The sequence below is a fragment of the Haloferula sp. genome, from assembly GCF_049672945.1.
Lineage (GTDB): Bacteria > Verrucomicrobiota > Verrucomicrobiia > Verrucomicrobiales > Akkermansiaceae > Haloferula.
In genome coordinates, this window is sequence record NZ_JBATWY010000191.1 from 1 (window position 1) to 57,671 (window position 57,671).

Genomic DNA, 57,671 nt, shown 5'->3' on the forward strand with positions numbered 1-57,671 from the left:
GTGCTTCACGGCCAGCTCGGCCACCCGCTGGTGGTGGCGGACCATATACTGGCCATGGTGCCACTCTTCGTGGGTGTTCCCCTCCGCATCGGTCCAGCGGATCGTCTGCCCCGGGGTGACGTAGCCGGTCTTCACCGCGCGGATATCACGATCCTCGAACAAACGGAAGGCGGCCGCCATCTGCGACTCGTAGTTCTCCACGCCCCCGGCAGTCTCGTGGTGACCGATAAGGCGGGTTCCCTTTTCGCGGGCGTAGGTGGCGAGGTCCTTCAGGTCGTAGTCCGGATAGGGCGTGGTGAAGTCGAAGTTACGGTTGGCAATCCAGTCGCCGTCCCAGCCGGTGTTCCAGCCTTCCACCAGCACGCCCTTGAAACCGTGCTCCGCCGCAAAGTCGATGTAGCGTCGGGTGTTTGCGGTGGTGGCTCCGTGCTCGCCATCCATCCCCCAGGTCTTAAGCTTGAGATGCATCTCCCACCAGATCCCGACATACTTGCCCGGCTCGACCCACGAGAAGTCCAACCCCTCAGCCGGTGGCTCGTTGAGGTTGAGGATCAAATGGCTGTCGGCGAGTCCGGCCGCCGTGTCCGCCACCTGCAGCGTCCGCCATGGTGACCGCAGCGATCCGCTGCCGCGGACCAGAACGCCATCCGACCACGGCACCAAAGCGGCCTTCAGGACGTTGCCTTCCTTACGCTCAAGCGTCATCGAGGCAAAGTCCACCAACGCCGCCTCATGCAGGCTGAGGTGAAGGCCGTCCTTCGTCTTCATTGTCAGCGGCGTGTGGGAGTGCCCATGGGGCACCTCGCTTAGCGGAGCATCGACGAACTCATACTCATAGCGATCGTCCTGATAAGCACCGATCGACCAGCTGCGATGGTCCGCGGTCAGCCGGAACTCGGTCAGCTCGTTGGTGAGTTCGTAATCACCCAGTCCCTTCTGCTCGGGAAGCAGGTAGCGGAATCCGACGCCGTCATCGCCAACCCGGAACACGACTGTCATCCGCCGCGATCCATCATCTCCCACAAGATCGACTTCCATCTGCCGGTGATGATCACGAATGAAGCGCTGCTCGCCCCACGGCTGCTCCCAGGTCTCGTCATGCTCGGTTTGGCGCAGCTCACCCAGCGTGAAGCCCTTGGCAAAGCCGGGACCGTTTTTCATTTCAAGACCGAGCTTCGAGGGCAGGATGACCGGGCGGCCGAAACGGGAGATCTCGTAGCCCGGGACACCGTCGTCCAGACGGAAGCCGACTGTAAGGATCTGGCTCGGGGAATCCACCGTGGCGACCACCTCGGCTGCCAGCGGCGTGGCGGCGATCATCGTTATTGCGAGTTGGCTCAGGATCTTCATGAAGCGTCTGGGGAAAGGGATTCAATGCGCCGCCGCGCCTCGTCGATGGAGCCGGAGGCCAGCAGGCGGGCAATGAAATCGAGTTCGCGTGCCTCGATCTCGCCCTCGCGCCGCAGCTCCAGCAGGCGAGCGGGAAGACGGAGGTCATCCGTCGAAGCCACCGTGCTTCCACGTTCCTTGCGCCGGGCATCCTGGATGATCTCAAGGAAGCGGTAGCCGAACTCATGGGTCGGCTCGATCATGGTGCCTTCACCGTAATCATTCCAGGTCACCAGTTGAACGGTCTCCCACGGGCCTTCCATGCAGACCTCCAGCGACTCGCGCATCGTTTCACCGTCGCGGTGTTCGATCACCGGATGGGGATTCTCATAGACATCCTTGAAACCGGGAAGTGCCGAGACAATCACCTTCGATGGATCTCCCACGTTCCGATAGACCGCATCGAGACGCTGCTTCGCCTCCGCTCCTCCTCCATCCGTCCACGCCGACGGATGAGCCCAGGTGTAGCCGCCGTCCGCCCCGGCATTCCGCCACAGGTGGTGCAGCGTGTAGAACGCCGGACGCTCCGGTGCTCCCTCGAGAGCCTGCGCCCAGACCAGCGGTTCCTTCACATGGATCGGCCCGAAGTTCATCAGTAATGGCCGGTCATTCACGCGGACGTAGTGCGGTGCCGGGAACCATTCCTTGGCCAGCCACGCCATCGTCTCGCCGAGCTGGCTGCCGATCTCATCCTCCGAAAGGTCGCCGGTTTTCACCATGTACTCGTAGGTCCGGTCCTCGAAGCACACCGCAAAGCGCATCCCGAGCCGACCGGCGATCTCGAACATCCTCCGGCTCGCCTCATGGATCGACGGATAGTCGGCCGTGGGCGCGATGCCGTACCAGTCGATGATGACCCCGTCCACGCCGGCCAGCTTCATTTGCAGGAGCTGACATTCGATCACCGCCGGATCGGTCGAATCGTAGAGCCCGATCAGCGGGTGGAAATGCGACCAGATGTCGGGAAGTCCGTCCTCGCCGGTCTTCGACGGGTCGTGCTGGCCCGCGTGCCCGGTCCAATGACTTCCCCAGCGGCCGCGCACCTCCGGCGTCTCATACCAAGGCATGTAGTGCATGAGCAACAGCTTGCCCTCGACCGGCTCGATGCCGACAGCATCGGACGGCAGCGGTTCCGAGGACTGCCCCTTCCGATCACACCCGGCCAGGAGCAGGGCGGCACAGGCGACTGGAAAAAACAGCTTCACCATCTTATTCGGTGGTGGTGGTGGGTTCAAGTCGGCCGAGGTGTTCGTCCACCTCGCCCTTCAGCCCTTCGTTCAATTCGACCGCCGCGGCATAGGAACTCCGCGCCTTCGCCGCATCCTTCAGGTCGTACTGCCAGGTGAGCCCAATGTTCAGGTGCGCCACCGCCTTCATCGGCGAAGGGACCCCCTCGGTGGCGAGCACCTCCTCATACGCCTTGATCGCCTCATGGAACTTCCCGAGGTGACGCCGGGAGTCGCCGAGCGACAGCAGCAGCCCGGGTCTCGACCAATCGACACCCTTCAGGGCCAGCGCCTTCTCGAGCGCCAGCGCGGCCCTCGCGTGGTTCTGCTCGCCCTTCGCCTCGCACTCGGCCCGCACCTGCAGCGCGGTGACCTCCGCCACCGGCTGGATGCCCTCAATCGCCAGCGCCTCGTCCGCCAGCTTGGCCGCGGCCGGATAGTCCTTCTTGTCGTAAGCAAGCACCATCCCCTGCTTGCCCAGCGCGAGCGACTTCTCGGTGTCGTTGGCTGCCTGACCCGTAGCAGTGACGTATTCCGCCAGCGCAGGGTCAGCCTTGCCCTCCGTGCGCAGCTTGTCGCCGGCCGCAAGCGAAGCCTGATAGGTCTCGGCGGCGGAAATTGCCTGCAGAAGGGCTACGAAGAGGAGTGCACCGAAGATCCGGGTCGGGTTTGCTTTCATGGGTTCGTGCGGGATTGCATGGCCAAGCATCGGCCTCCCACCGCAACTCACAAGCGCACCCATGAGTTTACGTAAATCCAGCTCTTTCCGCGTCGCCCCCGACTACTTGCGACGGCGTTTCCCCTGCGGCTTGGTGCTCTTGCCGGGCCGCCAGGTGCCGGTGACCTCGATGCGCACCGGCAGTTCCGGCACGCCCCGCTGGCCGCGCTGGATCGCCCCGACCAGCAGGTCCACGGCGGAGGCTCCAACCTGCTTCGAGTTCTGGTCGATGCCGCTGATCCAAGAATACTCCGCCGGCAGGCCATCGAGATCGAGGGACACGTAACCGACGTCGCCGGGAATCTTCAGCCCGCAGGCCTCGATCATGCGCAGCCCGAAGCGGTCGACGCTGATGATGACGTCCGGGTGGTGCTCGCGATGCCATGCCCGGAAGGCGTCACGATCCGCCTCGGGCAGGATCAGGGGCGGGATCAGCCGATCGGGTTCGCGGTAGATCTGGAAGCGGGCGAAGGCCGCAGTCCAGCGGCCGTTGACCCGCCGGTCAAGCGCCCGTTCCAGCACCATGCCGATGCGCCGGTAACCGAGCGCCAGCAGTTCCTCAATCACCCGCAGGGTCGAAGTGTACTGGTCGTGCAGCGCGCGATCGAGATCGGGATCCTTCACGGTCTCACTGATCTCGACGGCGGAAAAGAGGTCAAAGTCAAACTTGAGCGCGCGCGGGTCGTCGCCCGCGAGCTTCCCCTGGATCGGCGCAATAATCAGCCCCTCGATCCCGCGGCTCCAGATGATCTTCCCAAGGCGGGAATGCGACATGCCCGGTTCGTTCAGCCAGAATTCCTCGACCTGATAGCCATACGACCTGGCGCGCGCCACGCTGCCCTCGACATACTTGCGCTCGGTGACGTAGCGCTTCCACGCATCGCGGGTCGGCCCGGAAGTGAGCAGGGCGAGGCAGGCGTGCGTCGGGATGCTCGAACTGGCCCGCACCCGCGACATCAGCTTCCCCAGTTCGGGATCCGGCTTGTAACCGAGATTGTCGGCGATCTTGAGAATCCTCGCCCGGGTCTCCTCCGAGATCTTCCCCTTGCCCCGGAGTGCCAGCGACACCGTCATCCGCGAGACCCCCGCCGTTTCGGCGATCTCCCTCAGGGTGACTCTCGGTTTCTCCGGCATGGATCGACTTGGCGCGGCGCATCTGATAGATCGCGGCAAGACCGCTCCGTTTCCAGCGAAATCGCCACAACATGCCCGAAGCATCCACCACGCCCCGAATCATCGACGACTACGACAGCCGCCGTCCGTGGCGCACGCTCTACCTTTTCCTCGGTGCCCGCTGGTGGACCCATCTGGCCCTGCTGGCGCTGCATTTCGTGAAGATGTCGCCTCTGCTGCTGCTGCCACTGGTCATCTCCGAGTCGATCCGGATCGCGGAGCAACCCGGTGAACATCCCTGGAAATACCTCGTCATGATCTACGTCGGCTTCGTCGGCATTTCCCTGCTCAACATCCCTCTGAACATCTTCTTCGCCCGCTCTTGCGGGAAAATCTATCGCGGGATGGAGCAACGGGTTCGTGCCGCGCTTGTGCGACGTCTGCAGATCCTGTCGCTTTCATTCCACGACACTCGTGAATCGGGTCGCCTGCAATCGAAGACCATCCGCGACGTCGAGGAAATGGTCCGCCTGAGTGAAATGTACTTCCACCAGGGGATGGCCTCCGTCCTCGGCATCCTCTGGGCCTTCGGTTACACGCTCGCCCGGGACCCCACGGTCGCCATCGTTTACATCGTGCTCGCGCCGATCTGCCTGCTGATCATCCGCGTTTTCCGCCACCCGATGGGCCGCCGCAACGACGACCTCCGCCGCCACTTCGAGGCGATGTCCCAGCGGGTCACCGACATGATCCGGATGATTCCCTTCACACGCATGCACGGCCTCGAGAAGCACGAGGAGACGAGCGTCGGCGAACGCCTCGGGCCGCTCTTCGACCGGGGCCTCCGGGTCGACACAATCAACGCGTTCTTCGGTGCCTGTAGCTTCGTCTCCTTCATGATCGCGGTGGTCGCCGTGACCGGCTGCACCACGTGGTTGGTCCTTGAGGGCCGGCTCACCCTCGACAAGATCGCGCTTTACGCCGCTCTATTCCAGATGGTGGTCAGTTCGCTGACCGGATTGATGGGCATGGGGCCGCACCTCGCGCGTTGCTCCGCTTCCATCCGCTCGGTCGGGGAGGTGCTCGAGTGCGATGAGATCGAAGCAAACGAAGGCCGTAAAGTGGTGGGCGAGGCCAGAGGCAGCATCGCATTCAAGAATGTTTCCACGGCTTCAAGCAATCCACGCCACCCGGCGCTGCGTGACATTTCCCTGACCATCAAGCCCGGGGAATGCGTCGCCCTGATCGGACGTGGAACCGATGGGGCAGACCTGCTCCCCGGTCTTGCCTCGGGTTTCATCGATCCCGTGGAAGGAACGATCGAACTCGATGGACACGAGCGTGATCAAATCGATCTCCGAATCTGGCGAACCGGAGTCGCATCGATCCCCAGGCAACCCGTGATGTTTCCGGGAACCCTGCGCCAGAATCTCCTCTACGGCATCGATGACCGAAACGGCTTGGAACATGCCTTGCATCAGGCGTTGCTGGATGAATTCATCCAGCGTCTGCCGGATGGCCTTGATACCTGGGTTGGTGAGAAAGGACCGGTTCTCAGCCCCGTCCAGTGCCAGCATCTCGCCATCGCATCCGCGATGCTCCGGAACCCTAAATTGATCATTTTCCAAGAAGTGAGCGGAAAGCTCGCAGGCGAAGACGCCTCGGCACTTCACACCGCACTGCGCCACCTGTTCGCCGGGCGGACGGTGCTCATGATCCCCTGCAGACAATCAACCTTCGAACTCGCCACCCGCTCGCTGATCTTCCGCGAGGGCCGAATCGTCTTCGACGGAGATGCTGAAGCCGCGACCAGATCCGTGGCTTGGCCTGAAGGCTCTCTCGAGAAAGGCAGCTCTGCCCCGATCTAGGGAGAAAAACACCCGGAAAGGTCAGGACAAAATCACAAGAGTAAAACCTAACAGAGTAAAACCTAACACTCTCCCCATCTGAATCGCCCGGCCATTATTCCTAGGCTAAAGTCCGAGTAACTCTGCGGTGGCGACTCGAGGACGGTCGGTAAGTAACTCAGGTTCTCCATCAGTGATCAGCACCGTGTGCTCGAAGTGGGCGGAAGGAAGCCGATCTTCCGTGATGACCGTCCAGCCATCTTCCAGAATCCGGACGCGGCCCGTTCCGAGGTTCACCATCGGTTCAATCGCCAGAATCATGCCTGGCTCAAGGATCGGGGTTTTCCCCTGCGGGCGGTAGTTCGGCACCTGGGGTTCTTCGTGCAGTTCGCGACCCACACCGTGGCCCACGAATTCGCGAACCACCGTAAATCCCAGCGGCTTCACGTGGGCTTCAACCGCGCCGCAGAGCTCGGCCAAACGCAGTCCGGCACGCGCCTGGTCGATGGCCGCATAGAGCGATTCCTCGGTGGCCTTCAGGAGACGTTTGGTCTCCGCGGGAATCTCGCCCACCGCGACCGTGGTCGCATTGTCTCCAATGAAGCCGTTTTTCACGATACCGACATCAATTTTGAGAATGTCCCCCGGTTGAATCCGACGTTGCCCGCCGATCCCGTGAACCACCTCCTCATTGACGGAAATACAAGTCTGACCCGGAAAGCCGCGGTAGCCAAAGAAGGCACTCTTGCACTCATGCTCACGCATCAGTTCCGCCGCGAGTTGATCGATCTCGCCCGTGGTCTTTCCCGGCTGCACCGCCTTGGTCAGATCCTGGAGGATCTGACTCGCAACCGCACCTGCGACCCGCATCTTGTCGATTTCCTGCGGCGTCTTGATCCGGATCTTATGCCTTCGGGCCATCTGATGTGATTCCTTGGACGGTCTTCAAAAGTGCCGCGGCCACCGTGTCCACTGGTGCCGTGGCGTCGCATCGGGTAAACCCTTCGACAGACGCATAACGCTCGATCACCGGCTGAGTGTGAAGTGAAAACTCATCGAATCGTGAGAGAAAGTTCTCCATGGAATCGTCCTTTCGCGGCCCCGCTTCACCGCCGCACTTCGGACATCGTCCCGACTCCGCCAGATCGGACTGCTGGCCCGACCAGCGACAATCCGGACATTCGACCCGACTTTGGATGCGCGCCATCAGCTCCGCCTTCGGCACCTCCAGGACGATGACTCCATCGATGCATTGTTGATGCCCCGCCAGCCAGTGTCTCAGGAAATCATCCTGGGCGATGGTCCGCGGAAATCCATCGAGCACCCATCCATTGCGGTGGGTTTCCAGCCAGGGTTCGATGATCGAATTCATCAAGCGGTCGGAGACGTAGCCCCCCCGCTCGAGGACCGGTTCGGCCTCTCTTCCGGCGGGCGTTCGATTTTCCACGGCCTCGCGCAGCAGGGCTCCGGTGCTGAGGTATGGGAGACCCAGCGCAGCCGCCAGGCGCCGACCCTGCGTCCCCTTGCCCGAAGCGGGAGGTCCGAGCAGGATCAGATGCGGGCCCATGGCGTCACTTGGCGATCCAAGCAATCGCTCCAATGATCAGCAGCACGCCAATGAACGCCCAGATGAGAACGATCGCCGTGCTCGAAGTTGGTCCGGTCGTGCCTTGGGAAAGGCGGTCGTAGCGGCCCTTGAGCTTTCCTTTTCGGAGGAAGCCGTCGTAGTGGCGCTGCAGCAGGTGGGTTTCCACCTGACGCATCACGTCGAGCACCACACCAACCAGAATCAGCAAACTGGTGCCGCCGAAGAATTGAAGCACCATCGATCCCGGTGGAAGTCCGACGATGGCGCCGACTGCCAGAGGCACACAGAAGATCAAGGTCAGGAAGATCGCTCCAGCGAAGGTGAGGCGAGTCATCGTGAAGTCGAGGAACTCGGCGGTTGGTTTGCCGGGACGCACCCCTGGGATGTAGCCCCCGTTGCGCTTCAGGTCTTCCGAGATCTGGGAAGGCTGGAACATCGTCGCCACCCAGAAGTAGGAGAAGAAGAAGATCAGCACCGCAGCAACGATGTAATACCAGGTGCCACCTAGGAGCGCGTCGGAGATGGCGCGGGACCATGGCTCGTTCGGGAAAATCTGGTTGAGGAGGATGGTTGGCAGGGTCAGCACCGCGGTGGCGAAAATGATCGGCATCACACCGGCGTAGTTGACCTTGAGCGGAAGGTACTGGGTCTGACCTCCGAACTGCTTGCGGCCGACCACGCGCTTGGCGTACTGGATCGCGATCCGGCGCTGGGCCTGGGTGATCGCGATGGTTCCGGCGATCACGATCAACAGCATGGCGATCATCACCACCAGCATCATGACCTCGAAGGTGCTGGCACCCTCGCGCTGCACGAAGTGCTGCCAAGTCTGGAACAGGGCTCCAGGCAGAGCCGCGATGATGTTGACCGTAATAATGATCGAGGTGCCGTTACCGATGCCCCGTTCGGTCATCTGGTCACCGATCCACATCAGCAAAAGCGTGCCGGCAACAATCGTCAGGACGGTAAGCGCCTGCCATGCCACGGTTGGATTAGGCACAAGGTCTCGTCCTAGATCCTGCATCACGGCACCGATGCCGTTCATGTAGGGGATGCTCTCCGGATTGAGCAGCGAGCGCGCCACAAAGATTCCCTGCACCAAGGCAATCCCGATGGTGATGTAGCGGGTGTATTGCGTGATCTTCTGGCGTCCGCCGTCCTCACGTGAGAGGCGCGAAAGCTTCGGCACCACCGCTGTCATCAACTGCACCATGATCGACGCCGAAATATACGGCATGATCCCCAGTGCAAAGACACCGGCCTGCTGGAGCGCGCCGCCGGAAAAGATTCCCAGAATCGCCTGAAGCCCCCCTGCCTGGGTCGCGTCTTGATTCTTCTTGGCCGCCTCCATCCACGCATCGATGACCGTGGCATCGACGCCGGGCAGAGTGACATGGACGCCGAGACGCACAATCACGATCATGGCGAGCGTGAACAGAATGCGGTCGCGGAGTTCGGGAACCTTCCAGGTGTTCGCGAATGCGGAAATCATGGGTGTCTTGGGTCGAAAAAGGGAGTGCTCGTCTTAACGCGTTAAGGAAGCGATCCATCGCTTCCTCAACAATTCAGGTATCAGGCCGCGCGAGACACTTACTCTGCAGCAGGTGTCTCCACGGTGCCGCCAGCCTTCTCGATCTTTTCACGAGCGGAAGCACTGATGGCATCAACGGCGATGGTCAGCTTCTTGCTGATCTCACCCTGACCAAGGACCTTGATGATGTCGGTATTGCGGCTGACAAGACCCTTCTCGCGAAGGATTTCCTCGTTGACCGTGGCACCATCGTCGAACCACTTGTCCAGCTGGGCAAGATTGACGACTGATACGGTGGTCTTGAAGTCCTTGTTGTTGAATCCCTTCTTGGGAAGACGGCGGTGAAGGGGCATCTGGCCACCTTCGAAGCCGGGACGGACGGAACCACCCGAGCGGGCCTTCTGGCCCTTGTTGCCCTTGCCACAGGTCTTGCCGAGGCCGGAGCTTTCGCCGCTACCGAGACGCTTGATCCGGTGCTTGGCGCCCTTGTTGGGCTTGAGAGTATGAAGTTTCATTTTCGCTTATGAGGTTGGACTTGAAGACATAAGACAGAAGACTGGACCCGGTTTGCGGTATCGATGGAAGATTCAAGTCTTCCGTCTTCTGTCTCGTCGTCTTCTGTCTTCAGATTAGATGGACTCTTTCTTCTTCTTGCCGCGGGACGAGAGGATCTGATCGCGGGTGCGGAGCAGTGAAAGCGCCTTGAGCGTTGCTTTGACCACGTTCGCGTGATTCTGGGAACCGAGGGACTTGGCAAGCACGTTGCGGATACCCACCGCTTCGCAAACGGCACGGACACCGCCACCGGCGATGATACCCGTTCCCGGAGAAGCAGGCTTGAGCAGCACTTTACCACCACCGTATTCGGCATAGATTTCGTGAGGAATCGTTCCGTCCACGATGTTCATTTTCTCCAGCTGCTTGCGGCCGGACTCGCTGGCCTTGCGGATGCAGTCCGCCACTTCGTTCGCCTTGCCGTAGCCGAGGCCGACTTTGCCTTCCTTGTCGCCGATGACGACGAGCGCGGAGAAGCTGAAGCGACGACCACCTTTGACGACCTTGGCGCAGCGGTTGATGAAGACGACCTTCTCGGTCACTTCCTTACCGTCGACCATGGGTGCGGCACGCTCTTCACGCGGACGGCCCCGACCGCCACCGCGGCCTTGACCGAAAGGAGGACGACCGCCTTGGCCGCCTTGGCCTCCGCGATTGTGGCCCTGACCATCGGAACCGGCGACCGGTCCAATGTCGCCACCTTGCCCCGTTTTCGGAGCTTCAGATGGGGCGGGAGTTGCAGGAGAGGCAGGAGTTGAATCGTTTGTCACCATGACAGATAGGGTCGTAAATTAGAACTTGAGGCCTGCTTCGCGGGCTGCTTCAGCAAGAGCTTTGATCTTGCCGTGATAGAGATGACCGCCGCGGTCAAAGACCACTGCGCTGACTTGGGCTTCCTTGGCGCGTTCGGCGACAAGCTGACCAACAGTTGCGGCACAAGCAACGTTCGATGCGGACTTCTCGACGGATTTGTCGAAAGTCGAGGCAGACGCGAGGGTTCTGCCGGCGGAATCGTCGATGACCTGGGCGTAGATGTGCTGATTCGAATAGTGAACGGCGAGGCGTGGACGCTCGGCGGTGCCGAGGACCTTCCTGCGGATCCGCTTGTGGATCCGGTTGCGCACGTCCTTGCGATTGAGATGGCTCATGATATTTGGATGGGTGCGTGTTGTTATTTGCCGACGCTCTTGCCTTCCTTCCGGCGGACACGTTCTCCGGCGTAGCGAACACCCTTGCCCTTGTAAGGTTCAGGCGGATAGTAGTTGCGGACTTCGGCAGCGAACTGACCGACCATCTGCTTGTCGATGCCTTCCACCTTGATCTTGGTGTTGTCGGCGACGCTGACGGTAAGTTCCGATGGGATGGGGTGAAGGATCGGGTGCGACTTACCAAGGGCAAGGTCGAGGTCCTTGCCCTTGACGGCGGCACGCATACCGACTCCAAGGATTTCAAGTTCCTTAACAAAGCCTTCGGAGACGCCGATGATCATGTTGTGGACCAGACTGCGAACGGTGCCGTGAAGGGCACGATGCTCGCGAAGGTCGGATGCACGGCTAACGACGACCTCGCCGTCTGCGGTACTGACATCGACGCCGCGTGGCAAATCGAAGCTTAGCTTTCCTTTCGGGCCATCGACATTGACCTGACGGCCGTCGACGCTGAGCTTTACCTTATCCGGCAAAGCGATGGGTTTGACTCCAACTCGTGACATGGTGGTTTGTTCCTTTCTCGTGTTGGGGTTTACCAGATATTGGCGAGGATTTCTCCGCCGAGACTGGAACGCTTGGCGGCCATGCCGGACATCACACCCTTGGGGGTGGAGACGACAGCGATGCCAAGTCCGTTGAGAACTCGTGGAATGTCATTGGCGCCGGAGTAAACCCGGCGACCTGGCTTGGAGACGCGCTTGAGGTCGGTGAGGACCGGGCGACCATCGACGAAGCGAGGCTTGACCTTGATTTCAGGATACTTGTCGGTCGTGACGACCTCGTAGCTCCAGATGTATCCCTCTTCCTGGAGAACCTTGGCAATGTCAGCCTTGATTCGGGAAAAGGGTGCGGAAAATTCTTCGTTACCGGCGCGGCAGCAATTCTTGAAGCGCGTCAGGAAGTCGGAAATAGGATCGGAGAGAACGGCCATGATGGTGTTTCTATAAAGGTTTCTGGGGGTTCTCAGGCAGCAGCGCCTTCGGCTGGCTCATCCTTCTTGAGGTCGCGATACGGCATGCCCAGCTCGGCGAGCAAGGCGCGGCCCTCGGCGTCGGTATTCGCGGATGTCACGAAGATGATGTCGAAGCCGATCTGGCGCTTGATTTGATCGAGCTCGATTTCAGGGAAAATCGTCTGATCGGCGAAGCCAACGGCGTAATTGCCGCGGCCATCAAAGCTCTTCGAACCGATTCCGCGGAAGTCACGGATGTTCGGAGCGGTCACGTTGATGAAGCGGAAGAGGAACTCCCACATGCGGGCACCACGGAGGGTGACACGTGCTCCGAGCGGCTCACCGATGCGGAGTTTGAAGTTCGCAACCGCCTTCTTCGAGAAGGTGATCGAGGGGCGCTGTCCGGTGATCTTGGCGATCTCGGCGACGGCGTCGTCAACGGCGACCTTGCGGTCGGGGGCCTTGCCCATGCAGGTGGTGACCACGATCTTCTCGAGGGTCGGGACCTGGTGGGGATTCGTGTAGCCGAGCTTCTTGGTCAAAGCCGGAACTACCTCCTCCTTGTACTTTTTCTGTAGGATTGGTGTGCTCATTCTGTTTTAGCGGGTCAGCGCTTGTTGTTACGCTTAAGCGCGGGCAGTGATCATCGGGCGACCGGAGTCACCCGCGGAACTCAGCCCAGTTTCTTTACATTGGAAATGTGGACGGGACCGTCTTCCTCTACGATACCACCCTCAGGGTTGGCTTCGGTCGGACGGACAGCTTTCTTGATCTTGCGGGCGCCTTCGACGATCACCTGCTGTTTGGCGGCGTTGACCACCATCACGGTGCCACGCTTGCCCTTGTGGTTGCCGGCGATGATTTCAACTTCGTCGCCCTTCTTTACGTGAGTCTTCATGGGAAAATCTGCGTTCTTTGGTTTAGAGCACCTCGGGAGCGAGGGAAACAATCTTCATGAATTGCTTCTCGCGGAGTTCACGGGCCACAGGACCGAAGATCCGGGATCCACGTGGGTTGTTGTCCTTGTCGATGATGACGATGGCATTGCCATCGAAGCGAAGGATCGAACCATCGGTGCGGCGGATTGGTGCGGCGGTACGGACGACCACGGCCTTGACGACGGATCCCTTCTTGACCGCTGCGGTCGGGATCGAGTCACGGATGTGGGCGGTGATGATGTCGCCGACGTCAGCGCTGCGTGAGCGCTTGCCGAGGACACCGATCATCTTGGCGGTCCGGGCACCGGTATTATCGGCGACCTTCACAAGGGATTCCATTTGGATCATGGCGGTAGTAGGAAAAAGCTGAAATCTGAAATGCTGAAATCTGAAATGGGGCGGACCAAGGTCAGCTTTCCCGTGTTTCAGCTCTCAGCTTTTCTAAGGCGTTAGTGAGTGAGGACTTCCTGAAGCGCCCAGCATTTGAGCTTGGACACAGGTTTGGTTTCGACGATGCGCACCTTGTCTCCGATCTGGGCCTCGCCCTTCTCGTCGTGCACATAGTACTTCTTGGAACGCTTCACGATTTTGTTGAAGCGTGGGTGAGGAACACGGGCAACGTGCTCGACCACGAGGGTCTTGTTCATCTTGTTGGAAACCACCACGCCGACGCGTGTCTTGCGAAGGTGGGGACGGGATTCCTGTTCGGTCTCGCTCATGGAAGAAATTGGTTAATGGATTAGTCGGCTCAGGCCTTGTTGAGGCGTGCTTTCAGGTAGGTCATCACCCGTGCGGTATCGCGACGGACGATGCGGATCCTGGCGGAATTCTCAAGCTGACCGGTGGTCTGCTGGAGGCGGAGATTGAAGGCTTCTTCCTTGAGGTCGCGAAGTTTGGCTTCGAGTTCCTTGATGGTAAGTTCACCCAGCTTGTTCTTGGTCGTGGCCATGGCTGCAATAAATTTCGGTTACACTCAGGAGTGCGGATTACGGACAACAAAACGGGTCGAGATGCCGAGCTTGTAGGAGGCGAGGCGCATGGCTTCGCGGGCCTGGGATTCCGGCACTCCGGAGACTTCGAAAAGCATGTTCCCGGGACGGATTACGGCGACCCAGCCTTCAACGGCACCCTTACCCTTACCCATCCGGGTTTCAGGAGGACGCGAGGTGATCGACTTGTGAGGAAAGATCCGGATCCAGACTTTTCCCTTACGTTTCAGAAAGCGGTTGATCGCAATACGGCAAGCTTCGATCTGACGGTTGGTCATCCATCCGCGTCCGAGCGATTGGAGACCGAAGTCACCGAAGGCAACGGTGGTTCCACGTTGGGCGTTGCCGGAGCGGCTTCCGCGGTGCGATTTACGGAACTTCGTCCGTTTTGGCATCAATGGCATGTCTTAGTCCTCCTTGGAAAGTTAGTGTTTACGGGAAATTCAGGCTTGTGGGGCTGGAGCCGGTGTCGGCGCAGGACCGGGGCGGTTGCCACCTCCGCCACCACCATCGTTCTGGCGCGGGCGACGTGGACCACGACGGTCGTTGCGGTCACCACGTGGGGATGGTCCCTCGTCGGCACCTTCCTTTTTGTTGACCCAGCATTTGACGCCGATGATTCCATAGACGGTGCGGGCTTCGGCGAAACCGTACTCGACGGGCACACGAAGGGTTTGCAGTGGCACCTTGCCTTCGCGGTAAACCTGCGAGCGGGCGATGTCCGCACCACCAAGGCGACCGGCAACACGAAGACGGATACCTTCTGCCCCAAACTCCATGGCGGTCTGGACGGCACGCTTCATGGCGCGGCGGAAGGAAATACGGCGCTCAAGCTGAACGGCGACCTGCTCGGCGACGAGCTGGGCATCGAGCTCCGGCTTGCGGATCTCGATGATGTCGATCTTCACCTGCGAGTCCTTGCAGACCTTGCCGAGGTCCTTGGTCATGCGCTCGATCTCGGATCCCTTGCGGCCGATGATCAGACCAGGACGCGAGGTGTGGAGGGTGACACGAACGCTTGCCCAGGCACGCTCGATGACGACCTTGGAAATGGCGGCGAACTGGAGGCGCTCGGTGAGATACTTGCGGATCTTGAGATCTTCGTGAAGCTTCTCGGTATAATCCTTGCCGGATGCATACCACTTGGAACGCCAGTCCTTGTTGACTGCGAGGCGGAAACCGATGGGGTTGACTTTTTGGCCCATAATAAATTCGTGTTAGGAGTCTTGATCAGGCTTCGGCCTTCTTGGAAACGTGGAAGCGCTTGGGTTTGGCTTCCTCTTCAGGGGCTTCGGCGAGTGTGATGAAAATGTGGCTGGTGCGCTTGATGATGGCTCCGGCGGAACCACGGGCACGGGGCTTGTGGCGTTTCATGGTCGGTCCGGCACCGATCACGGCTTCCTTGACGATCAAGGTGTCGACATCGAGCGAGAAGTTGTTCTCGGCATCGGCGATCGCCGTCTTGAGGGTCTTGTTGATCAGCTGGGCAGACTTCTTCGGAGTGAAGGTGAGGATGTCCAGTGCGACGGAGACAGGGAGTCCCTGAATTTCGCGGGCGACGTCACGAGCTTTCTTGGGAGAGACGCGAACGTGTTTGGTGATGCTTTTAACTTCCATCGGAATCGGAGGTGAGAAGGTTGCTGGGTGCCGGGGTGGCGGATTATTCGGTTTCTAAAATGGCGAGGTCTCCGAGTCTCACGGGGCCTTGATTGGCATCGAGAGTCTCGACAAAAGCACCGGAGATCGAGCGACGGACGTCGGCAATGATCGCGGTACCATAGGATTGGTCGCCCCGGAAGAGGCGGTAGTTGGTTCCGATCCGAGTCCCCTGTTTGTCTCCAATATTGAGGACAAGCAGGCCGCTTTCGGGATCGATGCTCATGACCTTGGCGCGATTCGCGGTGCCGGCTTGAGTTGCGGGGGCGGGCTTCTGGCGCAGTCCGAGGACTTCGTCAAGCTCCCGCATGGCGGTTTCGAGGCGAAGCCGTGAATCCGGATCAGCGGCGACCGCTGTTCTGAGGTATTCGGTGACGACGCCACTGAGTTGCATGGCGCCACTTTCCAGTCGCGCAATGCGCTCGTTGAGGATCTGAATGTCGGCGGTGGCCTGGATCAGGCGTTCATCGCCGCCATTGAGAAGGTCACGTCCGAGCGCTTCAAGGTGACGGCGCACCTGGGCGAGTTGTTCGGAAGCTTCCTTTTCGGCGCGGTTCGCGGATGCGATCCCCTGCTCCAGAGCCTTGTTGCGTCGTTGGAGTTCTCCAATGATGCTTTCGAGCTCGGCATTGTCCACTTGAGCCAGGCACGCACCGGTCCCCAACAGCAGCCCCAGGGCGGCGGTCGTGAAGGATCGGATGATGGTGCGAGAGAACATGGCGGGGATGCGAATAAGCGGGATCCTATTTCTTACCGATGCCTCCGTGAGCACGGAAGATGCGGGTCGGGGAAAACTCACCGAGCTTGTGGCCGACCATGTTTTCCGTGACATACACGGGAACGAAGGTCTTGCCGTTGTGCACCGCGAAGTTCAAACCGACAAAGTCAGGTGTGATCATGGAAGCGCGGCTCCAGGTCTTGATCGGCTTCTTGTCATCGGCCGCAACGGCCTTGTCGATCTTGGCCAGAAGCTTCTGGTCAATGTAGGGGCCTTTCTTAAGGGAACGTGGCATGATTCAGTAATTCTTGGAGGTTTGACTTAGCGCTTCTTCTTACGGCGCTCGATGATGAAGGTGCCGGTTGGCTTCTTCGGCTTGCGGGTCTTCTGTCCCTTCGCATGGCCCCATGGGCTGAGAAGGTGCTGACGACCACCACCGGACTTGGACTTGCCCTCACCACCACCGTTCGGGTGATCGACGGGGTTCATGCACATGCCGCGGACGGTCGGGCGAACGCCCTGCCAGCGTGAACGACCGGCCTTACCGGAAACCTCGTTCATGTGATCGCGGTTTCCGACGGTGCCGATGGTGCAAAGGCAATTGGCATTGAAGCGGCGGATCTCTCCGGACGGCATCTTGACCAGCGCCCACTCGCCTTCCCGGTTGGAGAGGATCGCCTGCTGTCCCGCGGCACGGGCGACCTTGCCGCCGTTTCCTGGGATCAGTTCGATGTTGTGGATCGCGGTTCCAAGCGGCACGTTGCGCAGTTGCATCGCGTTGCCGACCTTGGGAGGTGTGTTGTCACCGGAGATGACGCTTGCTCCAACTTCGAGACCGGCAGGAGCGAGAATGTAGCTCTTCTGTCCGTCCTTGTATTCGAGCAGGGCAATGCGGCAAGTACGGTTCGGATCGTACTCGATTCCGACGACCTTGGCAGGCATGTCGTGCTTGCGGCGCTTGAAGTCGATCAGGCGGTAGTGACGCTTGGCACCACCACCGATGTGACGGGTGGTGATGCGTCCGGTGTTGTTCCGGCCGCCGCTCCTCTTCAGGGGCGAAAGCAGGGACTTCTCCGGAGTCTTCTTGGTGATTTCCTCGAAGGACGGCAGCACTTTGTAGCGCTGTGGTGGTGTCAGGGGTTTGAACTCTTTGAGAGGCATGGCTCGTTAAAGGGTTGCGCGGTTAAGCCGGTGAAAAATTAAACAAGATCGAGGGTTTCACCCGCCTTGAGGCGGACGATGGCCTTCTTCCAATGGGCGGTGCGTCCAGCGTCGGCACGACGTTGGCGCTTCAACTTGCCGGACTGATTGAGAGTCCGGACGGCGACGACCTTCTTTTCGAGCAGTTGCTCGACGGCACGCTTGATTTCGAGCTTGTTGGCCCGTGGGTCGACTTCGAGAACAACGTCGTTGTTCTGCTCGTTGAGCATCGTTGCCTTTTCCGAGACGCGGACGTTTTTGATGACTTTATAGAGATCTTTCATGGCGCTTTCTGCGGAAAGGATTAGGCGGTGCGAGCCGCGAGGGTTTCCAACGAGTCCTCGACGAGGAGCACGGTGTTGGCGTGGAGAAGTTCTTCGACATTGACGCTGTCAGCGGTGCGAAGCTCGGCCCATTGCACATTGCGGCCGGCGAGGTAGGTCTGCTCGTCAAAGCTTTTGGCGATGATCAGCACCTTGCGGGCTTCGGCTTCGGCGGAAACCGTCGAAATGAAGGACTTGGTTTTACCGTCGGCAATCGAGAACGATGGCAGCACCTTGAGCGTGCCGGCTTCGATGATGTCGGCAAGCACGCGGCGCAGCGCAAGGCGGCGGACGGTCTTGGTGACATGCTTCGAGTAGTCGCGGGGACGCGGACCGAAGACCGTGCCACCACCGACAAAGATCGGTGCTCGCTTGTCACCGTGACGAGCACCACCGGTGCCCTTCTGGCGATAGATCTTCTTGTTGTTGCCGCGGACTTCTCCACGGGTCTTGGTGCAGGCGGAACCGGTGCGGCGGTTGGCGCGGTAGGCGGTGACGAGGTCGTGCACGGCCTGGGAGCCCTTGCCCTTGTCGGCGAGGACGATGTTGGCGCTGGCAGCGTCGTCAGTAGTGAAAGTTTTCGCGGACATGGTCGGAAATCGTTTCTAAGTTTTATGAAGGAAGCTTATGCGCTCGGAAGCGGCTTCTTCTTGGCAGGACGGATGGTGATGTAGGATCCCTTGGTTCCTGGGAGGGATCCACGAACGAGAATCACATGATCCTCAGGACGTACGGCGACGACCTTGAGATTCTGGGTGGTGCGGCTGTCGGTTCCCATGTGTCCGGGCATTTGCTGACCCTTCCACACGCGGCCTGGTGTCGAACCAGCACCAATGGCACCTGTTCGGCGGTGCATCATGTGACCGTGGGTCATCTTGAGGCCACCAAATCCATGACGGCGAACCGCACCTTGGAAACCTTTGCCTTTGGTCGTGCCGATCACGTCGATCCACTGACCAGCGGAGAAGATTTCCGCACCGGGATGTTCCGTGGGAAGCTCTTCGCCTTCGGCGAAACGGAATTCCTTCACCCATTGCTTGGGAGCGGAACCGTGCTTCTTGAAGTGACCCAGGAGAGGCTTGGACACACGCTGTTCCTTCTGGTCGTTGTAACCAACTTGAACGGCGTTGTATCCGTCGCTTTCGACGGTCTTCGTCTGGAGAATGGTGTTGCCGCCAACTTCGACGACGGTCACCGGGATCATGGCCTGACTTTCCTCGTCAAACAGACGAGTCATGCCGAGCTTCTTACCGAGTATACCTAGAGACATTGCTTTAAAGGGAATTGAAATTGAGATGTGAGTTATTCTGGTGAGGCAACTCAGATACGGATGGCGATGTCGACACCAGCGGGCAGGTTGAGCTTCTTCAGCTCATCCACCGTGCGGGCAGTTGGATCAACGATGTCCAGCACGCGCTTGTGGGTGCGGATTTCAAACTGTTCGGCCGACTTCTTATTGACGTGCACGGAGCGGTTCACGCTGAACTTTTCAATGCGGGTCGGAAGCGGAATCGGTCCAGCGACCTTGGCACCGGTGCGTTTGGCGGTCTCGACAATCTCCACAGCGGAGCGGTCGATCGCACGATGGTCGAATGCCCGGAGGCGGATGCGGATCTTCTGGTTTTGCATGGCGAAAAAGGTGTTGGCGGTTGGTGAGAGTTGGTGACTGGAGGAATCAGTAATCGTTGATGATTTCTTCGACGATGTTCGGAGGAACCTGCTCGAAATGGGATGGGGTCATCGAATACGAGGCGCGGCCCGATGAGAGTGTGCGGACGGCCGTGGAGTAGCCAAACATCTCCTTGAGAGGGACGGCGGCGTGAACCACGGCGAGCTTTCCCTTGGTTTCGATTTCCCCGATCTGTCCACGACGGCGACTGAGGTCACCCATGACGTCGCCCTGGTAGTCATCCGGAGTGGAAACTTCGACACCCATGATGGGCTCGAGCAAAATGGGATTGGCCTTCTTGAAGCCGTCACGCATCGCGAAGATGGCGGCCATTGTGAAGGCGTTCTCGTTCGAGTCGACTTCGTGAAAGGAACCACCGAGAAGGTCCACATGGACATCAACCACGGGATAACCGGCGACGAATCCGTTGCTCATCGATTGCTCGACTCCCTTGATGACCGAGTTGTGAAACTCCTTGGGAATTTCGCCACCGACGATCTTGTTTTCGACGGAAAGACCCTTGCCCTTTTCGTTCGGCTTCATGTGAAGCTTCACGTGGCCATACTGACCTTTGCCGCCGGACTGCTTGATCAGCTTGCCTTCACCATTGGCTTCACCAGTGATGGTTTCACGGTAGGCGATCTGCGGGGCACCGGTGTTTGCCTCGACTTTAAATTCGCGTCGAATGCGGTCGATGATGATGTCCAGATGGAGCTCACCCATGCCTGAAATGATGGTTTGGCCTGTGTCCTCGTCGGTCTTGACGGCGAAGGTCGGATCCTCTTCGGAAAGTCGCACCAACGCGAGGGCAAGCTTTTCCTGATCGGCTTTGGTCTTCGGCTCAACGGCCATCGAGATGACCGGCTCCGGAAACGTTGGAGGCTCGAGAACGACATCGTGACCGACGGCGGCAAGCGTATCACCGGTCTGGACATTCTTGACACCGACCATGGCGGCGATGTCGCCGGCGTAACAGGCGTCGATGTCGGTATGCTGGTCCGACTGGATGCGGATCAAGCGACCGACTCGCTCACTCTTGCGAGTGCGCGGGTTGTATATCATGTCGCCCTTCTTCACCACTCCTGAGTAGACACGGAAGAAGACGAGTTTACCGACATACTTGTCAGCCCAGAGTTTGAAAGCGAGCGAGCAGAACTTCTCATTGTCGCTGGTATGAACCTCGATCTGATGATCTTCGTCTTCGGGGTCCATGCCAACGGCACAGGGAATGTCGAGCGGGCTCGGGAGGTAATCGACGACGGCATCAAGCAGGAACTGGACACCCTTGTTTTTGAATGCGGAGCCACCGGCTACCGGAATAATCTGGTTGCTGGTGGTGGCGCGGCGCAGGGCGAGTTTGAGATCCCCCTTGCTGATCGGCTCCTCCATCACGAACTTTTCACCGAGCTCTTCGTCAACACTGACAACGGCTTCGAGAAGTTCCTCGTAGGCAAGATCGGCAATCTCCTGCTGCTCGGCGTCGAGATCCTTGATTTCGTAGGTCGAACCAAAAGTGGCGTCGTCGATAAAGTAGACCGCCTTCTTGTTGACCACATCGATCTGACCACGGAGGTCATCCTCCGAACCGATCGGGATCAGGATGCGGACGGCGTTCGCACCGAGCTTCTCCTTGATCTCTTCGAACACGCTGTCGAAGTCGGCGCCGACGCGATCCATCTTGTTGACGAAGACGATGCGCGGAACATTATACTTGGTGGCCTGACGCCAGACCGTCTCTGTCTGAGGTTGGACACCGGCGACACCGCAGAAAACGACGACGGCACCGTCCAGGACGCGCAGTGAGCGTTCAACTTCAGCGGTAAAATCGACGTGACCAGGCGTATCGATGATGTTGATCCGCTGCTTCTCGTCGACGAAAGACTTGGTGATCCCCTCTTCTTCACGCTGCCACCATTCGGTGGTCACGGCGGCGGAGGTGATCGTGATGCCACGCTCGCGTTCCTGCTCCATCCAATCGGTCGTGGCGGCACCATCGTGCACCTCACCGATCTTGTGGATCATCCCGGTATAGAAGAGAATCCGCTCGGTGAGCGTCGTCTTGCCTGCGTCGATGTGCGCGGCAATCCCGATGTTCCTTGTCCGCTCAAGCGGAAAGGCACGGTCAGGACTGTTTGGATTCGCGGACATCGGATGAAGACGGTTCTAAAGAAGACAATCGGGAGACTTAGAAACGGAAGTGGGCGAAGGCGCGGTTGGCCTGGGCCATCTTATGAACGTCGTCCCGCTTGCGAACGGCGCTGCCTTGGTTGTTGGCGGCATCCTTGATTTCGTTGGCGAGGGCAACATGCATTGGAGTTCCTTTGCGGCCGCGGGCGAAACCCACGATCCAGCGCAAAGCGAGTGACTCGGAACGTGCCGGATCGACTTCAAGCGGCACCTGATAGGTGGCGCCACCCACGCGGCGGCTCTTGACTTCAACGCGTGGCTTGGAGTTCTCGATCGCACGAGTCACGACTTCGAGAGGGTCGACGGTATCGACTCCTTCGTTAGCCTTCTCGATGGCGGCATAGACGATTCGCTCCGCGAGGGAACGTTTGCCGTCGTTCATCACCTTGCAGATGAGGTGACCGACGAGAGGGCTGTCGTAACGTGAATCGCGACGATCAGGCTTTTTGAATGTGCGCTTGCGGCGTGACATAATGAAAAGTGTTTGGAGTCAGAAATTACTTCTTCTTGGCATCACCTTCCTTCGGGCGCTTGGCACCGTACTTCGAGCGAGCCTGGCGACGCTTGTCGACGCCGAGAGTATCAAGAGCACCACGAACGATGTGGTAGCGAACCCCTGGAAGATCCTTCACTCGTCCACCGCGAACGAGGACGATGGAGTGTTCCTGGAGGTTGTGACCTTCACCGCCGATGTAGGCGATGACTTCAAAGCCATTGGTCAAGCGGACCTTGGCAACTTTGCGGAGAGCCGAGTTCGGCTTCTTCGGCGTGCGGGTCATCACTTGAAGGCAGACGCCACGACGTTGCGGGCAATTTGCCATCGCCGGTGATTTCGATTTCTCGACCGGGACGTGACGTCCTTTGCGGACGAGCTGGTTAATAGTCGGCATAGATTCCTGCGGGGTTCGGTATTTTTCGCGTGATGAGGCGCACCGAGGACCGGCGAGATTTCCCTCGCAGGAGCCTGTTTTCCGGTGCTGCACCCGATAGTTAGTAAGATTTTCGTAGCAACTTGCCTCTCGATCGAGGCGGCAGGCCGCGCTGTGGGGGCGGCGAACTTAGTCATCGATCCCAAGCTGACAAGTCCTATTTTGGACTTTTTTTTGGTCCTGAAACCCTCTAATTTTCGAGGTATTTCAGGGATCCGTGATAGTTCGCAATCTGGCGAAGCGACCTGACCCAAGCCCTCACCAACTCCAGCTCCTACGATTCGAAATCGGGGAACAGGCCCGCGAACTTGGATTTTAACCAAATCGGCAACAAAACGCTCAAAAAGTCGCGAAACTCGACATCCTCGGTCGCCGGTTTACAGTGTAAACACAAAAAACCATTGCCCCCCCCCAAAAATGGGGATATTAAGGCCCGACAAAGTATGCACAACATATCTCCCTACTTCGATTCCATGAAGCCGTCAGAGGTAGAACCACTCACGCTCTGAGGCTACTGCCAGTTTTTTCCATTCTGCTCCATCCGCCAAAAGCCCACTTCGAATGAAAACCCATAGAATTCGATTCTCTCGACCTACCGGCCAACCGCAAGGTTTCGCCCTCCTCGTCACCATCACCATGATGGTTCTGCTTGCCCTGCTCGCTGTGGGGCTGCTTTCGCTCTCTACGGTGGCGCTGCGCTCCGCTTCGCAGGCGGACGCCATGGCAACCGCTCAAGCAAACGCCCGTATGGCGCTGATGATGGCAATTGGTGAGTTGCAAAAGAATGCAGGCCCCGACCAACGCGTCACCGCACGCGCCGATGTTATTGATGAGAATATCGCCAATCCGCGCCTCGCGGGTGTCTGGGAATCATGGGACATTGATGCGACACAGCCGCCATCAGCGTCTGACTACGAGCCAAGCAAGCGAAACGAGCGCTTTCTCGGATGGTTGACTTCCAGCCTAGGAGGCAAGGCGGCGGATGAGATCGATTTTGCCAACCAAACTCCAACCGATCCTGCGATCCTTTGGGGTGAGGGTTCCCTTGGCGACCAGGCCACCGCCGCGGACATCGTCAGAGCCTCGAAAGTTCCCACCACGTCGGGGTCCGGGGCCTTCGCGTGGGCCGTGATGGACGAGGGCGTCAAGGTTCGGATCAACACTCCCTACAACACGGATTCGAATTCGAAAGGCCAGCAATCCGCCCAATTGGGGGCGGGTCAGCGACCCAATACCTCCGCCATCCCAGGCCTCGATGGGCTCGAACGTGAATTCTTCCAAACTGATTCTTCGGAATATGCCACGATCAAGAAAGGGATCAGCCGCATGTCGATGGAACTCGCGGTGGAGAAACTTGCCAGCGGCACAGGTGATAATTTGAAGCAGCTCACCCACGATGTCACGACCTCTTCCGTCGGTTTGCTCACCAATACCGCAAAAGGAGGACTCAAGGAGGATTTCAGTATGCTGGCCAACAGTGAAGTGCTGCCCGATCCTTACGATAAAGAAAAAGGAGTATATGCCACCTTGCTCGGCATGAATGCCTCCGAGGCACCCTCCGATCCGCGCTGGGAGTCTCTCCACGAATTGTCGCGACTCCATTCGAACACCGAGCTTGTCAGCGCCACGAATGGCGTGCCCGTGTTGCAGGCGACGACTCCCAAAAATTGGGTCGCCTCAAAAGGTTCCCGCTCGACTTCCAATGATCGTGGCATCGTCAACCGCGAACCCCCACCCGGCCTGACCCTCCTTCCGGCAGTCGCCAAGGTTCAAGTGGTCTTCAGTCTCCTGACTCGGGATATCTACCGATATCCAAAGGTAAGCGATTTGACCCCGAAGCCTCGGGGTGCGAGCGCGGCCGAAGAAAATAGGGGTGATGTTAGGATTCACAATCCTTGGGCAGGCAATTTTGCAGGATCAAATTATGACTACCTCCTCCATCTGCTCTACACGCCGGTGGTCACTCTCCACAATCCCTACAACGTCGCTTTGGAGTTCAGCGATCTGAAAGTCGTCTTCGGAAATGTTCCTTTCGGCCTTCAAGTCATCCGCAATGGTGAGGCACAAACGACCGAGCTGGCCGCTCTGGACACCATGTATTCCAAAGGAGAGAGAGGTCAGATCACCAAACGCTTTGGCATGAGCCTCTACACGAACGGCGGGTCAAGCAGCCGCCCACGTGTCGGCGAATCCACATTCAGAATGCTCCCGGGAGAAGTGATCCTCTTCTCCCCTTACCTCGATCCGAACCAAACATGGAATAACCAGGCCGGAAGCGCCGACAGCATTGCCGACTGGGATGCTGCAGGCACAAAGACTCATTCGATCAAAGGGATTCCCGGATGGCGTGGAGACGGCCTCGGATTCGACCTCGATTGGTTTTGTCCGGCCCCAATCCGCGTCAGCAGCGTTGAGCTGGAAGGTCGCAAGAGAATGGACCGTGGAGGCTGTATCGGTGCCAAGGCCGACGATGAGTTCAGCGTGAAGTTTGCTCCTCTTAGCGTTCCTGGTCTGAGCGACAACAAGTTCACCGTGGAGATTTTCGCAAAGACCAGCGGAAGGATTCAGACATCCTCGGCCGTGATCGAACTAGATTACAATTCTCCCACCGGACTTCAGGACACCCTTCTAGGCAACGACGGAAGCCTCACTTTCCCAAAAGATGGCACGATCAATACGATGGAGATGCACTCCCACAGTGAGACGAGGCTCAAGGACAACCTCACCATCAAGCCATTCGCCATCGTCAGCGCCCAAGCCAAGACCACATCTGGCGGACTTGATCCCGGCAGCGAAGAAGGCGAGCTCGCCACCAAACCATGGTGCTTCGGACATGCCAATATTGCCGCCTCCTCAGGCAATATCGTCTCCGAACACCCTGCGAATCACTCACATGAGTTCTCTTTCCAACGGCTTGAAAGCGGGACCGACAACCTGCTCCAATTTGACCCAGGCACTGGCCGGGGAAATTTCATCAGCGGAATCACGGGTGACTACGGCACGAAGTTTGGCGTCCAGTACGACATTCCAATCGCGCCACTCCAGACGCTTGTCGGCTTGAATGCCGCCAACCCAGGAGGGTCTTCCGGTTATCTTCCACGCTTTGCCCAACCCATCGGCAATTCATGGGCCCATCCCATGCTGAACCCATCAGATGTATCAACGAGCGGAAACGAGTATCCCTACCTCGACCACTCGTTCCTTCTCAACCTTGCCCTCTACGACCGGTTCTATTTCTCGGGACTCGCCGCACAAGAAGGTGACTTCGATTCCGGGGCAAGCATGGAGGCTCTGGCTCAGAACTTCGTCGACGGTGAGCCACTGAGCGATCCCCGTTTCAAGTTTTACCATCCCGATGGCAGACTCCCTTCAGAGTTTGTCGACGATGTCATCGGAGAAGACGATGCCCACAAGCAAGTGGCCGCCTGGCAGGTGATGAACGGAGCCTTCAATATCAATTCGACTTCGGTCTCCGCATGGAAAGCGATGCTTGGGTCCATTCATGATACCAACGCCATCTTCAATCAACTCGACAAGGCTGGCGAGTCCTCGGCTTTCGCCGAACTTCCCAAAACAGACGTCAGTGCCAATGAAGCACGAATCAGTCGCTTCCGTCTGCCGGTCAGTGAATCCGAGATCGATGGTGCGGACCCCATTGATGCCTACTGGCTCGGGCCACGGGAATACAGCGATGACGAACTCGAACTCCTCGCCGAAAATATCGTGGAGCAGGTTCGCGAACGTGGCCCCTTCCTTTCGATGGCAGAATTCGTAAATCGCCGTCTCGGTTCCGATGAAACCGCCCAACGCGGAGCCCTGCAACAGGCGATCGACGATTCGAAGCTGAATGAGGATTTCGCCAATCTTGCGAATGCCGGATTCGAAATCGACCAGGCCGAGGTCGCCGACTACCGCTACGAGAACCCTGAAGCAGGGATCGGCTCAAGCTATCAGGGAGCACCCGGATACCTCAGCCAAGCGGATCTCCTTTCCGTGCTTGGCAATGCCGCCACACCTCGTTCCGACACCTTCACGATCCGTGGATACGGCGAAGCTCGTGACGCAGGGGACCGCATCATCGCTTCAGCCACTTGCGAAGCTATCGTGCAGCGCGTTCCGGAATACGTGGACTCACGCGACACAGCCGACGTTCAGCCTGGCGATCTATCAAGCGAAGCCAATAAGAACTTTGGCCGCCGCTTCCTGATTACCTCGTTCCGTTGGCTGGCAGCGAATGAGATTTGAGATCGACCAAAGATTCTCAATTCCTATCCTGCTCCGTCTTATGCGAATTCTCATTTCCCTGCTGATCCTTCTCAGTCCTTCGATCAGTTTTGCTCAGGGCAAGTCTGAGGAGGGTCGCCAAGTTCAATGCCGTTTCCTCTCATTCGGGTCAAACGGCAAGCAATCCGCGCTCAATGCGTCGGCACCGGGAGGGGACAAAATCCCCTGCCCCCTCAGCGCCAGCAGGATCTCCGATCCGATCGTATGCATCGCGCTCGACAACAAGATCAACTTCACCTCCCCGGATGATGCAACGCTGCAGGCAGTGGCAACGATTCCATCCGGAGTCCGTTCTGCCATCCTGATTTTCCTCCCCGCGTCCAAGTCGGCGCCACTTCCATGGAAGGTGATCACGATCAATGACTCGGCCAAAGGCTTTCCTCCAGGTGGGGCCTTGGTTGCCAATTTCCACAAGGGTGACATCCGTTACATCATCGGAGAACACAAGGGAGCTCTTCATCAGGCGGATACCAAAACCTATGCCATGCCCACGAAGCGCGATTCGTTCAATATGGCCCCCGTGATTTTCGAATTTCAGCAGGATGACGATTGGCGGAAGGCCAACGAAAGCGCCCTGCGATTCCTTCCGGGCGTTCGCTACCTCTTTTTTGCCTACACGGACCCCAGATCCAAGCGGCCCCGGATCAAAACCTACAAGGATTTCAGTACGGTATCGGCCTCCAACCCTTGAGGCCCTTGAGACAAAGGGAACGAGGCAGCTGATTTTTCGGTTGTCAGGCACGAATCGGGAAGGTATCCAGCGCCCCCCCGGAAGCCTGAATGACTTCCACATGGAAAAAATGGCAGAGTAGCTCAGGGGTAGAGCAGAGGACTCATAAGCCTTTGGTCGGCGGTTCAAATCCGCCCTCTGCTACCATTTTTCTCTCAAGGCCTCGGGGGTAGTTCATGGGCGGAGGTTTGATCCGGCCGCCTCGCATTCCGGCCTCCCAAATCGACGGTGAGTCGGCTCCGGAGATGATCTGTCCGTATTTGCTGGTCTGAACAGTGCAGCAAAAAGCCCTGCAAACACGGGGTTTGCAGGGCTTTGAAAGTGGTACACCCGAAGGGAGTCGAACCCCTAACCTCCTGATTCGTAGTCAGGCACTCTATCCAATTGAGCTACGGGTGCTCGGTTTTCCACGCCGAACCCGGCGCGGGCCGAAAGAAAGCGGAGATTACCCTCAAGTGTCAAGGATTTCAAGGAGGTAAAAACCCGCGAAATCCTCATGACGCTTTGCAAAGTCGTGTTCCCGGAAATAGGGCAGGCTCCGGCCAACGAGACAGCTGTCTTTCCCGCTTTCAAATCGCGCGAACCTGATCGCTGTCGGTGAATTTTGATTCCCTCTTGTCAGAGACCTTCTACTGACCCATGTTTCATAGGCTTACAACGACTCTGAAAACCCATGAAACAGCTACTCAGTTCAACCATTCTATTCGCCGTCACCACCTCCCTGATGCATGCGGAGGATGTCGCCAAACCATGGTCCTCGGTGACCTTCAGTGTCGCTGAATCGAATGCCGCCGCGACGGTCGCTCTCCAAGGGAGTGACTCGCTGACCAAGGTCAAGCTCGGCATCATCGGCAAGTCGATCGAGATTCCTGAAGTGGAGTTGGAGGGAATTGACAAACCGGTCCTTGACTCGGCACAGCTCTACTTTGGTGAGGACTGGTATGGCGAGTGGAAGGAGGGTGAGAAGCCCACTCCTCACTACATTATTGAGATGAGCTACGGCGAAAAATCAAAGTTCGGCAATTTACCGACGGTGAAGTTCCTCTTCCATAGCGGCAAGTATCAGGAAAGAATCGTGCTGGTTCAGGAGACGGCAAACGTTTGGAAGGAGTTCAGGAAACTTCCAGGGGAGCCAGCGGTGGAGACCGGTACCACCACTCGTCCTGCCTCACCGAGCAAGGATGAAGCTGAGATCAATCGGTGAGCCATTCTTGGCCACCCAAACATTGAGTCCTGCGGTTTTTTGCTCGGCAGATCCCGTCTCAAAGGCGCGGACCAGCTTTACGGACCTTGGCGGACGCCTGTTCGGAGCATCGGGAAAGATGTTGATCCGAATAGGCTTGGCGTGAGCGCTCACGCATCGCTTTATCGACCCAATCCAAGCAAGCTCTGCGGTCCATGCCCTGAGCAAGGTCTCTCGGCCGGAAGAATACCCTCTTATTCCCCTCGGCTTCTCACTGGCATGCTGTTGAGGGGATTCAGCACGGGAGCGCCACCCGTTCGACGACCACAAAAAATCCCGGGACCGACGGCGGAAGTTGCCTTCCACCGCACGATACCGGGATGATTGAATTCGTGGATCGTGACCCGACTCAAGGAGTCTCGTCGATCTCGTAAAACTTCGCCGGAGGTGAGATCAGGTCGGAGATCGTCTTGACGGTTCCGTCGCCCTCGATCACCGGACCCAAGTTGGTGAAGCCCGAGAGAGTCGTGGAGACCTTCGGTTGATAGCTGCTTCCGCTCTTGGTGGGCCAGGACACCTGCACCCCCGGGGCTGAAGTCGCAGGAATGATTTCGGAATTTCCCATTTCGGGGACTACCAGCGAAACATTATCGATCCGCACGGCTCCCGACTGATCCGGACCCGCGCCTGTGCCAATCGAGAACTCGATAATGGCGGTGCTCGTTCCATCAGGCGGCACCAACCCCGTTCTGGTAACCTGAGTCCAAACTCCGATCGGCGTGTCAATGGGTCCGTCGGCGCTACTGATGACCTCTCCATTCTCCCTGCGCCACTTGATCGAGTAATTCATGACCACCGGCTCATCGCGGTTCTCAATATTCGCCGAGAAGGAGAATTCGAGCACATCAGTTGGCAGGATTCCAAGACCGGCTTGCTGCAGGACGGATGTATCTGGAAGCATCGCAGTAGGACCTGTGAGCACCGCCATTCTCATCGAATTGTTTCCTTCGTCGGCAAGCGCCGGATCCATGACGAGTTGGGGTGGGGTATCACCTTGAAGACTCCACGAATTACTGCCGTCTTCGAATCCGGGATTCGTGACGAGTTCGAACGGTTCCAGCGACGATTCCACGACCTGATAGAAGGCCGCACCTTCGGCGTCGAACGACGAGGTCACTTGGTCTCCTGTGATCAGCGGACCAAAGTCCGTATAGGTCACTCCGTCGGAAGACTTCTGCGCTTGGTAGGTGAACTCGGCACCGGCCGGCTCCCAAGTGACTACCGTCCCTTGCTCAATCGCCGCGGTGAACGGGGCCTGGGGAGCCACGAGGATTTGGATATTGTCAAAAGCGACCGTAGCACCGCTTAACCGTTTCCCGGGAACGAGGCCGAACGAGGCTCGATTTTGTTCGGCTCCTGTGGGAGTCGTGAAATCAATGGTGTAGGTCTCCCAAGTCGAGCCATCACCAATGAGAGCGGGGAAACCATCGGGGGCACTGAATCCCGCTGGTCCCACCACACTGATACCACCGATCGGGGAGGTTGGATCGCTGCCGGGGGTGATAATCTTCATGTCCACCTGAACGGAAAAGGGGTCACCGGGGGCGAGACCCAGTGAAGCAAAGGTCACCTCAGCCCCGTTGAAGGCCTTCAACTCAGCAAATTCCTCGGGGACATCCGTGAGTTGGACAAACCTGCTGGGGTTGCCCGTGTCGCCTTCGACATAGCTGATGTAACTCGGTAGCGGGCTGAAGGGGCTCCAATCGACCCCAACCGGTTCCAGTTCGAAGCCGGGATTGGGAATCTGGACCGGGACGAATGGTGGTGGCTCGACGGGAATGTTGCTCCCGCCGATGTTGTCATAGCCGATGTTGAGGTTGCTATCCCCAGCACCTGCCAAGACTGGCACGAATTTGATCGTACTGGCATTGCTGGGAATCTTTACGGTGAACTCGTACGTTTGCCAGCTACCTCCGTCTCCGATCAACTCATCCGGCTCACGGTCGCGGTTGTCGTTATCTTCCACCTGATCGAATTCAAACTTGACCTTCCCGACCCTTCCTGGACCGTCGAGGTTCTTCATGTCGACGGTGAACACATAGGTCTCTCCTTGAACCAAACCCAAGCCTGACAGGGACAGGGCATCACTGAAGATTACCGCATAAGGGTTTGCCGTGCCGCCTGTGATAAAATTGATCGCAGCATGGCCCCCAACGTCGTTGGGACTACCCCCTCCGCCGGGGTATGAAAACACGCCCGGCGCATTCGGCACGTTGGTATCTTGACCCCAGGAAGTGTTCCCCGAGCTGAAATCACCATTGGGAGCAAGAAAATCGCCCATTGGAGGGGGGTCCACGACGACTGGAGTGTTGTCGACACCGATGTTATCGAAGCCGATATTCAGGGGGCTGCTATCGACAAGAGGCACGAAGCGAATGGACTCGATGCCCAGCGGAACCAATACATTGGTGAAGGTATAGGTCGCCCACGAGCTTCCGTCGCCCTGCAATGGAGCAACTTCGATACGTTCGCTAACACGTCCGCCACCGATGAAAAATTCGAGTTTCAATTTGGCCACTGCCCCGGGCCCATTCAAATTCTTCATGTCCATCCCGAAGTTGTAAGTCTCACCAGCAGTAAGGCCGAGCGACTCAACGGAGGCGTCCGCGAAAATGACCGCGAAGCCCCCCGTATCGAGGTTGATCTGGGCGAATCCTCCCGTATTGCCGTCCGCTGCCGGGAAACTGAAGACAGGCCCACCTCCCGGACCCGCGCCATTGGTTTCGGATGGACCAGCAGTCCACTCCGCTCCTCCAGGGGTTGAAAAGTCTCCGTTCGGGGCTAAGACAAATTCCGCATGCGCACTCAGCGCCGTGCCCAGCAGGCACATTAACAAACTCGGGGTTTTTAGTTTCATGATTCTTGGTTGATGGGTCTGCTCCACTGACAGAGATCGACGCTGAGAGATACGAGCCGACCACTGTTGACAATGCAACTTTATGCAACATTGAAGCCACGGCCGATGAACTCAAGGAAAACTTTCAAATTGTTTTGAATCCCAAGTGCAGTCCTGAAGGTCAGTGTTTCATGAAGGTTTGGATTCAGTTTGCTTCAGGGATCAAAATTGAAGCTCCGAGTCATGAGCCCCGTAGAAAACGGGTGCCTCTCAAACCATTTTTGTTGCATTAAATTGCATCCCGTGATCTTAACACCGCAACTTGGGTGTGGGGCTGAGCCCGGCACCCTCTTCGAACAAACCCGAGATTGATGCCCGCCTCAACCCCACTCCTCACCACCCGCCACTTCGTTTTCACCATGGCAGCGGCGGGCCTGACCGCCCTCACCTCCTGTGCCGAGCCGCCGGAAGAAGCCGAAGCCAAGATCGTGGAAGTTGGAGCGGGGAGCTATTCGCTTACCCGCCCCGAACCCTGCGAGCCGCTGCCCGAGACGATCTACCGGACCGATGACCTCAAAGGGGCGACTCCGACCAATCAGTGGTGGAGCTCCCTGGTCTGGCAACCTTTCTCTCAGAGCCTCTTCGCCCACCCGCTTGCCATGCTTTGCCATGAGGAAGGCCTCGCCGTGACCTACCCGGGCGACGTCATCGATGGATCGTCTGGAAACATCATGGGAGGCGGCATCGCCAAGGAAGGCGACTTCTTCATCGGGCACTCCGAGGTCAGTGACTTTCCTTCAGCCCGATGTGCCGCTTTCTCCGACTGGTTTATCACGGCCGAGTTTGCGAAGGACAGCGCGGCGCTACGCACCAGCATCGGTCATGGAAGCCCTTTCATCTATGGACGGGTGAAGGGTGGAAAAGCACGCATCGTCTTTGCGGAGAAGCCGCAGATCTGGTCCGGAGATGAAAACAGCTCGACCCTCGGTATTTCAGTCCGGGGTCGTCATTACGGCATCTTCGGCGCGACGGGCTCCACGTGGGAAGGTATGGATGGTTCCATCTTCACCAACCAGTCGGAGAAGGACTACTTCTCGATCGCCCTGCTTCCCGACAATCAGCCGGACAACCTGAAGCTCTTCTCTCGCTACGCACACAACCACGTGGTCGATACCCGCACCACTCCCAAGGTCGATGGCGGTTTTCTCAAGACCAACTACAGCTTCACCACCGAAGCCATGGAAGGAAGCGAAGACGGCACTGTCTTCTCCCTCTACCCGCACCAGTGGAAGTACACCAGCTCGCCGCTCACCGAGCAGAGCTACCAATCCGTCCGCGGCGAGATGAAGATCGGAACGGGCACCGAATTCACGACCTCGGTTCCCATCCAGGGTCTGCTGCCGATGCTGCCCCTGGAAGGCATTCCCGACCGGGATCGGATGGTCGCCTACCTCAAGGAACAATCGGCTGCGGCAAATCCCGAGTTCAAGGACACCTACTGGGAAGGCAAGCATCTCGGGATTCTGACCACCTTGAGCGGCATCGCCGAAGTCATCGGTGAAACGAAGCTTCAGGACGAGTTCAACAACGAGATCAAGCGGCGCTTGGAGAACTGGTTCACCGCATCGCCGGGAGAAAACTCACCCCTTTTCTATTACAATGAGACCTGGGGTGCCCTGATCGGCAGCGTTCCCTCCTACGGAAGCGATTCGCAACTCAACGACCACCACTTCCACTACGGCTACTTCATCCGGGCAGCCGCCACCGTCGCCCGGCTTGACGCCGAGTGGGCGAAGAAATGGGGTCCGATGGTTGAAATTCTCATCCGCGACATCGCCTCGCCTGCCCTCGAGGATCCCCTCTTCCCCCACATGCGTTGCTTCGATGCCTACGCCGGGCATTCCTGGGCCTCGGGTCATGCCGACTTCGGCGATGGCAACAATCAGGAGTCCTCATCGGAATCGATGAACGCCTGGTATGGCATGATGCTCTGGGGTGAAGCGACCAACAATGAACTGATCCGCGACACCGGCATCTATCTTTTCAACACCGAACGCACCGCGGTCGAAGAATACTGGTTCGACGTCTCCGGGACCAACTTCCCGAAGGACTTTCCGAACGTCGCACTCGGCATGATCTGGGGCGGCAAGGGAGCATTCGCCACCTGGTTTTCAGGCGATATCGATTGCATCCACGGCATCAACTGGCTGCCATTCACGCCTGCATCGATCTACATGGGGCGCTTCCCCGACTACGTGAAGAAGAATCACGACCGGATTGTGGAGAAGCGCGAAGGCGGCAGCGACTACAACAACGGATGGGGTGACCTCGTGGTCATGTTCAACGCCCTCAGCGATCCAAAGTCCGCCGCGAATTACATCGATTCCAATCCGGACTGTAGCCTCGAAGGAGGGAACACCCACGCCTTCATGTATCACTGGATCCACACCCTCGAAAGGCTGGGGCTCAACGACGCCTCGGTCACGGCCGACCATCCCTTCGTGAACGTCTACATCAAGGACGGCAAGAGGACCTACGCCGCCTACAACTTCGGCGATACGCCCCTCGAAGTTCGCTTCTCGGACGGCACCAGCATGACGGCGGCGCCCAAAAGCCTCACCGTCAAACCCTGAGCCTTTTCATGCGCGCGACATAAGGACGGGAGCTGGTCGGTCCGGAGTCGAATCCCCCGAAGCGCTCGGGCCTTCTCACCGTCCCGATCATGCAAGTCCCCACCCTGCCCAAAACCGGGAGTTCCACCGGGAATTTCCACGATCGACTTCAATTCCCGGGTTCCCCGACCCGGTTAAAGACAAATTGTTTGGCAGATTAGTGTTTTCGGATTGCGAAATGGGAAAATTACGGCTGTATCTACAAAGTGAAACTTTTACCTTGAAGGAGTCCCTTTCACCCCTAATTTGCATAAAGTTGCATTTCCTCAAATGATTCGTCCGACTTCCTGACCCTCAGAACATGATAAACCCAAACCCATCCCTACGCCATTCAGGTGGCATGCAAGGTCACAACCCCCGCAGTCTGAAGCAAAGGCTGGGCTGGGGTCGGTCCCTGCCATCCCCGGCAGCATCAGGTTTCGCGCTGATTGTCACGATCTCCATGATGGTGCTCCTCGCGCTGCTCGCAGTCGGTCTGCTCTCGCTTTCGACGGTGTCGATTCGCGCTTCGGGACGCAGTCTTGCCCAGGCCGAAGCTCAGGCCAATGCCCGGCTGGCTCTCCAAATGGCGATCTCGCAGATGCAGGAAACGCTTGGAGACGATCGCCGCATCACCGCGGACGGCAACATCCTCGACGGTTCCCAGCAGAATCACGCCGTCGGTGTGTGGGAGTCATGGTCGCCAAATTACGTCGAAAACCCAACCGCCTCGGCGCCGGACTACGATTCCGAGAAACAGCGGCGGTTTCTCGGTTGGCTTGCTTCTGGCAACCGGGACGACCTCAGCAAACTCGATTGGGTGAAGACCCCCCCGGCCGAAGGGACCAGCGTCGAACTCTTTCAAGAGTCAGCGGACGGCTTTTCGCTGAGTGCCGAGACCATTCCAATCGATACGGACGGACAGCAGGGCTCGCTTGCCTGGGGGGTCTCGCAGGAAGCCACCAAGGCGAAGATTACCGTCGCTGGCCCGGAGGTCGATGAGCGCATCGTCAATGACGATCTCGAAGCCCAGCCGCGACCATCGCTTGCCGAAAACGACTACTTTGAAGAGCCCACCGGCGAATGGAACCGCAGGGCCGCCCGGGTCCTGAGCCTCAGTCAGGCGGAACTCGACACGGGACTCTGGAAAGGTCCGGCCTCAATCGAGGGCGGTGCCCACTTCACCACCAAAGGAGCGGGACTGCTGACCAACGTCGTTGAGGGTGGCTTGAAAACCGACATGAGCCTCGGCTTCGACATGGACGAATCGGACTTTGAGAAAGCCACCTGGAGTGATGGGGATGTGACTTTCGAAAATCCTTTCCACGCCGCCAGCGTCGACGCCTTCGGGGTGCCCTCGGATTACCGCGATCAGCGACCTCTCTACCGACCCATCGAGCAATCAGGCACCTACCAGGTGAAGAAGGAATTCTGGCCGGCCAACGTCCAGTTCGACTTTCCAATTGCCTCCGTCCCCACCTTTCAATCGCTCCGATCCTTTTACCGCGCGGCTTACCATCTCTATCAGACCGATTCGGGGATCACCGTATTCGAGCGGGAGAACGATCACGTCGCCGGCAAGGCCGGAAACGTTGGACGTGGGTTTTACCCTCCTCCAGCCGCGACGGTCCGAGGTGACCGGACTCAATTAAGCATTCGCCCGGTTCTCGACCGCACCATGTTCCTGATCAGCGGTGGACTCTCTGCCTCCGATGAATTGAGAGTGATCATCACCCCCATCATCACCTTGTGGAATCCTTACAATGTGGCACTCGAGATCGAGGGAAGCGTGGCGCACATCTGGATCGACATGCCCTATGACTTCACCTGGAGAACCTACTCCACGGGTGGACGGGTGATGTCGAGCGAGTACATGTACATGTCCGGCCTGATGGGCAAACAGTTCAACAGCCAGGACCACGCTCGAAGCGTTGACCCCTACTTTTTCGCCGCCATCACGGCCGATGGCCAGCCTCTCAGCGCAACGGGAAAAGCCAGGCCGATCCGCTTTGAACCCGGAGAGGTCCGGGTCTTTGCTCCTGCCAGACAGCAGCTGATTGATTTCGATGTGTCCGGCTCGATTCGGGACCGGACGGTGTTCCTCCGGCCCGTCGACAGCTTGGACCAGTTCAGCACCAATGGCGGATTCTCCATCCCGACCAAAAACTTCGTTCGGAACCAGGGCTTCATTCGCAAACTGGAAAAGGACCGCACCGCTCAAATCACCTTCGCCGCGATTCGAGCTCAGGAACCCTACCCTTTCTACATCTCGCTTGAGGATGCCACTCGGGCAAAGGGAAGCAATCCATCCAACGAAGACCGCGGTCAGTCGATCGCCGATATCCTCGCTCAGGACTTTTCCATCGCGGGGGAAACCGTCGAGTTCAGGTCGCCTCGGGTTCCTTATGCCCGTCTGAAGCAGGAACCGATCCCGATCGGAGTGCTCGAGTCCTATCACCGGGTCGCCAGAGACGGTGGAGATGCCCAGATTGCCGACATGGTCTTTACTGGAAATCCGCGCCAGCCGTGGATGAATCCCTTCATCACCAACACGACGTTCAGGACCGGACCCCAGTATCAGATCAGAATGCGTGCGGTGTCCTCCTTCAATGGCGTGCTCCAGTCTGCCAATCAGGGCCGGTCCGCCTACTATGGGGCCTCCCAAACTCCGAACGGAGGCCGCACCCAGCTTTCATTCTTCGAGATCCCAACCGCCCCCATCCTCTCGCTTGGTGCCTTCCAGCACGCGGATCTTTCGGCCACACCCTTCGCCCCGGCCAATCAATTCGGTAACAGCTGGGCGAGCGCTTACGTTCCTTCCTCACTTGTCGTCGAAGGCCCGCTGGAACTCGACCATTCCTATCTTGCCAACGAAGCCCTGTGGGACGGCTGGTTCTTCAGCGGAGCGTCTCCGACCCTATCGTTTTCGAGTGGTTCGGGAGATCCCGATGTCTGGGAAGGCACGGAAGCCCGCATCAGTGAATCCGTTGAAACGGTGCTCGAGGAATTTTTCGAAGATCCGCTCGAAAACCCTCTCAAGAACCCACGCATGAAACCGCTTGCAGGCAGTCTCGAAGCCAAGGAACTGGCGGACTCGCTGGTGCGTCCTGAAGGCTGCCTGAAGATCGCCTCGCTGCTGATGGTTGATGGCACCTTCAACGTCAACTCCACCAGCGTCGAAGCCTGGAAGGCACAGCTCTCCGGACTGCGCGGCAGCACCTTCGATGTCGAAGGGAATCCCATCAGTCATTCGAATACCACTCCCTTCCCCCGCTTCCGGGATCCCGTGGGCGTCGCCGACGACAAGTGGCAGGGATACCGCGCCCTTTCCGATGCGGAGATCGAGAAGATGGCCGAGGAACTGGTGGAGGAAGTCCGCAAGCGCGGCCCCTTCCTCTCCCTTGCGGAGTTCGTGAACCGCAGGGTCTCGAAGGACGAACTTGCGCTCAAGGGGGCCCTTCAGGAGGCCATCGATCGCTCCGGATTGAATGAGTCGGCCCTCGAAAGCTCATTCTCGGTGGCGAGCTACGAAGGCAGCAGTCAGGACAACATCACCCCGAACAACACCGCGGTCGGTATCCCGGGCTACCTCACCCAGGCCGACGTGCTCAAATCCATCGCCCCGGTGATCTCGGTGAGGTCCGATACCTTCACCGTCCGCGGCTACGGCGACTCCAGAGATGCCAGCGGCAAGGTCATCGCCAAAGCCTGGGCCGAAGCGACCGTTCAGCGTTATCCGGAGTTCATCGACGAATCCGATCCCGCCTTCGCCCCCATCGATGAGATCAACGAGATCAATCAACGATTCGGGCGAAGACTGCGGATCACATCTTTCCGCTTTATTCCCGACGCGGAGCTGAGAGGATGACCCACTAAACCTGATGAAAAACCTGCTCACGACTTCTCTCATCCTTTTCGCCACTTCGCTCTCCAGCCTCGGAATTCCCCTCACCGTCCTGCCCTGGGATGACGAGATCTCCGAACGCGAGCTGTCCGTTGCCTACGGAACCAAAATCATCGACATCGGCTACCTTCACCCCAGTGCCCGTTCAAAGCCGCTCAACATTCCCTCCGAAGCCCTCAACCTTCGGCTCGAGGTGAACGACCGCAAGGACGCCGAAGGCAAGCCCCTTGCCCTGAAGATCAATCTGCCTTCCAACGTCAAGACGCCCCTGCTGCTGCTGCTTCCCGACGAAAAGTCAAAAGCCGGACTCCGCACCCTCGTCATCGAGGATGATGTCTCGTCGTTCCGCTGGGGAACCTTCCGACTAATCAATATCACCCCCAAACCGCTGGTCTTCCGCTGGGACAAGCAGGCCAAGGCCGTGCCACCGGGATGGAAACCCGTCACCGTCGATCCTGAGGGTAAGTCCCGCAACATCGAGGTCTTCCTCTACCTCAAGGATGACCTGAAGAAACCCCTCTACACCGCAGTCTGGGAACACCGTTCAGACATGCGTCAGCTCGTCTTCATGGTTCCCAGCAGCAACGCCGCCCTCGGCCCCGTGGAATTCAAGACCATCCCCGAAATCAGGATCGAGGAAGAGGCGGAGGCTCCCTGACTCAGTCGAAAGCTCGGGCACTTTCCCTCCAAAGAACGCATCATTTGCTCAGCATACCTACTGACTTTCAAATTAGAGAATGATTTGACCAATTACCGAGAGCACCTTCGTTTCTGTTCCGCCAACTGCAGGCGCAACACGCTTATAGCAGCCACCAATCCATCTCTCTCCCCTCCTGTCACAAGCCGTGCGTCTCGCTTGGCCCGCAAGGATCAGCTACTTGCCCCACAGTCCCCTCTCAGGACGCCAAATTCCTCTTTGGAGCCATCATAAAGCAAGCAGGGCCACGATGTTGTCAGACTGCTTCATTCTTCGTCTATCCTTGGGCACCGTGGGAAATTGGGTCAAACTCGTCCTTGCGCCTGAGACCAAAGGCAACGACGAGCACCAGCACACACCCAATCCATCGTGCAATTTAATGTAATTACAGGTTGACCTTTTGATGATTTTTGACCATTTTTCTCACCTCAGGTTGCCATCAACGGCGGCAGAGTGTTATTTCAGCAAACCCCTACCAACCCAAATCGATGATCAAACGACCACAACCCGGAGCGCTTTTCTCCCCAAGCTGCATTGCTTGCCTTCTGACTCTCTCACTTGGCGGCGCTGCTTCAGCGGCCAACATTATTACCAATCCAGGATTCGAACTAGGCGTAGCCACAGATGCTACTGACTGGAATCAATTGTCTGGCGCTGCTGGCAGTACAACCCGAAGTCTCTCAATGCCCCGGACTGGAGTAGCCAGCATCTATATGGAGGTCGACCACGTCAACAACACGCCGGCTCCTGGTGCTTACTTTGCCGAACAGAACCAACCAGTGGGAAGCATCGACAACTCACTGAATTACAATCTCTCCCTGTATGCGAAGAGCGCCACATTGGATTTCACAGGTGTTGATATGTTCTATCAGATCCTTTGGCTCGATCAGGACGGAAGTGACGGTGGTGGCGTAAAGGGAGAATCGCTCGTTCAATTGGTAACTGGAGGGATCAATACAAGCTACCAGCAATTTGGACTAAGCGATATCGACGTTCCCGACGGGACGGATTCCTTCCTCCTGCGTTTCCAACTTTCTGCAGGTCCTGTTGCCGGAATTCAGAATGGCTTGTTTGTAGACGATGTAAGTCTCGAAGCCATTCCTGAGCCATCAGCAGTCGTGCTGCTGGGCTCTGGCCTCGGACTTCTGACACTTCGTCGCCGACGCCGATAGAATTCCCTGATAATTCTCAAGTGCCGGGCATCCTCAGGGATGCCCGGCTTTTTTGGTTGAAGACCCTGCTCTTCCACCTTGAACACCCACATACCATTTGAGCGCCCTAGTTCGGGTGCTATCGTCCTTCCTCCCCCAATCCAACCCAGACCCATGAAGCCTTTGCAGACCACCTTGCCATTCATCCTTCTTATGATTTCTGGAGCAGCCGTGGTAGCAAATTCACCACGTCTTGAAATCGAACCCGGCACCCAATTGGCTTGGAGCACGACTGAAGGGTATACCTACCAGGCCCAATGGGCACCGGCAGCCAGTGGCCCGTGGAGTAATCTCGGAGAATCGATTCTCGGCGACGGTTCGAGTTGCACGATCTATGACCCCGGGGCGCCAACTTCCCGTCAATACCGACTCGTTGAAGACGTCCCAGTATCCGATCCGATCCCGGCCATCCCGATCAACGGTGGCTTCGAATCAGGCAGTGGAGCCACTCCGGAGAACTGGACGACCGCCATCCAGCCGGCTATACGAACCGACAGCGACTTCCACAGCGGCTCATACAGCATGAGTGTCGCCCTTCAGAATCTCGGTACCGCCACCAGCGAGTCGCTTCTCACCCAGTCGGTCACAGACGAAGGAGGAACGGTCGAGGGCGGCGCAAGCTATGACTTCAGCTTCTGGGTCAAGCAACTGCCATCAAGGCCCTCCTACGAACAGCAGTACGAACTCCAATGGCTCAACAGCGGCGGCACCGTCATCGGTGGCACCGGCCTGAAGAAGTTCACCGGGACCATCGGTGATTGGTCGCAAGTCTCCGTACCCAATCAAGTCGCTCCCGCATCCGCGGCGGGTGCCCGAGTGAGGTTCCGCTTTGTCACCGGCGCGGTATCCAATGACTTTGGCGGAGCATTCATCGATGATGTCAGCCTCGCGACCGACAATAGCCCGATCATCGTCGGCGAGACCAACTACCTGCCCCTTGCCGGACAAGCGGTCTCAAGAATCAGCTGGCAAACCGTCTTTGGCGTTCCGTATCAGCCCTTCTCTTCCATTGATTTGTCGAACTGGGTCAACATCGATCCCCCCATCCAAGGAGATGGCGGCATCGGCGAGGTCCTAATCCCGATGACGAAAGACGCCGAATTCTATCGCGTCGGATTCCCGGACGTGCCTGATCTGGAAGGTAACATCGTCGCGCTCTACAACGCCAGCACGACCCTCGAGGCGCCCACCACCGTGGATGCTCCAGACGCGCTGTATACCTACATCGCCGACCGCGCCCGCGACCGCCACGCGCGGGAAGCCAATTTCAACTCCTACGATCACTACCTGAGCTGGTACTGGGAACAGCGGGTCGCCAATGTCGAAATCGTCGACCGCGTGGCCAAGGGGGGCACGGACATCACCTTCAACTACACCACGCTGGACAGCCTGAGTGCCTCGGAGTTCCGCACCTTCTTCCGCGGCATCGGCACGGTGGCTGAATATAACAGCAATCAGATGGCGACCCTCGTTTCGGTCACCCCCTCGGCCATTCCGGGCGAAACCGACTACAACTACAGCGCGACGATCAACCAGAACCCCAACGAGGGTCGCGCCATCCAGATCGGGGATCGTATTGAGATCGAGATCAGCCAGTTCCTCGCCTCCCCGCGCAACGGCCGCAACAACTACTACGGCACCACGATGCTCTACATCGTCGGCGAAGGGATCGTCCCGTGGGGGCAGAGCAATGACCTCGGCTTCCCGGTCGGCACCGTTGGCAACGTCAACCGCACCCTCGACTCCCACCCCTTGCCGAAGGAAGCCTGGCTCGGTGGTCAAACCACCCTGCCCTATCAGTATTCGAACGAACCCGAACACCGCTTCAAGCAGACCGCGGGTAACATTTCACCAACCAACGGCCAGCCCTTCATGCTGGGACGCCGCCTGCACCACACGGACTTCGGCGATGGTTCGCACTCCGAGCCCGGCAACCCGATCTTCAATGCACATGTCGGCAAGCTTGGTTCCGACTTCATCTCGCGCAGCTGCGTCGAATGCCACACCAACAACGGCCGCGCCCTGCCACCGGCGATCGGAGAGCCGATGTTCAAGACTGTTGTCAAGGTCGGGAGCGATGCTGAAGGTTCACCCCATCCGGTTCTCGGTTCCGTCCTTCAACCCCGGTCGACCACGGGTCCCGCCGAGTCCATCGCCACCATTGCCAGCTACATTCAAAGCAGTGGGCAATACGGCGACGGCAGCCCATTTTCACTCAGGCAACCCGTCTATGCCTTCGAAGGAGAGACGCCGACCTACTTCTCCGCCCGACTCGCTCCGCAGCTGGTCGGACTCGGACTTCTCGAAGCCGTGGATGAACAAACCATCATCGCCCTGGCCGACCCCGAAGACGCCGATGAAGACGGGATTTCAGGTCGCTACCATACCGTCACCGATCCCGAGACCGGCGAGGTTCGCTTGGGACGCTTCACGAATCGTGCCGGCCAGGCGCGCCTGAGTCATCAGATTGCCTCCGCCTTGAATACGGATATGGGAGTCACCACGACGGTGTTCCCAATCCTCGACGGAGATACCACGGCGAGCCCGGTGGAGATCAGTGACTCGGATCTCGACCTGATGACCCGCTACACCGCTTTGTTAGGTGTGGGTGCTCGACGCGATCTTTCCGATCCCATCGCGCTTGCCGGTGAGCAATTGTTCGCCAATGCCAACTGCACCAGTTGCCATGTTCCTGAAATGACGACCGGGCCGTTTCATCCGATGGCCGAACTTCGCAATCAGACCATTCATCCCTACACCGACCTGCTGCTCCACGATATGGGCCCGGGCCTGGCGGACAATATGGGTGAGCCTGGTGTCAGCGGCTCCGAATGGCGTACTCCACCCCTCTGGAACATCGGCCTGACCGCCGGAGTCAGCGGTGGCGAAGCCTACCTTCACGATGGTCGTGCCCGCAGTCTTGAAGAAGCCATCCTCTGGCACGGCGGCGAGGCCGAGGCGTCCAAGGAAGCCTTCCGCACCATGCCGGCAAGCGACCGGGAAGCTTTGATCAAGTTCCTGAAATCACTGTGAGGACCACTGCTCCGCTCCACTAGTTCCAGTCGGCCATGAATCGTTACATCGCGCCCGTCATTCTCTCGATCGTCGTCTCCGCAGTTCTTCCCGCCGAGAACGCCGTCTCCACCCCCGCCCCGATCCAGCAGTCCAAAGCGGATCTTCTGGCGGGCATCCAACGCGCGATCTGCTATTCGGGCTTTCGCAAGGGACAGCATCCCGATCGAGGAAATGGCGCCGTCAATCCAAGCAGCGATGAGATTCTTGAAGACCTCAGGATCATCCACGACGACGCCGGTTTCAAATTGATCCGGCTCTACGATTCACAAGTCAACTCCGAGACCGTCCTTCGTCTGATCAAGGCCAATGATCTCGACCTCAAAGTCCTCCTCGGTGCGTGGCTGGATGCCGAAGTCAACAACCCTGGCTGTCCTTGGCAGACGGAACCCTACACCGAGGAAAAACTCGCCGCGAACCTCATCGCCAACCGCCAGGAAGTCGACCGCGCCATCCGTCTTGCCAACGACTACAAGGACATCGTCGTCGCCGTCGCCGTCGGAAACGAAGCCTTGGTCGAATGGAACGACCACATGGTGCCCGTCGATTCAATCATCCGCTACGTCGAACGGGTCAAGCAGGCGGTGGAACAGCCGGTCACCGTCGCCGACAATTACGATTGGTGGGCGAAGCACGGCGGCAAGCTCGCGGAGAAGGTTGATTTCGTCTCCATCCACATCTACCCCGTCTGGGAGCAGAAGGACATCGACGAAGCCATGAGCTACAGCATTGCCAACGTTCAGGCGGTTCGGAATGCCCTTCCCAACAGCCAGATCGTCATCACCGAGGCCGGCTGGGCGACCACCGCCAGCGAATTCGGTGAGCGTGCCAGTGAAGCCAAGCAGACCGCCTATTTCGACGACCTGTTTTCGTGGACGAAGCAAATGAACATCACCACCTTCTTCTTCGAAGCTTTCGATGAGGACTGGAAGGGTGATCCTTCCAATCCACTCGGTGCCGAGAAACACTGGGGCCTCTATTTCATCGACCGGACGCCGAAGGAAGTCATGAGGCGTTAATCCTCTCGCACGCGATCAAGCCAGACGTTTCGATTGGTGATGGAGCCCTTGGAGAAGGACCTTGCCGATCCATCACACATCAAGGCATTGCACTTCCCGCCGTAGTAGCGGAACCAGCCGTCGCCATCGGGGGTATCTTCATCCGGGCCGACCGGGATGGGATTCTTGAATTCACTCCGCGGGCCCGACTCCCCGGTCGCCGCCCAGACCTGATGGGCCGAGGCATTTGCCTGACCAAGATTGGAAGGATTCTGGCATCCGTCAGCCATGAGAATCACATCAGCCGTTCTTTCGACTTGGGTTGCGTGGATCAGTGAGATCTCATATCGTCCATTGGTCGTAACATCCCGGCTGACCGAACGATTCATCGAGTAAGTGATGGGATGGGAGTAGTTCTTGTCCACTTCAACCGGAATCCGCTTGTTGGGCCCAATGAACTTGCTTTTCGGGTCACGAAACACCTCCACGTTGTGAATGTAGGGATCGAGTGTCTGCGCCCACGAACGGTTGTTTCCCTTGGTGTCGTCCCAGCACGGTGGATAGAAATTCCCGTGTTCGGTCATCCAAGCGGCCACACCAGTTCCGATTTCCCGCAGGTTATTGAGCGTGGCTGCGGATTGCGCCGCCTTTTTTGCCCGATTCGCCATCATCATGGCCAAACCGGCGAGGGCAGCGATGATGACGATCACCACCAGGAGCTCCACCAGGGTGAAGCCGGCACGAGGACTTCGATTTGCTTTTGTTCTCATATTCTTTCAATTTTGATGTTTCTAAGGGATCGGCAGCGACTCCAGCTTGTAAAAGGCACGGTCTTCGGTGGCCGAGAAGTCACTTACGGTCAGCACGGATCCATCTCCCACGACGAAATCAACAAAATCATCATAGGGCCCTTCCGGGGATTGGCCCTTCAAAAATTCATATTCGAACCCCGGATCGCTCTGGAAAGTTGCAGAGAACTTGTTCCCGGTCTTCGCGGTCGAAAGGATCATCGGCACTGGATCCAGAACCTCCACGCGATTCGATGTCAGCGAGATATTGTCGTAGAAAATCCCGGACCCCTGATATTGGCTGGTTTTATTGCGGAAGCCGGCTTGGAGAGCCCTGCCCACCCACTCTTCATCGTCGGGAATATCGATACTTACGCTATAGGTCTCCCAGGTTTCGGGGAAGAGGGTGGCATCCTCGACATCGGCCACATCGGTGACGAATCCCGCAAGAGGATTGAGCACCTTAACAAAAGCCTCTGCCTCAGGCGTGAATGGGGGCGCGCTGCCTGCAGGTACTCCAGTGAGGGGCGTTAAATCGAGATTCCCCATCTTGGCATCAAAGACGAAGGTCACCGTCGTGCCCAGGTCCTCTTCGACGAGATAGTATTCCAGGTACACGTTCGCATCCAGTAGTTCACCCGCTTCCTGAGCCGCGTTGTTGTTGTAGTCGTTGTAGACCGTGAGAACCTGCTCACCTTGCTCAGCCCCCCCCTCTCCGGTCGCGATATTGCAGAAAGCTCCAGCCGGCACGTCGACCTCCGCTCCGAAAGCATTGTTCGGCGCGGGGAATGAAAAATAGCCGTCGAGATACACGTTGGACGAATTGAACCGATTCGCACCGACGATCAAACCGTCCTCCTCGGGGTAGAGCAACTGATCGCTTCCAGGGTTCGTTGGCGTTTCCGCAGACTCAAAATCATCTACGAAAAAAACATACTGACCGAGCGCTGGCAGTAGCGTCAGGCATCCAAGGGCTGCGACTAGAATTGGGGTTTTCATGGGTATTTCATCTTCAGGTCAGAACTCCGGAGCAAAAGCACCCCATGATCCTGATCGAACAATCGACAAGCCTCTGAAACGCACCACTCAAAGAGAAGTTCGTCCACAGAAAGCTCCGATCTGCGAAAGCTAGGCCTGTCCCATCGAAGGTCAATCCAGAAGTTGCATAAAGTTGCACTCACGGCCACTCGGGTTGTCAGGCAAAGTTGAAGGTCACCGAAGAAGGGATTCTGAGGTCGGTCATGGTTGCAATTTTGTGCAAATCAGGATTTGCAAGGCGCCCCGATGATGCTATCAGCCCCTTCCATCGATCCGCGCAGGAAGGGCTTGAACGCCAGGAATCATCCGCCCGATCGACACCAAGCCAACCCGAATTCCGGAAGGAAAAACCCAAGCTCTCAAGTGAACGACATGCGGACCATTTCAGCTCCCTCAGCAGGCGAAAAAATCATCAGCTCCAACTTCGCCCCGGCCAATCACTGGTCGATCGATTCCGGACGCGAGTATGTCGTGATCGACGAGCTCCAGGCTCTCGACACCTTCTTTCTCAACATTGTCGGCTCGAGTGACCAATGGCTCTTTTGCAGCAGTGATGGCGCTTTGAGCGCCGGTCGCCGCTCCCCCGAAACTGCTCTCTTCCCTTACTACACCGTCGACAAAATCATCGACAATTGGAACTGCACGGGTCCCTGGACGGCGATCGTTGCCGACGGAAAGCTCTGGAATCCGTTCCGCCCATCCATCGCCCTGCTTTCTCCCACCCGGAGACGACTCATGAAGAGCCTGCTGGGTGATGAAGTGGTCTTCGATGAATTCCACAAGGAACTCGGACTTCGCCTTACCTACCGCTGGCAGTTCTCCGAAAACTACGGCTTCGTTCGTCGCGTCACCCTCAGCAACGAATCCGATGAAGTCCGCAACATGCGGCTGGTTGACGGACTGGACAATCTCCTGCCGTCTGGAGTGGATAGCAGGATGCAGCTTCAATACAGCTGCCTCGCCGATGCCTACAAGGTCAGCGAACTTGAATGCGGTGGCTCGCTGCTCGTCCACCGTCTCGCCGCTGGAATCACCGATGAACCGATCCCACTGGAAAGCCTCCGGGCAACCACGGTCTGGACCACCGGACTGGGCGAAGGTCCCAACTACATGGTCCGCCGCGACGCCGAGGAATTCCTGCGAGGCAACGCCCCTCCTGCCCCAGATGCCATTCGCGCAAAGCGTGGTGCCCTGTTCATGGCTCGTGAACTCGATCTTGCCCCCGGTGAGTCCATGGATTGGATGATCGTGGCGGAGGTTGACCAAACCCAGTCACAGGTCAGCGAACTACGTCGCAAGCTTTCCAAACCTGCCGAATTGAAAGAGGCCGTCATGGCCGACATCGCACGAGGTCGGGAACATCTGCGGAGCCTTGTCGCCTCGTCCGATGGCTTCCAAGAGACGGCCGACCGGGATACGGCTCTCTACCACTACCAGAATACCCTCTCTAACATCCTGCGCGGAGGGGTCCCCGAAATGGGCTACTCTTTCCGTCGCGAGCAGTTCGACGACTATCTCAAGATCCACAATCGCAAGCTCCATGAAACCCATGCCACCTGGTTGGCGGAACTTCCGGACCTTCTCGAACGGCATGACCTCCTCGCCCGGATCGCCCCACTCGGCGACCCCGACTTGCTGCGCATTGCCGAAGAATACCTGCCGCTCATTCTCAGTCGCCGTCATGGTGATCCCAGCCGCCCGTGGAACCGTTTTGACATCCGGCTCAAGGACGAGAACGGTCAGCCGATTCACCGTTTCGAAGGAAACTGGCGCGACATCTTTCAGAACTGGGAAGCGCTTGCCTGGAGCTATCCGGACTTTCTCGGCGGCTTCATTTCGAAGTTCCTCAATGCCTCGACTGCGGATGGATTCAACCCCTACCGGATCACCTCAGAGGGGGTCAATTGGGAGGAACCTGACGAGGATGATCCTTGGGCGTCGATCGGCTACTGGGGCGATCACCAGATCGTTTATCTCCTGAAGCTTCTGGAACTGGAGGCCAAGGTGCGTCCCGAGCAGATGAGCGAGCGCCTGAACTCACCGCTCTATGTCTTTGCCGATGTCCCCTACCGCCTCGCCTCCTGGGAACAGACCGTCGAAGATCCTCGCGATACGGTCGTCTTTGACCGCGAGCGCAACGACCATCTGATGAAGCTCAAGGAGTCCATGGGTGCCGACGGTTTGCTTCTTCGGGATGCTAGCGGGAAACTGGTGAAGGTAACTCTTGCCGAAAAACTGATCCTTCCTGCAGCGGTCAAACTCGCCAACCTCGTCCCAGCCGGTGGGGTTTGGATGAATACCCAGCGCCCCGAGTGGAACGATGCCAACAATGCCCTCGCGGGTTGCGGACTGTCCGTCGTGACGACCTCCTACTTGCGCCGCTATCTCGCCTTCCTCGAGAGAACGATCGGCGGGTTGAAAGAAGAAAGCCTGCTGATCACCCCAGCCGTTGCCAACTTGATCGAAACCCTCGCGGACCTTCTCGCCGACCCTCGTTGGAACCAGACGGAGGAACTGAGTGGCAAGGACCGTTTTGCCATGGTGAAAGCTGCCGGCCTCGCGGCGGAAAGACACCGCACCACCGTCTATACTTCTGGCCCCGGCCAACCGCAGCCCATGAGCCGTGAGGCCATCATGAACTTCCTGAAGACGGCACGCCACACCGTGGAAGGCGTCCTCCGCCAGAACCAGCGCCAAGACCAACTCTGGCATGCCTACAACGTGCTCAACATCAATCATGCCGAGCATAGCATGGAAATTGAGCGACTGTCCGTCATGCTCGAAGGTCAGGTGGCCATCCTTAGTTCCGGCATTCTTGAGCCGGCTGAAGCCCTCAAACTTCTCAACGCCTTGCCGGACAGCGCACTGCGCTCGGAGCGTCACCAAACCTACCTGCTCTATCCCGATGCGGAGACCCTGCGTTTCCTCGAAAGCAATCAGATCAGCGAATCGACGGCCCTCGCAATCGACACCTTGTCGAACATGGCGAATCAGGGAGACAAGCGACTGATCGTTCGCGATGCCGACTATGGTTTTCGATTCCACTCATCGATCACCAACGGCTACGCCCTCAAATCCGTGCTCGACCAATTGGCCGAAGAAGGCGTCTTCGATGGCCCTCAGGCGAGCGACCGTTCCAAGATTGAAAGCCTCTACGAGAGCGTCTTCAATCATCGATCCTTCACGGGACGAAGCGGCACCATGTTTGGCTACGAAGGCCTCGGTTGCGTCTACTGGCACATGGTTTCAAAGCTGATGCTTGCCGCTCAGGAAGTCACCTTTCAAGCCATGGATTCCGGAGCACCCGCCGAGTTGATCAATGGTCTCAAGAACGCCTACTTCGAGGTCCAGAGCGGTCTCGGATACCGCCGTTCGCCAGAGCAGTACGGGGCCTTCCCTGCCGAACCTTATTCCCACAGCCCCGGCCACGCAGGAGCGAAACAACCTGGCCTAACCGGACAGGTGAAGGAAGGAATCCTGTGCCGATTGGGCGAACTCGGCGTCGAATTCACCGCTGGCTGCATCCGTTTCCAACCCCGCCTTCTGAGAAAGGCCGAATTCGATGGCCTCGAGGAAGGACCGGAGCACGCCTCACTCCCCGCCGGCACCATTAAGTTCACCCTCGCCAGAACCCCGGTAATCTATCAGCTTGGCGACGGTCTTGAAGAACCTCAGGCGATCGTGCGATTCAAGGATGGAACCGCGCGCGAAGCTCCTGGCGGTATTCTGGACAAGGAAGCCAGCGCAGAGATCACCGGCCAGTCGGGCCTGATCGAAAGCATTCTCGTCAAGATCCCCGCCAACTGCCTCGTCTCTTAATCCATTCACAAGCTCGTGCCGACAAAACCCAATAGCCTGCCGATCCGGGAGAAGATCGGCTACGGACTCGGCGATACCGCGTCCAACATCTTCTTCTTCGGAGTCAACGCCTGGATCTTCTACTACTACACCGAGATCTGCAAAATCCCCCCGGCAACCGTCGGAACCCTGCTTCTCCTGCCCCGACTCTGGGACGCCATCAGCGACCCCCTGATGGGCACCATATCCGACCGAACGCGCACCCGTTTCGGCACCTACCGCCCCTACCTCCTATGGATGGCGATCCCCTTCGGCATCTGTGGTTACCTCACCTTTGCCAATCCCGACTTCAGCCCGAGCGGCAAGCTGATCTACGCCTACATCACCTACATCGCACTCATGACCGCCTACACCGCGATCAATGTGCCCTACTCCGCCCTCATGGGCGTCATGACGCCCTCCCCTTCCGAACGCACTTCGCTCTCCACCTACCGTTTCATCGGTGCGTTCTCAGGCCAGCTCATCATTTCCATGGCCTTCCTTCCCCTCGTCATGGAGCTCGGGAACAATGATAAGGGAGTCGGCTTCCCACGCGCCATGGCGCTCCTCGCCGTCGTCGCGACGCTGATGTTCCTCGGAACCTTTTTCAGCACCCGGGAACGCGTTAAACCGCAGGTCAACAAGACCGAAAACTTCTGGCAGGACATCAAGTCCCTCACCAGTAACCGCCCATGGGTCATCATGGTCGTAGCCGCCATTCTCACCCTCTCCAGTGCTGCCGTCCGCTGGACCATCACCCCCCAATACCTCAAATACTACTTCAGCGTCGGCGACGAAAAGTTCTTCTGGTTCCTCGACAAGATCAGCTTTGTCCAAACCACCGGATCGCTCGCCTTCATCGCCGGAGTTTTTCTAACAGGCTTCTTCAGCAAGCGTTTCGGCAAACGCAACAGCCTGCTGGTCCTTACCATCCTCAACGGCCTCACAGTCCTCACCATCTTCTTCATTCCCCGTGACGGCTACACCACGCTGGTCGTTGTCAATATCATCGGAAACCTCATCGCCGGCCCCACACCTGCCCTCGTCTGGGCCATCTACACCGACGTTGCCGATTTCAGTGAATGGAAAACAGGTCGCCGTGTCACCGGCCTCGCCTTTTCCGCAGCGATGTTCGCTCAGAAGCTAGGCATCAGTATCGGCGGCAGCGTTTGCGGCTGGGTTCTTGGCAGCGTCGGATTCAAACCCGACGAGGTGCCAAGCGACGAGGTCGTCAGCAGCTTCCGGATCATCGCCAGTGTCCTCCCCGGGACCCTCGCCATCGCCAATGGAATCGTCCTGATCTGGTACAACTTGTCGGACGAAAAGGTCGAGAGCATGGTCAAGGACCTCGAAAAACGCCGGGCGGCAGAAGATGGGTCGACCGATGACTGAAGGTGACAAAAGGGATTATCCCAACGGCGGCGCCACCGTCTTGCCGCTTCGAAGCTTGCCCGAGATATAAATGTGCTGCTTGCCGTGGAAACGCTTCCTCAGGCGAGCAGCCAGCCGCTCCGCACCGGTCATTCCTATCTCCCTGAACGGAATCTGAACCGTCGTCAGGGAGGGGCCGCTTCCAACCCTTTCAATACCATCGAAGCCTGTCACCGAGACATCCTTCGGCACCGCTAGTCCTTCCTTCTTGAATCCTCGAATCAAGTCGTAGGCCTGGTGGTCAGCCGCGCAGACCCAGGCGGTGACCCCTTGTCTCGTCCTCTCCGCAGCTTCGCTGATGCTCGCTGGAAGACTCACGGATTCACGGGGAAACATCCCGATCACGTCCTTCGCGGAAACCTTCAGCTTCAGCCTCGCCATCTTCTCCATGAACGCACTATAGCGTCGATACGACCAACTCGCTTCGACCTGATAGGTCTTTGTATAGAAACCGATTCGCTGGTGACCGGCTTCGATCAAGTGATCGATGACCGAGGAAATGCCGTAGTAGTGATCGACATCCACACAGTCGATCGAGTTGTGTTCAAGCTGATCAACCAGTGAGACCAGCGGAAAGCGCAGCGCCAGCTGGTCGATCACCGGCTCCGGGAAAGGATAAATCAGAAGGATGCCAGAGGCCTCACGTTTCACCAGCCCCTCGACCTTGAGGAAAGCCGGATCATCGAGGTCTTTCACATCCGGTGGGATGAGATTCACATCCACCCTCGCACCATGGCTTTGGGCATACTCGGAGACCCCCGCAAGAATCTGCTCGCCCGGACTTTCATAGCCACCCCGGAAGTACTCATCCGTATCACTGCAAATGAGCACATTGAACCTGACCTTCTTTTTCGTTCGCTTCGCAGACGGAGTCCGCGTCTCCATGTGCGTGTAGCCGATCTCGGCCGCTGTCTGGAAAACCTTGGCCCTTGTTACCGGGCTGATCCCGGCATGATTCGTGAAGCACCTCGATACGGTGGCTCGAGATAGGCCAAGTCGATCGGCGATGGTCTGTTGATTGATCTCGGGCATGCTAAGAATCGCTACTTCTCTTTGAGGGTGAGGGGCAGACCGCTGGATTGCAAGCCGGGCTCGTCATAGAAAAATCCCGGGCTTGGCCGGAAAGCGCACCTGGACAACATCGAGCCTCTGCTGCCGTCGTTCGATACCCTTGCCATCCACGGGCTTTCCATGTTCGGCTCCCGGCATGAAGAAGCTACTTCTGCTCCTGGTCCTCCCCCTTTTGTGCCAATGCGGAGGCGGTTTCGGAGGAACCAGTGTCTCAGGTTCCCCCGCAGTCCTGAACGTCTCCGGCTGGGATCCCAAGGAAGTCCAACGCAGTGGCGACCGCTTCACCCAGCATGACGTCTCCGCCATGCGCCGCAACGGCGCTCGCGGCTTGATCGCCCGCTCCGGCAAAGGCCCGCTCGTCGACGACAAGTTTTCCGACTTCATGGCCGCCGCCAACCGCGAAGGCATGCTGCTCGGTGCCTACCACTTCGTCACCCTCGAACAACCCGCCAAACTCCAGGCCGAGAACTTCGTCAGCCGCGTCCGCACCGTCGCTCGCAGCCGCGGCCTCAGCGGAAAGAAAATCCTGCTCGTCGGCGACTTCGACACCAATTCATCGCCCGACCGACTCGTCGACTTCATCACTCGCGTCGAGCAACTGACCGGCGTCACACCCGTCTCCTACCTCGAGAACAGCGCCGCCCTCCGTACCAGTCTCAGCAACGCCACCCCCGCCCAGAAGCGGATCATCCGCCGCTCGCCCTACTGGATCGCCCTCTACGGGCCCGCCGGGACCGAGCGCAGCATGGGCGGTGATCTTACCCCCGACGAACTGACCGAGCAGTACGGGATTTGGAACGATTGGGTGATGTGGCAGTACGGCGGCGTGCTCTGGCAAAACGGCCGCTCCAACGCCAAGCACTACAACACTTCCTCCTGGCGCAGCCCCCGATATTTCGGAAACATGGCCCATCCGACGGAGCGCAACGTCTTTCGTGGGAACGACAACGACCTCCTCGCCTTCTGGAACCGCCACAGCCTTTCATTCTGAGAGACTGCGATGCCAACCGGCTGTAACGATCACTCGGGCTTTGGGATACAGGATCCAGTCCAGGGAACAGGGGTCAGAAAGTCAAAAGGCACCGAATCACGACTCTTCCTGCCTTTCTGACCCCTGAATCCTGTACCCTGACCCCAAAACCCTGACCCCAAAAAGCTGAAACCCATCTCCAGCTTCTCTCCATCATCGCCCCAAATCCCCCCGAAAATCAGGCTTTTCCCTTGCCTCTCCCACGGGAAAACCCTATCCCGCGCGTCCCTTCTCACGCCGCAAGCAAGCAACGAGAAACCGAAGGGGCCCCAATGCGGCAGTTTCTCAACCATCGCCCGACCTGAATCAAGGCGGGACAAACACATGATTAACGAACTCATCAACGACATGGTGGACGCTGGCGTCCACTACGGCCACCAGACGAAAAAGTGGAACCCCCGCATGAAGCCCTACCTGATGAAGGACAAGGGCGGGATCTACATCATCAACCTCGATAAGACCGTCAAGTGCCTCGACAAGGCGTCCGACTTCCTTTCCGGACTCTCCAGCAAGGGCAAGAAGATCCTCTTCGTCGGCTGCAAACGCCAAGCTCAGGAAGCCGTCCAACAGGCAGCTGAAGCCACCGGACAGTTCTACGTCAACCACCGTTGGCTCGGCGGAATGCTCACCAACATGAGCACCGTCAAGAAGTCGATCGAACGCCTCAAGTGGCTCGAAAACCTTCAGAAGAGCCCGGAATTCAAAATGATCTCCAAGAAGGAGTTCTCTGCCCTTACCCGTGAAAAGGAAAAGCTGCAGCGTAACCTTCAAGGCATCCGTTCCATGGACGGACTGCCCGACGCAATCGTCATCGTCGACTCCGCCCGTGAGTCCATCGCCGTCGCCGAAGCGCGCCGCCTCAACATCCCAATCGTCGCCATCGTCGATTCGAATGCCGATCCGGCCAAAGTCGACTACCCGATTCCGGGCAACGACGACTCCGTCCGCTCGATCCGCGTGATCCTTCAGAACCTCGTGGACGCCCTCGTCGGCGCCAAGAAGGGCTGAGGCTTCCTGACGACTTTGTCACTCAACCGGCGCTGAGCACCGAGGTTTCCTCCGTGTTCCATGCGCCCTCACAATCGCTATCCCAAGAATTACATACTCATGATCACTGCCGCACTCGTTAAAGAACTCCGCGACAAAACCAACGCGGGCATGATGGACTGCAAGAAGGCCCTCACCGCCACCGAAGGCGACCTCGAAGCCGCCGTGACCTGGCTGCGCGAAAAAGGCATCTCCAAAGCTGCTGCCAAAGCCGACCGCGAAGCTTCCGAAGGCATCATCGCCGCCCGCCTGTCCGATGACGGCAAGTCCGGCATCCTCGTCGAGGTCAACTGCGAGACCGACTTCGTCTCACGCAACGAAGGCTTTGTTGCCTTCGTCGACGACATCGCCGACACCCTCGCCGCCAGCGACGCCAAGAACCTCGAAGAAGCCCTCAAGGTTTCCAAGGGCGACGGCACCATCGACGACTTCGTGAAGAGCAAGGTCATCGAAGTCGGCGAAAACCTCCAACTGCGCAAGTTCGAGCGTTTCGACATCGCCGACCACGGCGCCATCGCCCAATACATCCACATGGGTGGCAAGGTCGGCGTGCTCGTCGAAGTCGGTGCTGAAAGCGGTGACACCGCCGCCAAGGATGAGTTCCGCGACCTCGTCAAGGACATCACCCTGCACATCGCCGCCGCCGCACCGAAAGGACTCGCCCGCGAGGACATCGATGCCTCGGTCGTCGAAGCTGAGAAGGAAGTCTTCCGCGCCCAACTCGCCAACGAAGGCAAGCCCGAGCAGATCATCGAAAAGATCATCGAAGGTAAGATCGGCAAGTTCTTCTCCGAAAGTTGTCTCCTTGAGCAAGCCTTCGTGAAGGACCCCGACACCACTGTCAAAGGCCTCGTCGAAGGAACCAGCAAGAAAGTCGGCGACACCCTCGTCGTCCGCCGCTTCGTCCGCTTCGGCCTCGGCGAATAAGGGTCTTTTCCCACCTACTCTCAAACGCCCGCCTCCTGCAAAGGAAGCGGGCGTTTTGCATGGGAAGAGCGACGCCCCCGTCGCTCAAACGGTTGATGTCTCAACCCCTCCGACCTGATGCCTGCCCTACGGAAAGAGCGATCATTTCGATTGCGGCACGAGGCCGTGCCACCTCCCATCACCACAAACAAATCCTCCCCGACCAGCGAAATTTTTCTTCGCCCGCAGGGCCTCGGCACCGATTCCCCCGGAACGCCGACCGTCCTTCGCAAGACTCTGGCCACGCCTTTCGCCAAAAGTGCAAGAAACGCGGAGTGAGTCCCAATTGGGGCGTGGAGGCAGGCAGCCCATCGACGCTTCAATCTCAGAAAGTCATGGTCGCTGTCCTACCACAACCGACGCCTGCCAAAGACCCCTTCGCGGAGCGTCCTTTTCTCGTCTTCTGGGAAGTCACCCGGGCCTGCGCCCTCGCCTGCCAGCACTGCCGCGCCGAGGCCCAATCAAAACGTCATCCGAAGGAATTGAGCGAAGCCGAGGCTTTCGACTTGGTGGATCAGCTCGCCGAGCTCAAGCCACCGATGCTGATCCTCACCGGCGGTGACCCCTTGATGCGGCGCGACGTCCTATCCATCGCCCGCCGCGCCACCGATGCCGGCATGCGTGTCGGCCTCAGCCCATCCGGCACCGCTCGCCTGATGCACTTCGATTTCAACGCGATCCGTGAAGCCGGAATCGAACGGATTTCCCTGAGCCTCGATGGCGCGTCTAAAGAAACCCACGACGCCTTCCGGGGAGTAAGTGGCACCTTCGACCGCACCATCGCCGCCGTCGAAATGGCTCACGCCGCCGGACTCTCTGTTCAAATCAATACGACTCTAACACGTTCCAATCTTCACGAGTTCGACGCCTTTCGCGACCTCATGTTCGAACTGAAGCCCGCGATGTGGAGTGTCTTCGTTCTCGTCCCCACCGGGCGCGCCCAAGCCAACGAGGTCCCCGAACCCGAAGAGCTCGAAAAGATCTTCGAACAAATGGCCGACCTTGTCGGCAATACTCCCTTCGCGATCAAAACCACCGAAGGCCATCACTTCCGACGCGTCCTCGCCCAGCGCGGAAAAGGCGGCACCAAAGGTCGCCAGGGCATGCGTTCGCCACTCGGCATTCGCGATGGACGCGGCGTCATGTTCATTTCCCACACCGGCGTCGTCAGCCCGAGTGGCTTCCTTCCCTTCCAATGCGGCACCGTGCGCGAGCACCATCCCGCATGGATCTACCGCAAGCACCCGCTGTTCGTCAGCCTGCGCAACTCCGATGCGCTCGGCGGCAAATGCGGTCGCTGCGAATTCCGCAACATCTGCGGCGGCTCACGCGCCCGTGCCTATGGCGTCAGCGGCGACGCCTTCGCCGCAGATCCCTCCTGCTCTTACCAACCGGAAAGACAGTAGACTTCAAGACTGAAGACATAAGACCGGACCACCTCCCACCTCCCACCTCCCACCTCCCACCTCCCATCTCCCATCTCAAGAAACACCATGATCAACATCACCCGACTCTGGACCGGACAAGCTCAACCCGCCGACAACCTCCGCTACGGCCAAGGCCACGGCTCGGCGGCCAACTCCCGCGCCCGCAAACCCATCGTCGTTTGGAACATCACCCGCACCTGCAACCTGCGCTGCGTCCACTGCTACTCGGACTCGATGGCTCAGCAGTATCCCGGTGAGTTGAAATGGGATCAAATGCAGGACGTCGTCAAGGACCTCGCGGACTATCAGGTTCCCTCACTCCTCCTCTCCGGCGGTGAACCTCTCATCCACCCACGCTTCTTCGAGCTCGTCGACTACGCCACCGAACTCGGACTCAAGCTCACCATTTCCACCAATGGCACTCTGATCACTCCGGAAAAGGCCGCTCGTTTGAAGGAAGCCAACGTCGCCTACGTCGGTATCTCGCTCGATGGGATCGGTGCCATCCACGACGAATTCCGCGGCAAGAAGGGCGCCTTCGATGCCGCCGTGAAGGGCTTTCGCAACTGCGAAGACGTCGGCCAGAAGACCGGCCTGCGCATGACTCTAACAAGACACAACGTCGCCAACATCGAACGCATCCTCGATTTCATCGAAGAACAAGGCATCCAGCG

Annotated in this window: 51 protein-coding genes and 2 tRNA genes (1 of these 53 running past the window's edge); 18 read left to right on the forward strand and 35 right to left on the reverse strand. The window is 58.4% G+C overall.

Annotated elements, in window-relative coordinates; all coding sequences use genetic code 11:
- The 4 genes from WBG04_RS17445 to WBG04_RS17460 all read right to left on the reverse strand — a co-directional run.
- A partial coding sequence (locus tag WBG04_RS17445; protein WP_424315987.1) for a glycoside hydrolase family 97 N-terminal domain-containing protein occupies positions 1 to 1,350 on the reverse strand: 1,350 nt, incomplete at its 3' end.
- Positions 1,347 to 2,597 (reverse strand): hypothetical protein, encoded by a 1,251-nt coding sequence (locus WBG04_RS17450; RefSeq protein ID WP_424315988.1) that lies wholly within the window; start codon positions 2,595 to 2,597, stop codon positions 1,347 to 1,349. The genes WBG04_RS17445 and WBG04_RS17450, both read right to left, overlap by 4 nt.
- A 1-nt stretch (position 2,598) precedes the next feature.
- Positions 2,599 to 3,294: a tetratricopeptide repeat protein gene (locus WBG04_RS17455; RefSeq protein ID WP_424315989.1), complete on the reverse strand. Its 696-nt coding sequence runs from the start codon at positions 3,292 to 3,294 to the stop codon at positions 2,599 to 2,601.
- A gap of 102 nt (positions 3,295 to 3,396) precedes the next feature.
- The gene (locus tag WBG04_RS17460; RefSeq protein WP_424315990.1) at positions 3,397 to 4,467 is read right to left on the reverse strand and encodes a LacI family DNA-binding transcriptional regulator; all 1,071 of its coding nucleotides are present in this window, start codon (positions 4,465 to 4,467) and stop codon (positions 3,397 to 3,399) included.
- Between the two features lie 71 nt (positions 4,468 to 4,538).
- On the opposite strand from WBG04_RS17460, the gene WBG04_RS17465 reads away from it, so the two are divergent.
- On the forward strand, positions 4,539 to 6,314 hold the full coding sequence (locus WBG04_RS17465; protein ID WP_424315991.1) for an ABC transporter ATP-binding protein: 1,776 nt from the start codon (positions 4,539 to 4,541) through the stop codon (positions 6,312 to 6,314).
- A gap of 105 nt (positions 6,315 to 6,419) precedes the next feature.
- On the opposite strand, the gene map is transcribed toward WBG04_RS17465, so the two are convergent.
- The 26 genes from map to rpsL form a co-directional block, all read right to left on the reverse strand.
- Complete coding sequence (map, locus tag WBG04_RS17470) at positions 6,420 to 7,214, reverse strand: type I methionyl aminopeptidase (RefSeq protein ID WP_424315992.1); 795 nt, start codon at positions 7,212 to 7,214, stop codon at positions 6,420 to 6,422.
- Positions 7,198 to 7,860, reverse strand: a complete 663-nt coding sequence (locus WBG04_RS17475; RefSeq protein ID WP_424315993.1) for an adenylate kinase family protein — start codon at positions 7,858 to 7,860, stop codon at positions 7,198 to 7,200. Before WBG04_RS17475 ends, map begins: the two co-directional genes overlap by 17 nt.
- 4 nt (positions 7,861 to 7,864) lie before the next feature.
- Positions 7,865 to 9,373 carry a preprotein translocase subunit SecY gene (gene secY / locus WBG04_RS17480; protein WP_424315994.1) on the reverse strand — a complete coding sequence of 503 codons (1,509 nt, stop codon included), beginning with the start codon at positions 9,371 to 9,373 and terminating at the stop codon, positions 7,865 to 7,867.
- Between the two features lie 98 nt (positions 9,374 to 9,471).
- The gene (gene rplO / locus WBG04_RS17485) at positions 9,472 to 9,927 is read right to left on the reverse strand and encodes a 50S ribosomal protein L15 (RefSeq protein WP_424315995.1); all 456 of its coding nucleotides are present in this window, start codon (positions 9,925 to 9,927) and stop codon (positions 9,472 to 9,474) included.
- 114 nt (positions 9,928 to 10,041) lie between these two features.
- Positions 10,042 to 10,740: a 30S ribosomal protein S5 gene (rpsE, locus tag WBG04_RS17490; RefSeq protein ID WP_424315996.1), complete on the reverse strand. Its 699-nt coding sequence runs from the start codon at positions 10,738 to 10,740 to the stop codon at positions 10,042 to 10,044.
- 18 nt (positions 10,741 to 10,758) lie between these two features.
- On the reverse strand, positions 10,759 to 11,115 hold the full coding sequence (gene rplR / locus WBG04_RS17495; protein ID WP_424315997.1) for a 50S ribosomal protein L18: 357 nt from the start codon (positions 11,113 to 11,115) through the stop codon (positions 10,759 to 10,761).
- Between the two features lie 23 nt (positions 11,116 to 11,138).
- Entirely contained in the window at positions 11,139 to 11,678 is a 540-nt protein-coding gene (gene rplF / locus WBG04_RS17500; RefSeq protein WP_424315998.1) for a 50S ribosomal protein L6, read from the reverse strand.
- Positions 11,679 to 11,707: 29 nt separating this feature from the next.
- Positions 11,708 to 12,106, reverse strand: a complete 399-nt coding sequence (rpsH, locus tag WBG04_RS17505) for a 30S ribosomal protein S8 (protein ID WP_424315999.1) — start codon at positions 12,104 to 12,106, stop codon at positions 11,708 to 11,710.
- A gap of 32 nt (positions 12,107 to 12,138) precedes the next feature.
- A complete protein-coding gene (gene rplE, locus WBG04_RS17510) occupies positions 12,139 to 12,720 on the reverse strand; it encodes a 50S ribosomal protein L5 (protein ID WP_424316000.1) in 582 nt (193 codons plus the stop codon).
- 80 nt (positions 12,721 to 12,800) lie between these two features.
- Positions 12,801 to 13,025: a 50S ribosomal protein L24 gene (gene rplX / locus WBG04_RS17515; protein WP_424316001.1), complete on the reverse strand. Its 225-nt coding sequence runs from the start codon at positions 13,023 to 13,025 to the stop codon at positions 12,801 to 12,803.
- A gap of 22 nt (positions 13,026 to 13,047) precedes the next feature.
- On the reverse strand, positions 13,048 to 13,413 hold the full coding sequence (gene rplN / locus WBG04_RS17520) for a 50S ribosomal protein L14 (RefSeq protein WP_424316002.1): 366 nt from the start codon (positions 13,411 to 13,413) through the stop codon (positions 13,048 to 13,050).
- A gap of 101 nt (positions 13,414 to 13,514) precedes the next feature.
- Positions 13,515 to 13,784: a 30S ribosomal protein S17 gene (rpsQ, locus tag WBG04_RS17525; RefSeq protein ID WP_424316003.1), complete on the reverse strand. Its 270-nt coding sequence runs from the start codon at positions 13,782 to 13,784 to the stop codon at positions 13,515 to 13,517.
- A gap of 29 nt (positions 13,785 to 13,813) precedes the next feature.
- Positions 13,814 to 14,014, reverse strand: a complete 201-nt coding sequence (gene rpmC, locus WBG04_RS17530; protein WP_424316004.1) for a 50S ribosomal protein L29 — start codon at positions 14,012 to 14,014, stop codon at positions 13,814 to 13,816.
- A 24-nt stretch (positions 14,015 to 14,038) separates the two neighbouring features.
- Positions 14,039 to 14,458 carry a 50S ribosomal protein L16 gene (gene rplP / locus WBG04_RS17535; RefSeq protein WP_424316005.1) on the reverse strand — a complete coding sequence of 140 codons (420 nt, stop codon included), beginning with the start codon at positions 14,456 to 14,458 and terminating at the stop codon, positions 14,039 to 14,041.
- A gap of 39 nt (positions 14,459 to 14,497) precedes the next feature.
- Entirely contained in the window at positions 14,498 to 15,259 is a 762-nt protein-coding gene (rpsC, locus tag WBG04_RS17540; protein WP_424316006.1) for a 30S ribosomal protein S3, read from the reverse strand.
- Between the two features lie 25 nt (positions 15,260 to 15,284).
- On the reverse strand, positions 15,285 to 15,671 hold the full coding sequence (gene rplV, locus WBG04_RS17545; protein WP_424316007.1) for a 50S ribosomal protein L22: 387 nt from the start codon (positions 15,669 to 15,671) through the stop codon (positions 15,285 to 15,287).
- Positions 15,672 to 15,714: 43 nt separating this feature from the next.
- Entirely contained in the window at positions 15,715 to 16,428 is a 714-nt protein-coding gene (locus WBG04_RS17550) for a hypothetical protein (RefSeq protein ID WP_424316008.1), read from the reverse strand.
- Between the two features lie 25 nt (positions 16,429 to 16,453).
- The gene (gene rpsS / locus WBG04_RS17555; protein WP_419530535.1) at positions 16,454 to 16,723 is read right to left on the reverse strand and encodes a 30S ribosomal protein S19; all 270 of its coding nucleotides are present in this window, start codon (positions 16,721 to 16,723) and stop codon (positions 16,454 to 16,456) included.
- Positions 16,724 to 16,749: 26 nt separating this feature from the next.
- Positions 16,750 to 17,589 (reverse strand): 50S ribosomal protein L2, encoded by an 840-nt coding sequence (rplB, locus tag WBG04_RS17560; RefSeq protein ID WP_424316009.1) that lies wholly within the window; start codon positions 17,587 to 17,589, stop codon positions 16,750 to 16,752.
- Positions 17,590 to 17,627: 38 nt separating this feature from the next.
- Positions 17,628 to 17,912 (reverse strand): 50S ribosomal protein L23, encoded by a 285-nt coding sequence (rplW, locus tag WBG04_RS17565; protein WP_424316010.1) that lies wholly within the window; start codon positions 17,910 to 17,912, stop codon positions 17,628 to 17,630.
- Between the two features lie 20 nt (positions 17,913 to 17,932).
- On the reverse strand, positions 17,933 to 18,541 hold the full coding sequence (gene rplD, locus WBG04_RS17570; RefSeq protein WP_424316011.1) for a 50S ribosomal protein L4: 609 nt from the start codon (positions 18,539 to 18,541) through the stop codon (positions 17,933 to 17,935).
- Between the two features lie 35 nt (positions 18,542 to 18,576).
- On the reverse strand, positions 18,577 to 19,221 hold the full coding sequence (gene rplC, locus WBG04_RS17575; RefSeq protein WP_424316012.1) for a 50S ribosomal protein L3: 645 nt from the start codon (positions 19,219 to 19,221) through the stop codon (positions 18,577 to 18,579).
- 50 nt (positions 19,222 to 19,271) lie between these two features.
- The gene (rpsJ, locus tag WBG04_RS17580; RefSeq protein WP_424316013.1) at positions 19,272 to 19,580 is read right to left on the reverse strand and encodes a 30S ribosomal protein S10; all 309 of its coding nucleotides are present in this window, start codon (positions 19,578 to 19,580) and stop codon (positions 19,272 to 19,274) included.
- 46 nt (positions 19,581 to 19,626) lie between these two features.
- Positions 19,627 to 21,768: an elongation factor G gene (gene fusA, locus WBG04_RS17585; RefSeq protein WP_424316014.1), complete on the reverse strand. Its 2,142-nt coding sequence runs from the start codon at positions 21,766 to 21,768 to the stop codon at positions 19,627 to 19,629.
- A gap of 37 nt (positions 21,769 to 21,805) precedes the next feature.
- Positions 21,806 to 22,279 carry a 30S ribosomal protein S7 gene (gene rpsG / locus WBG04_RS17590; RefSeq protein ID WP_424316015.1) on the reverse strand — a complete coding sequence of 158 codons (474 nt, stop codon included), beginning with the start codon at positions 22,277 to 22,279 and terminating at the stop codon, positions 21,806 to 21,808.
- A gap of 25 nt (positions 22,280 to 22,304) precedes the next feature.
- Positions 22,305 to 22,697: a 30S ribosomal protein S12 gene (gene rpsL / locus WBG04_RS17595; protein WP_424316016.1), complete on the reverse strand. Its 393-nt coding sequence runs from the start codon at positions 22,695 to 22,697 to the stop codon at positions 22,305 to 22,307.
- Positions 22,698 to 23,297: 600 nt separating this feature from the next.
- Between rpsL and WBG04_RS17600 the strand changes: the two genes are divergently transcribed.
- The 3 genes from WBG04_RS17600 (at position 23,298) to WBG04_RS17610 (ending at position 27,897) form a co-directional block, all read left to right on the forward strand.
- Positions 23,298 to 26,981, forward strand: a complete 3,684-nt coding sequence (locus WBG04_RS17600) for a hypothetical protein (protein WP_424316017.1) — start codon at positions 23,298 to 23,300, stop codon at positions 26,979 to 26,981.
- A gap of 40 nt (positions 26,982 to 27,021) precedes the next feature.
- On the forward strand, positions 27,022 to 27,711 hold the full coding sequence (locus WBG04_RS17605) for a hypothetical protein (protein WP_424316018.1): 690 nt from the start codon (positions 27,022 to 27,024) through the stop codon (positions 27,709 to 27,711).
- A gap of 111 nt (positions 27,712 to 27,822) precedes the next feature.
- A tRNA-Met gene (locus tag WBG04_RS17610) sits at positions 27,823 to 27,897 on the forward strand.
- 175 nt (positions 27,898 to 28,072) lie between these two features.
- Here WBG04_RS17610 and WBG04_RS17615 read toward each other — a convergent pair.
- Positions 28,073 to 28,149, reverse strand: a tRNA-Arg gene (locus tag WBG04_RS17615).
- A 274-nt stretch (positions 28,150 to 28,423) separates the two neighbouring features.
- Here WBG04_RS17615 and WBG04_RS17620 point away from each other — a divergent pair.
- On the forward strand, positions 28,424 to 28,954 hold the full coding sequence (locus tag WBG04_RS17620; RefSeq protein ID WP_424316020.1) for a hypothetical protein: 531 nt from the start codon (positions 28,424 to 28,426) through the stop codon (positions 28,952 to 28,954).
- 388 nt (positions 28,955 to 29,342) lie between these two features.
- On the opposite strand, the gene WBG04_RS17625 is transcribed toward WBG04_RS17620, so the two are convergent.
- Positions 29,343 to 31,850: a hypothetical protein gene (locus tag WBG04_RS17625; RefSeq protein ID WP_424316021.1), complete on the reverse strand. Its 2,508-nt coding sequence runs from the start codon at positions 31,848 to 31,850 to the stop codon at positions 29,343 to 29,345.
- 350 nt (positions 31,851 to 32,200) lie between these two features.
- Between WBG04_RS17625 and WBG04_RS17630 the strand changes: the two genes are divergently transcribed.
- From WBG04_RS17630 to WBG04_RS17655, 6 genes are all read left to right on the forward strand, one after another.
- Positions 32,201 to 34,462 carry a glycosyl hydrolase gene (locus WBG04_RS17630; protein ID WP_424316022.1) on the forward strand — a complete coding sequence of 754 codons (2,262 nt, stop codon included), beginning with the start codon at positions 32,201 to 32,203 and terminating at the stop codon, positions 34,460 to 34,462.
- 481 nt (positions 34,463 to 34,943) lie between these two features.
- Positions 34,944 to 38,348: a hypothetical protein gene (locus WBG04_RS17635; protein WP_424316023.1), complete on the forward strand. Its 3,405-nt coding sequence runs from the start codon at positions 34,944 to 34,946 to the stop codon at positions 38,346 to 38,348.
- Positions 38,349 to 38,361: 13 nt separating this feature from the next.
- Entirely contained in the window at positions 38,362 to 39,042 is a 681-nt protein-coding gene (locus WBG04_RS17640) for a hypothetical protein (RefSeq protein ID WP_424316024.1), read from the forward strand.
- 722 nt (positions 39,043 to 39,764) lie between these two features.
- Entirely contained in the window at positions 39,765 to 40,253 is a 489-nt protein-coding gene (locus WBG04_RS17645) for a PEP-CTERM sorting domain-containing protein (protein ID WP_424316025.1), read from the forward strand.
- A gap of 153 nt (positions 40,254 to 40,406) precedes the next feature.
- Complete coding sequence (locus WBG04_RS17650; protein ID WP_424316026.1) at positions 40,407 to 43,325, forward strand: di-heme oxidoredictase family protein; 2,919 nt, start codon at positions 40,407 to 40,409, stop codon at positions 43,323 to 43,325.
- Between the two features lie 35 nt (positions 43,326 to 43,360).
- On the forward strand, positions 43,361 to 44,383 hold the full coding sequence (locus tag WBG04_RS17655; protein WP_424316027.1) for a glycosyl hydrolase family 17 protein: 1,023 nt from the start codon (positions 43,361 to 43,363) through the stop codon (positions 44,381 to 44,383).
- Here WBG04_RS17655 and WBG04_RS17660 read toward each other — a convergent pair.
- Positions 44,380 to 45,132, reverse strand: coding sequence for a type II secretion system protein (locus tag WBG04_RS17660; RefSeq protein ID WP_424316028.1), 753 nt, complete (start codon positions 45,130 to 45,132; stop codon positions 44,380 to 44,382). The two genes, WBG04_RS17655 and WBG04_RS17660, sit on opposite strands and share 4 nt — an antisense overlap.
- A gap of 21 nt (positions 45,133 to 45,153) precedes the next feature.
- The gene (locus tag WBG04_RS17665; protein WP_424316029.1) at positions 45,154 to 46,149 is read right to left on the reverse strand and encodes a hypothetical protein; all 996 of its coding nucleotides are present in this window, start codon (positions 46,147 to 46,149) and stop codon (positions 45,154 to 45,156) included.
- Between the two features lie 411 nt (positions 46,150 to 46,560).
- Between WBG04_RS17665 and WBG04_RS17670 the strand changes: the two genes are divergently transcribed.
- Positions 46,561 to 50,007 (forward strand): hypothetical protein, encoded by a 3,447-nt coding sequence (locus tag WBG04_RS17670; protein ID WP_424316030.1) that lies wholly within the window; start codon positions 46,561 to 46,563, stop codon positions 50,005 to 50,007.
- Positions 50,008 to 50,022: 15 nt separating this feature from the next.
- Positions 50,023 to 51,417: an MFS transporter gene (locus tag WBG04_RS17675; RefSeq protein ID WP_424316031.1), complete on the forward strand. Its 1,395-nt coding sequence runs from the start codon at positions 50,023 to 50,025 to the stop codon at positions 51,415 to 51,417.
- 15 nt (positions 51,418 to 51,432) lie between these two features.
- Here WBG04_RS17675 and WBG04_RS17680 read toward each other — a convergent pair whose 3' ends face one another.
- The gene (locus WBG04_RS17680; protein WP_424316032.1) at positions 51,433 to 52,488 is read right to left on the reverse strand and encodes a LacI family DNA-binding transcriptional regulator; all 1,056 of its coding nucleotides are present in this window, start codon (positions 52,486 to 52,488) and stop codon (positions 51,433 to 51,435) included.
- Between the two features lie 175 nt (positions 52,489 to 52,663).
- On the opposite strand from WBG04_RS17680, the gene WBG04_RS17685 reads away from it, so the two are divergent.
- The 5 genes from WBG04_RS17685 to WBG04_RS17705 all read left to right on the forward strand — a co-directional run.
- Entirely contained in the window at positions 52,664 to 53,518 is an 855-nt protein-coding gene (locus WBG04_RS17685) for a GH25 family lysozyme (RefSeq protein ID WP_424316033.1), read from the forward strand.
- A gap of 363 nt (positions 53,519 to 53,881) precedes the next feature.
- Positions 53,882 to 54,565 (forward strand): 30S ribosomal protein S2, encoded by a 684-nt coding sequence (rpsB, locus tag WBG04_RS17690; protein WP_424316034.1) that lies wholly within the window; start codon positions 53,882 to 53,884, stop codon positions 54,563 to 54,565.
- Positions 54,566 to 54,664: 99 nt separating this feature from the next.
- Positions 54,665 to 55,531 (forward strand): translation elongation factor Ts, encoded by an 867-nt coding sequence (gene tsf, locus WBG04_RS17695; RefSeq protein ID WP_424316035.1) that lies wholly within the window; start codon positions 54,665 to 54,667, stop codon positions 55,529 to 55,531.
- A 374-nt stretch (positions 55,532 to 55,905) separates the two neighbouring features.
- Entirely contained in the window at positions 55,906 to 56,976 is a 1,071-nt protein-coding gene (locus tag WBG04_RS17700; RefSeq protein WP_424316036.1) for a TIGR04053 family radical SAM/SPASM domain-containing protein, read from the forward strand.
- Positions 56,977 to 57,063: 87 nt separating this feature from the next.
- Positions 57,064 to 57,671, forward strand: the beginning of a protein-coding gene (locus WBG04_RS17705) for a radical SAM protein (RefSeq protein ID WP_424316037.1). Its footprint extends 619 nt past the window's final position; 608 of the gene's 1,227 nt are visible here — the first part of the coding sequence; it begins with the start codon at positions 57,064 to 57,066; the stop codon falls past the right edge of the window.

Excerpts from the sequence above, each read along its gene's own strand:
- WBG04_RS17670 (WP_424316030.1), top strand. The coding sequence starts at position 46,561 with ATGCGGACCATTTCAGCTCCCTCAGCAGGCGAAAAAATCATCAGCTCC.
- WBG04_RS17620 (WP_424316020.1), top strand. The coding sequence starts at position 28,424 with ATGAAACAGCTACTCAGTTCAACCATTCTATTCGCCGTCACCACCTCC.
- WBG04_RS17600 (WP_424316017.1), top strand. The coding sequence starts at position 23,298 with ATGAAAACCCATAGAATTCGATTCTCTCGACCTACCGGCCAACCGCAA.
- WBG04_RS17465 (WP_424315991.1), top strand. The coding sequence starts at position 4,539 with ATGCCCGAAGCATCCACCACGCCCCGAATCATCGACGACTACGACAGC.
- WBG04_RS17460 (WP_424315990.1), bottom strand. The coding sequence starts at position 4,467 with ATGCCGGAGAAACCGAGAGTCACCCTGAGGGAGATCGCCGAAACGGCG.
- rpsB (WP_424316034.1), top strand. The coding sequence starts at position 53,882 with ATGATTAACGAACTCATCAACGACATGGTGGACGCTGGCGTCCACTAC.
- rpmC (WP_424316004.1), bottom strand. The coding sequence starts at position 14,014 with ATGGCCACGACCAAGAACAAGCTGGGTGAACTTACCATCAAGGAACTC.
- rpsS (WP_419530535.1), bottom strand. The coding sequence starts at position 16,723 with ATGCCACGTTCCCTTAAGAAAGGCCCCTACATTGACCAGAAGCTTCTG.
- rpsE (WP_424315996.1), bottom strand. The coding sequence starts at position 10,740 with ATGGTGACAAACGATTCAACTCCTGCCTCTCCTGCAACTCCCGCCCCA.
- WBG04_RS17630 (WP_424316022.1), top strand. The coding sequence starts at position 32,201 with ATGCCCGCCTCAACCCCACTCCTCACCACCCGCCACTTCGTTTTCACC.
- rplO (WP_424315995.1), bottom strand. The coding sequence starts at position 9,927 with ATGAAACTTCATACTCTCAAGCCCAACAAGGGCGCCAAGCACCGGATC.
- rplR (WP_424315997.1), bottom strand. The coding sequence starts at position 11,115 with ATGAGCCATCTCAATCGCAAGGACGTGCGCAACCGGATCCACAAGCGG.
- rpsJ (WP_424316013.1), bottom strand. The coding sequence starts at position 19,580 with ATGCAAAACCAGAAGATCCGCATCCGCCTCCGGGCATTCGACCATCGT.
- WBG04_RS17655 (WP_424316027.1), top strand. The coding sequence starts at position 43,361 with ATGAATCGTTACATCGCGCCCGTCATTCTCTCGATCGTCGTCTCCGCA.
- rplX (WP_424316001.1), bottom strand. The coding sequence starts at position 13,025 with ATGAAGACTCACGTAAAGAAGGGCGACGAAGTTGAAATCATCGCCGGC.
- WBG04_RS17605 (WP_424316018.1), top strand. The coding sequence starts at position 27,022 with ATGCGAATTCTCATTTCCCTGCTGATCCTTCTCAGTCCTTCGATCAGT.
- rplD (WP_424316011.1), bottom strand. The coding sequence starts at position 18,541 with ATGTCCGCGAAAACTTTCACTACTGACGACGCTGCCAGCGCCAACATC.
- fusA (WP_424316014.1), bottom strand. The coding sequence starts at position 21,768 with ATGTCCGCGAATCCAAACAGTCCTGACCGTGCCTTTCCGCTTGAGCGG.
- WBG04_RS17475 (WP_424315993.1), bottom strand. The coding sequence starts at position 7,860 with ATGGGCCCGCATCTGATCCTGCTCGGACCTCCCGCTTCGGGCAAGGGG.
- WBG04_RS17650 (WP_424316026.1), top strand. The coding sequence starts at position 40,407 with ATGAAGCCTTTGCAGACCACCTTGCCATTCATCCTTCTTATGATTTCT.
- rpsC (WP_424316006.1), bottom strand. The coding sequence starts at position 15,259 with ATGGGCCAAAAAGTCAACCCCATCGGTTTCCGCCTCGCAGTCAACAAG.
- rplE (WP_424316000.1), bottom strand. The coding sequence starts at position 12,720 with ATGAGCACACCAATCCTACAGAAAAAGTACAAGGAGGAGGTAGTTCCG.
- tsf (WP_424316035.1), top strand. The coding sequence starts at position 54,665 with ATGATCACTGCCGCACTCGTTAAAGAACTCCGCGACAAAACCAACGCG.
- rplB (WP_424316009.1), bottom strand. The coding sequence starts at position 17,589 with ATGCCTCTCAAAGAGTTCAAACCCCTGACACCACCACAGCGCTACAAA.
- WBG04_RS17450 (WP_424315988.1), bottom strand. The coding sequence starts at position 2,597 with ATGGTGAAGCTGTTTTTTCCAGTCGCCTGTGCCGCCCTGCTCCTGGCC.
- WBG04_RS17665 (WP_424316029.1), bottom strand. The coding sequence starts at position 46,149 with ATGAAAACCCCAATTCTAGTCGCAGCCCTTGGATGCCTGACGCTACTG.
- rplF (WP_424315998.1), bottom strand. The coding sequence starts at position 11,678 with ATGTCACGAGTTGGAGTCAAACCCATCGCTTTGCCGGATAAGGTAAAG.
- rpsQ (WP_424316003.1), bottom strand. The coding sequence starts at position 13,784 with ATGAGCGAGACCGAACAGGAATCCCGTCCCCACCTTCGCAAGACACGC.
- secY (WP_424315994.1), bottom strand. The coding sequence starts at position 9,373 with ATGATTTCCGCATTCGCGAACACCTGGAAGGTTCCCGAACTCCGCGAC.
- WBG04_RS17455 (WP_424315989.1), bottom strand. The coding sequence starts at position 3,294 with ATGAAAGCAAACCCGACCCGGATCTTCGGTGCACTCCTCTTCGTAGCC.
- rpsH (WP_424315999.1), bottom strand. The coding sequence starts at position 12,106 with ATGGCCGTTCTCTCCGATCCTATTTCCGACTTCCTGACGCGCTTCAAG.
- WBG04_RS17635 (WP_424316023.1), top strand. The coding sequence starts at position 34,944 with ATGATGGTGCTCCTCGCGCTGCTCGCAGTCGGTCTGCTCTCGCTTTCG.
- rplN (WP_424316002.1), bottom strand. The coding sequence starts at position 13,413 with ATGATCCAAATGGAATCCCTTGTGAAGGTCGCCGATAATACCGGTGCC.
- rplV (WP_424316007.1), bottom strand. The coding sequence starts at position 15,671 with ATGGAAGTTAAAAGCATCACCAAACACGTTCGCGTCTCTCCCAAGAAA.
- WBG04_RS17625 (WP_424316021.1), bottom strand. The coding sequence starts at position 31,850 with ATGAAACTAAAAACCCCGAGTTTGTTAATGTGCCTGCTGGGCACGGCG.
- map (WP_424315992.1), bottom strand. The coding sequence starts at position 7,214 with ATGGCCCGAAGGCATAAGATCCGGATCAAGACGCCGCAGGAAATCGAC.
- WBG04_RS17660 (WP_424316028.1), bottom strand. The coding sequence starts at position 45,132 with ATGAGAACAAAAGCAAATCGAAGTCCTCGTGCCGGCTTCACCCTGGTG.
- WBG04_RS17550 (WP_424316008.1), bottom strand. The coding sequence starts at position 16,428 with ATGTTCTCTCGCACCATCATCCGATCCTTCACGACCGCCGCCCTGGGG.
- rplW (WP_424316010.1), bottom strand. The coding sequence starts at position 17,912 with ATGAAAGATCTCTATAAAGTCATCAAAAACGTCCGCGTCTCGGAAAAG.
- rpsL (WP_424316016.1), bottom strand. The coding sequence starts at position 22,697 with ATGCCGACTATTAACCAGCTCGTCCGCAAAGGACGTCACGTCCCGGTC.
- rplP (WP_424316005.1), bottom strand. The coding sequence starts at position 14,458 with ATGCCATTGATGCCAAAACGGACGAAGTTCCGTAAATCGCACCGCGGA.
- rplC (WP_424316012.1), bottom strand. The coding sequence starts at position 19,221 with ATGTCTCTAGGTATACTCGGTAAGAAGCTCGGCATGACTCGTCTGTTT.
- rpsG (WP_424316015.1), bottom strand. The coding sequence starts at position 22,279 with ATGTCACGCCGCAAGCGCACATTCAAAAAGCCTGATCGTCGCGATTCA.
- WBG04_RS17685 (WP_424316033.1), top strand. The coding sequence starts at position 52,664 with ATGAAGAAGCTACTTCTGCTCCTGGTCCTCCCCCTTTTGTGCCAATGC.
- WBG04_RS17640 (WP_424316024.1), top strand. The coding sequence starts at position 38,362 with ATGAAAAACCTGCTCACGACTTCTCTCATCCTTTTCGCCACTTCGCTC.
- WBG04_RS17680 (WP_424316032.1), bottom strand. The coding sequence starts at position 52,488 with ATGCCCGAGATCAATCAACAGACCATCGCCGATCGACTTGGCCTATCT.
- WBG04_RS17700 (WP_424316036.1), top strand. The coding sequence starts at position 55,906 with ATGGTCGCTGTCCTACCACAACCGACGCCTGCCAAAGACCCCTTCGCG.
- WBG04_RS17645 (WP_424316025.1), top strand. The coding sequence starts at position 39,765 with ATGCCCCGGACTGGAGTAGCCAGCATCTATATGGAGGTCGACCACGTC.